This window comes from Sphingobium nicotianae (assembly GCF_018603885.1).
Taxonomy (GTDB): domain Bacteria; phylum Pseudomonadota; class Alphaproteobacteria; order Sphingomonadales; family Sphingomonadaceae; genus Sphingobium; species Sphingobium nicotianae.
Genome location: NZ_JAHGAW010000016.1, coordinates 1 through 55558, shown reverse-complemented (window position 1 = coordinate 55558; position 55558 = coordinate 1). Strand labels below are relative to the sequence as shown.

The following is a 55558-nucleotide window of genomic DNA, read 5'->3' as shown; positions in this document are numbered from 1 at the left end:
TCACTCATGGGGGAAAGCAGCGGCAAGCCGCCTCTCACATCTGTGATCGTCTCGTAGGCGATGGCGGTCACACCACTGGCCAGCAGTCCTTCGGTCTGCTTACGATCCGACGCGAGATGAAGGTAAGTGAAGAGGATCTGTTCCTCGCAGAGACGGGTCCACTCTTCGGGCTGGGGCTCCTTGACCTTCACGATCAGGTCGGCCGAAAACGCGTCTTCCGCCGTCACGATTATCGCTCCGGCTGAAATATAGTCTTGATCTGTCGCCCCGATCCCCGCGCCCGCCTCGGTCTCGACCAGGACGGAATGTCCCCGTTGGACGAATTCCCGAACACTGCCGGGCGTCAGTCCAACTCGGTATTCATGAACCTTGATTTCCTTGGGTACGCCGATGCGCATCGCGCTGTTCCTTCCACATTAGCTGGTGGCGGGAACGTATTGGAAAGTCGGGCGCTAATCCTTGCAATCTATCGACAAATGCGGTCAAATGACTTATTAATTTAACGATATTACTGATTGCATGGCATGAATATGAATGTTCTTGATCGCGCTGATGGAAAGATCGTCAAGGCCCTTTGCGCAAACGCGCGGACGCCGGTTCTCCAGATCGCTCAGTTGGTCAATCTGTCGCAGCCTGCTTGCAGCCGCAGGATACAGATGCTCGAGCAGCACGGAATCGTGACGGGATATGAGGCAGTCCTGGATCTTCGGGCATTGGGTTTCAAAGTCACCGCACTTGTCGACATTCAGCTCAGATCGCAAAGTGAAGACGATATGTCCGCCTTTGAGGCTGCGGTAACGGAGCACCCGCAAATCGTTGAGTGCATGCTGGTATCGGGAGAGCAGGATTATCGTCTCAAGGTCATCGCCCGGGACCTAGAAGACTATGAACATGTGCACCGCACGGCGCTGTCGCGTCTACCGGGCGTGGTGCGGATCGCTTCCAGTTTCGCCTTGCGCCTCGTTTCAAGCCGCCATTCGGTTGATGCGATTTTTGAGGCCGCGTCTTTACATCCCTCTGCCTAGCAAGCTTACGGCGGCGCGAAGCCCCCCTATTAATCCCGCGCGCGCTGCTTCACTCTATGCTGACGCCGGGGACTAAGGGCCGAGAGATGGCACAGGCGCGATGCGGGCGACAACTTGTCGTCGCCCGCTGAACCGGAGTTTCGCGCACCCTATAGGTAAAGCTTCTGGTTGATGGGGATATTGTTGTCCCGGCAATGGCTTTCATAGTGATGGATGAACCACCAGACATCGGCAGTGAAAACGAACTTGCCCCATTCATCATGGAATTCGATTGGTCCCTGCATCCATCCGAATAGCTTTACCCCTTCGGGGTGGTCCGTCATCAGCGTGTGACTCTCTCCTGGCGTTTCGAGAATGAGGCCGCCCGGCGAGGCGACCCAATCATATTCAAGATACTTCACGCTTCCATGGAGGCAGACCATCACGATGGTACCACGATGGAGATGTGTCCCGATGACACCGGGCTCTTTGACCCAAAGCACATTCGAGAAGGTGTTGGACCGAACGTCGAACGCCAAGTGCTTGATCATCGCAGTGGGACCAAAGGGAACCCAGGGACTATCGATATCGCTCTGCACGTCGATATATCGGCCGCCCGGACTGAGACGTTCGACCAGTGCTTTGTGCGCGAAGCCAACGTCGACAATCTCCGCCTTGGTTGACGGAGGCACCATGCTGTTCGTTGCCATTTCTTCTCCTAAAGTGGGTCTCGTTAGCTGTGGCACAGCTTTAGCGAGAGACGATCGGACCAGCTTGGAGGAACGCGCGCTGTCCCAGGACAAGCGCGCAGCGAGCGGCGTTCCTCAAGCGCCGTCGACCAAGCGCTTTGGCTCTGCGCGCTTGTCAGCAGCCCAGGCTCACCCCCGGAAATTCGCTTCCCGGTAACCTCCATCAAGGAGCGCATCTAAAGTCCCAGCATTTTCTTAGCCGCCGTCACAAGATTCTCGAGATCGCCTTGGGAAGAAGGAAGCAGTTTCCTAAGATTAACGAAGCCGTGAGCCATGCCATGCGCTTCAAGATGCACGACTTGGGCCCCTTGTTCGCGGGCATAGGCCGCATAGGCTACGCCCTGACCGCGCAGCGGATCGAGGCCTGCGGTCATCACAAGCAGGGGCGTTTTGACGGGAACCGATCCCTTGAGACAATTGTGTCGTCGATTGTCTCCCGACGCGCCATAGCAGTCGTTGAACCACGCAACAGCCTTTCTGGTGACAAGGAAGCACTCTCCAACCGTTCGGACCAAAGGCCATTCAATAGCCGCACCGATGCGAGGATAGATGGCCAATTGCGCAGTGACCGGGACAGATGCCGGTATCTCTGCCAATCGCTGTGCAACCAAGATGGCAAGTTTGCCGCCAACGTCGTCGCCGCACGTCACGAGAGCGGTGACGCCCTCGCCGAGTTGGCGAGGTCCCGTTGCGGCCCAACGCGCAATCGCTTCGGCATCCTCGGGTGCGGCGGGAAAGGGATGCTCAGGACTGAGCCGGTAATCGACAGCTAAAACAGGCAAATCGAACCGATCCGCAAGCCACGTGCAGAAGCTGTTATGTGATTCAAGGTCGCCAATCACAAAGCCGCCGCCATGAAAGAACAATATCAGCGGGCCGGCACCTCTCGATCGACGCCGATCGTAGAGACGAAGCGCTATGTCGCCCACCGGTCTCTTGACTTTGAATGAGCGGCAAACCGGGAGTCGGACGGCTGGCAGATCAGCATCAATGCCCATAGCGCGCATCAAGACACGGGCATCATGGACGGACAGTGTTTCGAGCGGCGGTATGGCGCTGTCGTTCGAGGATGCAAGGAAAGCGGCGGCATCGGGGCGGATGAAAGGAGCGGCCATAGGCTAGGCCTGTCGCGTCCCATGAAAATGGCCGCTAGCGTATCGGAATGCCGTGCGGGTCGGTTGATCCCGAGCGACGATGAGGCATCCGCGAGGTGAGGCCGCAACGATGGTCCCGGCCCTACTTGATGTTGGCGCCGACGTGTTAGTTGCCATTTCTGCTCCTGACTTCGCCCTTCTCGAGCTGCGGCAGGAGCATACCGGCCGAGTGGCAAGAAGCTTGGATGGACGCGTCGCGTCCCAGGACAGATGTGCAGATCAGCGCGCGGCTTGGCGCCAGGCCGTCGGGGGCACGCCGTAATGGCGCGTGAAGCAGCGGGTGAAGTAGGCGGCATCATTGAAGCCGCACTCGAACGCAATCGCCGTGACAGTTGCCTCGCTTGTCTGGGCAAGCAGATCTGCTGATCGGGAAAGGCGACGCGCCCGGATGAATGCGGTCGCGGTTGTGTTCATCTTGGCGAAGCCCATCTGGATCGTCCGGCGTGAGAGGCCGAGTTGGAAAGCGAGCGTATCCACGCCCAGATCGGGGTCGTGAAGTTGGGCATCCACTGTTTGCATCAGGACCGATCCGAGCTCGACTGCCTGTGCCTCATGGGTTATAGAAGAGAATGCCAGAGCGACCAGTTCGGCCAGAGCATTTTCGAAATGTGCGCACCATTGAGCGCCGGGGTCGATACGCATCGTCATGGCCTCTTTCCAGGAAGCGACCATGAATTGCCTGAACGCGACGACCGAGCGGGACGAGCCCGGCATGCGGGCGCCGCATAGCGCGCCGAGATTTTCCATTTTTGACTCAAGCAATGCGCGTGGAAGGTCTACCACGATCATGTCATGCGCGTTGGTTTCCAACACCGCCAAGTCATGAGACGAGCACAGCGACAGATCGCCAGGCTTTAAGTCGATGACATGCTGACGATGAGATTGGCGGCAGTAACCCCGCCCTTGAATATGGAGCAAGATTCGCTCTTCGAACGATTTCCGCTCATGTCGGTGGACGACCGACTCTGCCGCACTCGCCCAAAGCATTGTCACGCTGGGAAGATGCCAGCTGTAAAGTTCGCCGCGAAAGTCGGTTGACGCCATGTCGATCGAAAGCCCAGGAGAAGAGCTCGTCGCTATGTCGTTCCAGACTTGGATGTTCGTGCGCCCCGACTTGAATGGCGTAGAGAAATGCTGGACGATCGACATTCGTGCTCTCCAAATTCCCGCCCCCCGATCATCCGCGACGATGTCGTAGGGTTGAAGGATTGCAACCAAAATGCCGGATCCTGCCACGGGAAGCGACAAGAAATTGCAGTCATGCTTTGGTCATGCTGTCGCATGGCTTGGACCGCGGCCCGACCAAGGCCGCCACAAACCTAGCCCGGCAAACTCCCCTTTTCGAGAAGCCAGGTTCGAGCCTCCTTCTCGTTGGTAAAGACCGCGACATTCGCGTGGGGCGAGACATGCTTGGCTTGGATGGCATTGAGCGCCGAGGACACCAGAATGGCGAAGCGCCCGAAATCCTCGCCCCTGCGAGGGTCGAACAAGCTTTCGAACGCCTGGCCAACTTCTTTCGACTGGACGGCAAAATCGCGAGCATCGGAGAGCACACGATAATATCTCGTCTGCTTGATAATCTGAACGTGCTTGGCGGTCATTTCCGCCTCATAATCACGGAAATCGTCCATAGACCAATAGCCTTCGAGCTTCAGCTCGAGGAGCTTGTTCATCGCGTCGTAAGTGACCTTGAACTTTGCCATCGCTTTGTGTGAACCGTTCTATCGATCATCGGTTGCCTTGATAGACATCGTAAATTCAATATCGCTGCGCCAGAAATTGCTCCATCAGCCAATCGCGCCGAGGGCTTCGCCAAGCCTTGCATATTCTTGCGGCCGCCTTTTGCGCATGCATAGGGCCGAAACAACACCTGCGATCCCAATACCGAAGATGACGGCCGGGAAGGATTGGATAAGCTTCGAATCCGAGCCGCTGAGAAGCTGCAGGTTGAGGCACACTAGGATGAGCCAGGTTGCAAGGCCAACCGCGCTGATGATCGGCGCCGCTGCGCGGCGGAAGAAGCCCACACCGCGGCTATCCTTACGGAAGAACAGCCATGCGGAAACGGCGACCATGAACTGGACTACGAGTATGCCGATCGTTGCAAACGCGCTGAGCCACGAGAAGACCACCGCGTAAGGATCTACACCGAGAAGCGCGAACAGAGCGAGGAACAGGAGCGCGCTGGCCGATTGAATTTTCCCGGCTACTGAAGGTGCGCTGAACTTTGGATCGACATGACCAAGCCACGGAGGCAGCAACCGGTCGCGTGCCAATGCGAAGAGATAGCGTGTGATCGTGTTGTGGAACGCCAGGAACGAGGCAAACAGGCTCGTTAGAAGCAGCGTTTCCATCACGATGCGCGGCGCGTCCCCAAGCAGGCGTTGCGCAACGTTAAAATAGAGATTTGAGGGATCCGCCCTGGCCGCACCTGCAATCTGCGATGTCCCGTAGTCCAGACTGATCGTCCAAGTGGAAAAGGCGTAGAGGAGCGTGATCAGCCCGACCGCGAGATAGGTGGCTTTAGGAATGGTCCGGTCGGGATTTTTCGCCTCTTCACTGAAGATCGTCGTGGCCTCGAAACCGACATAAGAAGCCACAACGAAGACGAGAGATACGCCTAGCCCCGGGCCAAACAGCACCGATGGCTTGAACCCTTCGACACTGACACCGCTCTTCGCTCCATTGAGCAAGATAGCGAAGTCGAGGATCAGCATGATCACCACCTCGAGCACCATGAGGATACCGAGCACAGCGCCGCTGAACTCAATGCCTCTCCTTCCGCAAAGATGGGCAACGATCACTGCAGGCATCCCGACCGACCACCATGGAAGGTGCAATCCGAACGAAGCCAGACGCTCGGCCGCGAACAGGCCGAAGAGGGCATAGATGGCGACCTGGATCGCCGAATAGGCAGCGATGGCGATGAACGCTCCGGCTACGCTCGCAGGTCGGCCAAGGCCCCGAGCGATATAGCCGTAAAAGCCTCCGGCAGACCCGCAATGGCGGGACATGGCGGTGAAGGCTGCGCCAAAGACCGCGTAGACTGCGCCGGCTATCAGAAATGCGCCCGGCAACCCTGCGCCGTTTCCGAAAGCAAAGGCCGCTGGCGAGGCACCGACGACAGCGGTCAGAGGGGCGGCGGCTGCGACGACGAAGAATATGATGTGAGCCGTTCCCACCGCATTCTTCTTCAGTGACGCAGTCTTTGGATCATTCATGCTGCTTTGGCCCCCGTTCCGATCATGAAAGCAGGCGCTTACCCGTTTTCAGCAATCAGCCACTTCTAGGACCGGCTCGATCGACCGCCAAGCTTCGAGGCGGAGTGGGCGCCCGAAACCGAGCATAGGCCAGTGCCAGAGCAGCATGAGAACGAAGACTTAGAACGGCTTGTTGGCGCTGTCGGTCCCTAGACCTAGGGACAGACAGCCACTGCCGGCAACCTAGAGTCTTGGACGCTGCGAAATCGCTGCACGTCCGAAATTCATGGAGTCTCTCATGGCCAAACCCTTTGCCTCGTCCGCTGATACGGCACCCAAGACCGAGACGCTCGAGATCCTGGCAGACGGGGTTTACGCGCTGACGGCCGAGGGAGACCCCAATGTGGGTGCTATTGAGGGTGAGGATTTTCTCGTCTGCTTCGAGGCCCGCGCGACGCCGGCAGCGGCGCGCGACTGGCTCACCAAGCTCCGCGAGCATACCGACAAGCCCGTCCGCTATCTCGTCCTCACGCATTATCACGCCGTTCGCGTGCTGGGTGCCAGCGCATTCGACGCGCAGGACATTGTGACCAGCACCACCACGCAGAAGTTGATCGAGGAGCGTGGCAAGGAGGACTGGGACAGCGAGTATGGCCGCATGCCGCGCCTCTTCAAGGAACCCGAAGGCATTCCTGGGCTGACGCGGCCGACCATCACCTTCGACAACCATTATCAAATCGAGCTTGGCGGAGATCGCGGGCGCATTGATCTGCAGTTCTGCGGACGCGGACACACCGCCGGCGACATCGTCGCATGGCACGAGAAGTCCGGCACGCTTTTCGCCGGAGACCTCGTTGAAGCGGAAGCTGCTCTCTATACCGGCGATGCTTCCCACTTCGATTGGGCGGCGGGCACACTCGACAAGGTCAAGTCGTTCCGCTCGACCAACCTCATCGGCGGGCGGGGACCGGTTGCCAAGGGCATTGCCGCCACGGATGCAGCAATCGAGCAAACCCGCGAATTTCTGAAGACGATGATCGACAAGGTCGGCGACGTGCATAGGCGCGGCGGCTCATTGCGCGAAGCATTCGAGGTAACCCACGCAGCCCTCGAGCCCCAGTTCGGCCGCTGGCCGATCTTCGAGCACTGCCTGCCGTTCGACGTCCAACGCCTATGGGATGAGTTCGACGGTATCGACTGGCCGCGCATCTGGACAATGGAGCGCGATCGCGAGGTTTGGGCGCAATTGCAGGACTGAGGCCAACGTGGCGACCCAGACAGACATTCCCGTTTGGCGGGAAATCGGCGAAGCGCCCCATCCCGGGGTCGCCGGTGAGAAAGCGACCGTAGCGATCGTTGGGGGCGGTCCTGTCGGCCTTGCCATGGCCATTGAGCTCGGTAGCCTTGGCCATCGGGTGCTCTTGCTCAACAGGTTCGATTTCATCTCTGCCGGCTCGAAGGCGATCTGCTTTTCCAAGCGGACGCTTGATATTTTCGACCGTCTTGGTGTCGGTGACCCGATCGTCAACAAGGGCGTTAGTTGGAACGTCGGCAAGGTTTTTTGGGGCGCCAGCGAAGACCCAGTCTACCACTTCGATATCTTGCCCGTGAAGGATCAGAAGCGCCCCGGCTTCATCAACATCCAGCAATATTATGTCGAAGAATTGCTCTTTGAGGCGGCGTCGAAACTCAGTTTCGTCGATCTGCGCTTCGGCCACAATGTCGTCGCCGTCGAACCGGACGCCACTGGCGTGGATCTGAAGGTCGAGACGTCGGAAGGGACCTACGAGATAAGGGCGGACTGGCTGATCGCCTGCGATGGCAGCCGTTCGCCGGTACGGGCAATGCTGGGCCTTGAATTCGATGGTCGCGTCTTCGAGGACAACTTCCTCATTGCCGACATCAAGATGGAAGGAGATCATCCACCGGAGCGAAAGTTCTGGTTCGACCCTCCCTTTAATCCCGGTCAGTCGGCGCTCATGCACAAGCAGCCCGATAATGTCTGGCGCCTGGATTTCCAGCTTGGCTGGAACATCGATCGGGAAGCGGAAGTGGCTCCAGAAAATGTCGAGCCGCGCGTTCGCGCTTTGCTGGGCCCGGGTGTTCCGTTTTCTCAGGAATGGTATAGCATCTATACCTTCCAGTGCCGTCGGATGGAGCATTTCCTCCATGGCCGCGTCATGTTTGCTGGTGACAGCGCGCATCTCGTTTCCCCGTTTGGGGCGCGTGGCTGCAACGGTGGGATTGCCGACGTCGACAATCTTGGCTGGAAGCTCAACCTCGTCCTCCGTGGAGAGGCACCCGAAAGCCTCCTGCAGACGTATGACTATGAAGCGATAGCGACCGCAGACGAGAACATTCAGAACTCCACGCGCTCGACCGATTTCATGACGCCCAAGTCTGAGGCCAGCAAAGCCTTTCGTGATGCGGTTTTAGAGCTTTCAAGGGATCATCCCTTCGCGCGGCCCTTTGTGAATTCGGGGCGGCTTTCTACGGCAGTCAGCTATCCGAACAGTCCTCTCAACACGGCGGATGTCGACCTCTGGGCTGGAGGGATAAAGCCGGGTAGCCCTGCTCTCGACGCGCCCCTGGGCGGCCGTTGGCTGCTCGAAATGCTAGGCAACTGGTTCGTGCTGCTGGCCGATGGTTGGCAGGGTCCCGAGCCAGAGGATGTAGACGTCGTCGACATCGCCTTCGGCAACAGCAATGTCGATTTGATCCGGGATCGATACGATTTTTCGCCGGGATCAGCCTATTTGATCCGGCCCGATCAATATGTCGCTGCGCGGTTCCGCAAGCCGACACTGGAAGCGATTACGCAGGCGCTGCAACGCGCCCAGGGGCGGCAGCCATGAGCAAGCTGATCGTCACACCAAATCTCCCGGCGGTAGACGACGTCTACCAGTGGCTGGTCGATGCGCATGTCGGTTTGAGCGATGCTGAAAGCATGCGGCTGAACGCTCGACTGATACTCCTTCTCGCAAACGCCATCGGCGATCCGCAGGTCATTCGTGAGGCGATCGACCATGCGACATCGATCCGCGGATTGGAAAGTTCATCGCCATGTACATGACCGGGTTCTCCAACCAGTTTTCGACAGAGGCTGTTCCTGGAGCGCTGCCTGTCGGCTGCAATTCTCCGCAACAAGTTCCATTCGGCCTCTATGCCGAGCAGCTGTCGGGGACCGCGTTCACGGCGCCCCGATCGGAAAATAAGCGCAGCTGGCTTTATCGCCTGCGACCGACTGCGAGCCATCCGAAGTTTGTCGAATATACCGGCTTGAGTGGTCTGAGTTCCTCACCCTTTGATCAGGGACCTACCTCGCCAAATCGACTGCGTTGGGATCCGGTCCCGTTGCCCGTCGGCGAGGTCGATTTCCTCGAAGGACTCAGGACCTACGCGGGCAACGGCAACGTTGCCGAAGGCGTCGGCATGGTTGCTCATATCTACGCCTGCAACAAATCGATGAGCCGGGTTTTCATGAACTCGGACGGCGAGCTGCTGATCGTACCGCAAGAGGGCAGGCTCAGAATTGTGACGGAGCTGGGCGTGCTGGACGTCCCTCCGCTGTATATCGCTGTGATCCCGAGGGGCGTGCGTTTTCGCGTCGAAGTCGATGGTCCTTCGCGCGGCTATGTCTGCGAGAATTATGGCGCAATGTTCCGGCTGCCGGAACTGGGACCGATCGGCTCGAATGGTCTTGCCAATCCGCGCGACTTCGAAACGCCTGTGGCCTGGTTCGAGGATCGCGACGAGCGCACCGAGCTGATCCAGAAGTTTCAAGGAAGCCTCTGGACGACCACCCTGGGTCATTCGCCTTTCGATGTCGTCGCCTGGCACGGCAACCTCGGGCCCTACCGCTACGATCTTACCCGATTCAACACGATCAACACGGTCAGCTACGACCATCCGGATCCGTCGATATTCACGGTCCTGACCTCGCCAACCGACACGCCCGGGACGGCGAACGTCGATTTCGTCATTTTTCCGCCACGTTGGATGGTGGCAGAAGACACGTTTCGGCCTCCCTGGTTTCATCGCAACATCATGAGCGAGTTCATGGGGCTCATCTGCGGGCAGTACGACGCGAAGGAGGGCGGCTTCGCGCCAGGCGGCGCTTCGCTGCACAACCAGATGAACAGCCATGGCCCGGATCGTGCCAGCTATGAGAAGGCCATCGCTGCGAAGCTCGAGCCGCACAAGATCAAGGACACGATGGCGTTCATGTTTGAAAGCCGTTCCGTCATTCGGTCGACGGGTTGGGCGATGACCTCGCCGACCCTTCAACCCCACTATGATGACTGTTGGGCCGATTTCCGAAAGGCTGTTCTCCCGTCATGAATTACCAAGTTGATGAAACACACGATCCGCATCTCGCAAGCTGGGTCGCCTCCGCCGTCGGGCATCCCGATTTTCCCATCCAGAACTTGCCCTATGCGGTCTTCCACAGGGATGGCGCAGGCCCCCGCCTTGGTGTTGGCATTGGGGACTATATCCTGGATCTGACCGCGGTGGCGGAGCTGGAGTTGCTCGACACCATTCTGGCGGCAGCATTGAGGGCGGAAACCCTCAACCCTGTGTTCGCCTTGCCGGCAGAGGCTAGACGCGACCTTCGCCGCCGGCTTTCCGTTCTGCTCAGCGACGCTGCCTGCCGTTCGGTACTGGAACCTCACCTGTTTCCAGTCACAGACTGTTTGCTGGGGCTCCCCGCGCAAATTGGCGATTACACCGATTTCTACGTCGGTATCCATCATGCCACGAACGTCGGCCGGCTCTTCCGGCCGAACGCGCCCCTGCTGCCGAACTATAAATATGTGCCAATCGGCTATCACGGCCGCGCGTCTTCGATCAGGCCTTCAGGTCTGCCGGTCATCCGGCCGAACGGACAACGCAAACCGCCGAATGCGGAGCCCCCCGATTTCGGGCCATCGCAGCGTCTGGATTTCGAACTCGAGCTTGGCATCTGGATCGCCGAGAGCAATGGGCTTGGAAATCCGGTTCCGATCGAGGGCGCCCAGCGGCACATCGGAGGCTTCTGCCTGCTCAACGACTGGTCGGCGCGAGACATTCAGGCGTGGGAATACCAGCCCTTGGGGCCGTTCCTGTCGAAGAATTTCCAGTCGACTGTTTCGCCTTGGGTGGTGACGCCCGAAGCCTTGGCGCCGTTCTGGCGCGCGCAACCCTGCCGGCCTGACGGCGATCCACGACCCTTGCCCTATCTCTGGAGCGAGAGCGATCAGAAGCAAGGCGCCCTCGGGGTTCAGCTCGAGGTCCTGCTGAGCTCCTCTCGCATGCGCAAGGAGAGGGCTGAACCGGTCAAGTTGAGCCAGACCGACGCATCCAACATGTATTGGACCGTGGCACAAATCATCACCCACCATGCGTCCAACGGCTGCAATCTAAATCCGGGAGATTTGCTTGGGACGGGGACCATCTCGGGACCGACGCGCGAGACCTATGGCAGCATGCTCGAAATCAGTCGCGGCGGCGCTGAGCCGGTCGGGCTTCCGACTGGAGAGCAGCGGTCCTTCCTGGAAGATGGAGACGAGGTGATCCTGCGAGCCTCTGCCCAGGTCGAGGGATTTGCCCGGATTGGATTTGGAGACTGCCGGGCGATCGTGCAGGCCGCTCCGGCCCTATGATTACCCTGCATGGATATTGGCGCTCGACGGCGTCCTATCGGGTGCGCATCGCCCTTGGGCTCAAGAACATCGACTATCGCCATGCGACCCACGACCTGCGGACTGGTGAGCAAAAGACCGATGCCTATCTAGCCCTCTCTCCTCAGGGCCTCGTGCCTACGCTGGAGGAAGATGGCGCCGTCATAAGCCAGAGTCTGGCGATCATGGAATGGCTGGACGAGCGATGGCCCAAAAGACCACTGCTCCCCCGCGATCCGGACGATCGTGCTGTCGTGAGATCGATGGCCCAGATTGTCGCCTGCGACATTCACCCTCTCAACAATTTACGGGTACTGACGGCGCTCCGAGAAGAGCTGAATGCGAGAGAGGATCAGGTTCAGAACTGGATTGGACGTTGGATCCAGGAGGGCTTCGACGCCTTGGAGATACTGGTGCGCCGGCATAGCGGGCTCTACTCGTTCGGCGACGATCCATCGCTGGCCGACTGCTGCCTGATCCCCCAGATCTATGCAGCGAACCGCTTCAGCGTTCCGCTGGACGCCTATCCCAAGCTTGTCGAAATCGCAGACAGGGCGAACCTGCTTGAAGGCTTCTCGCGAGCGGCTCCTGAGCGTCAGCCCGATTCTCCTAAAGAATTTCGGCGACCAAGGAAGCCGCGGAGCTAATTCCGAGCCTTTCATAGGCCCTTCGGCGGTATGTCAGCACGGTCCCGGGCTTGATCCCCAAGGCAAGTGCGATTTCCCCAGAGGACTTGCCGATCATGGTCAATGCGCAGACCTTCCGTTCCCGCTCGGTGAGGGATGGAAACCGTCGCTGGAGGCGCCGGGCCAAGCGGTCATCCGGGCGCTCCAGACCATGGTCGCGGCGCCTCAACTCAAGCGATTTTGCGCGGCGTCGCAGAAAGGGCGCAACGAGGAGGCCAAGATCTACGACCTGCTGGATCGTGCCTGCACTGGTGCATGGCTCCCCGAAATAGACATTCATGATCGTCCAGTCGGTGCCATCGCCGTGAGCGATCGATATCTTCTGGCTGAACGACGGATCCTCGAAACAAGTCTTACGATAGGCGTCGTTGCTGACGCTGTCGGCGGTGAGGAGATCGACCAATGTTTCGCGTCCCTTGCGCGCGCTCGGCAAGGAATGAAGCGTCGGATCGAACCGATGGAAGCCCCTGGTATAACGGTCGACCCTGAGCGCAGTGCCTGCGCGCGCGCCATGCCATCCCACGGGCCTGGGATTCCTGTCGCGTTCCGTGAAGGCGAAACCGTTTACCTCGGCGACGGGTGCGATCTCGTCGAGCATGTCGAGCAAGGTGGCATCGAACAGGTCATCGTCGACATGATCCACCAGGGCAACGAGTTGCCTCACATCCACGTGCGTGCGCGTAGCTATCGATGTCCAGGACATTTGCGCCCCCTCCGCAGCAGTCTTATCTCTTTAAGAAAGGATCATCGCGCATTGGAGGTGCCCTTTCAAGCCAGTGAATCAAATTGCGATGGAAAGAGATTCTGAATGCCGGGTGCTTACGGAGGTAAATTACAGAATAAATTCCACCTCCCATCGCAAGCGATCTGACAGCATAAGTCAATTTTCTGCATTTTTCTGTCAATATACTTAGGCATTCGCTGTGCAAGATTGAGGTCAACTACCTCTGCCTCTGTGCCGAGACCCGGCTACAGGAAGATAAGCACAGAGGCGATGGGACCCGCAGCTGCGGCGACCGGCTTTCGGGAGGGAGTTACCTTAATGAAGACGTTTTCGGCCTCGTCGCTGTTGGCCATTGCCGGACTCTTGTGCCTCGCAGGCCAAGCCAGCGCAGAGATCAAGTCGGTCAAGGGGCCGATTCCCGTTGGGCCCGATAACGAAATCTACGGGTCGACGAACGTTCCGAACGCCGCCTTTGCCGCCTCACTCACTCCTTATGGCTATATCGAGGAGGAGTATTTCATCAGCGGCACCGCCACGGCCTATCGCCATACAGCGTCAGGTCAGGAGCCCTACAAGACGGACTTGCCCTATACGACCCGCATCGTCGTCCGTCGTCCTGCTGCAGCCGGGAAGTTCAGCGGCGTAGTGCATTTTGAGCCCATCCACCCCACGGGCGGTGTCACGTTCACGTGGGCGGCGCTCAGTGACTACATCATGTCCAGAGGCGATATCTACATCGCCGTCGGACTTGGCGATGCGAGCAAGGGTTGGTCAGGCAGCCCGAAGCACCCCGAGTCCAAACTTCCGGTTGGACAGCACGAGGTCACCAAGTGGTTCGAGCCGGTGCGCTATGCATCCCTTAGCTGGCCGGAGGAGGAAGGCATCCGCTTCGACGTCATGGGCAGCCTCGGCGTCAAGCTCCGCAGCAATGATCAGGACAACCCGCTGCGCGAACTCGATGTACGGGCGATGCTTGTCAGTGGCTGGTCTTATACTGGGAGCATCCAGAGAACTTTCATCAACGAGGGTTTCCATGATCGCGCCAGACTACCGAACGGCAAGCCGGCGTTCGACGGCTACCTCTTCGGGGTTTCCTCACAGTGGAACGAGCCGGGCATTCTCCCGCTCTACAACGACGAGCCCTATGTGCCAGTCGGCGATCAGCGTCGGGCGTTCAAGAAGACCGATGCGAGGGTGATCGAGTTCCTCACGGAGAGCGAGGTCGAACTCAATTTGAAGCATCAGCCCGAGACGCCTGACAGCGACGAGAAAATCGGCGGGCATCGGACTTATGAGATGGGCGGCGTCATCCACGTTGCCAGTCTCGTCGATGCGACAAAGAACTACACCGAACTTCCTCAACTGACCCAACTAGCAAAGCAAGGCTATCCGAAAAGCATGCTGCCGAATGACCCGGTGTTTGCCTGCTCGCTGCCGCAGACTGACCTTCCCATGGGCTCATACGTCAAAGCTTCTGTGGACAATCTCCGGCGTTGGGTTCTCGATGGCACGCCTCCGCCACGTTCGAGGCCACTTTCGTGGCAAGACGGTCAACTGGCCCGCGATGCCTCCGGCAACGTCGTTGGCGGCATTCGCGCGGCTGAGTTTGAAGTCCCCCTTGCTCGCTATGGACGCTACCAGGGCAATGATCAGCCGGCCTGCCGCGCGGACCGGCCATATCCCGCTGTGTTTTTCCTACGGAACGAGTTCACCCACGATACCCTCGTCAGCCGATACGGCTCGGCCGCCGGATATTTGAAGCGCTATGATCAGAAGCTCCATGGCCTCGTGAAGGACCGGTGGCTGCTCCCGGAAGACACGCTTCGCCTGAAGGCCAAGGCGATCGAGGACGCCAAGCGCCAGTTCCGATGACCTGACTAAATGGCGACAAAGAAGAGCCTGGCGGTGTTTAGAAAGAGCATTTTAGCGACAACGTTGGCAGCCGCACAGCGCTTCCGAATGCCTATGCCGCAGCTCTCTCCAGATAAACGCGAGCCAGAGTGCGTGCGCGCCGAACGAATGTCGCCGTCATCTCGCGCGCTGTTTGTGTGCCTGACCGAGTGTGCACCCAGCTGAGATAGGTCAGGCTGCGTAGAAAGAGGAAGAGGGGAAGCCGGGCCCGTTCCTGCTGGGACAGGGCGAAAGACGAACGGTAGCCGTCGAATAGCGCTTTCTCAATTGCGGGATAGTGAGGCGCGTCCAAATAGGGGAACAGGGCAGTCGCGAGCTCGAACATTCTCCAGCCGAAGCCGGAGTCGTCAAAGTCGATGACTTTTACCCCGTCGACGCCCAGCAGGACATTGTCCGGTACAAGGTCGGCATGGATCAATGTGTATTCCTCGGCCGGCAGTACTTCGAGCTCCAAAGCCGCGCGGCTCGCCGCCTGCTCCAGCAGCAGGCGGTCATCGGTCGACAGAACGCTCAACTCCCGGAAATCGCCCCACAACGGCTTGACGCCGATCAGGCCTTCGATGTCCCAAGCGTGACGGCGGAAATCTTCGGGACGATGCCATCGCGCGGAATGACGATGCATTGATCCCGCAAGCGCGCCTAACTGACGATAGGCTTCAATCAACGCCGCTGTCTCTGTAAGATGGGCCAACGGACGGCCTTCGACCCATTCGAACATATCCACTTGGCGCGCGTGAGGCACTTCCTTCACTTGGGCCGTAACCAGGACCAATCCGGTCCGCGAACGCAGAGGCCGAGGCAAAGCGATGCCATCCTCGCTCAGAGCTTCAATCCAGGCCAGTTCTGAACGCAGTTCTACGTCCGAGTGATAGCCTGGACGATGGATTCGCAGCACCGCCTGCTCGCCGGTTGCATTGGCAACCGCGAACACCGCATTCTCCCGGTACTTGATCAGGCGTATGGTTCGCCAGCCATCGTCCCACTGATCGAGAACGAATTCGGCGAAAGCCGTAAGGCGCCGCTCCTGCTCTTCAGTGGTGAGCGCATCGAACTCCGCGTCGGTGGTCACCGGGCTTCTCCAAGCACTTTATCGAGTCGCTCAATGAGGAAGTCAGCATGCTCGCAACCGAACGCCATCGGAGGCCGTATCTTGAGAATATTATCATCATGACCAATGCGGCTGAGCAGCACACCTTCGTCGCGCATACGATTTACCACCCGACGCGCCTCCGCACTCGCCGGTTCGCCCGTGACAGGATCGACCATCTCCAATCCGAAAAACAGGCCGCGGCCTCGCATCTGCTTTATGACCGGATGCCGACCTATGATGGCGTTGAGGCGACGGATTGCATATGCGCCGGCCACGCGCGCGTGAGCGATGAGCCCCTCCTGCTCGATTACGTCAAGAACTGCGAGACCCACCGCTGCAGAGACCGGGTTTCCGCCGAATGTATTGAAATAAAGAGATTGCTGTCCAAAGCTCTCAAGCAGTGCGCGGGTCGTCACCGTGGCCGCAATCGGGTGACCATTGCCCATCGGCTTACCCATCGTGACGATGTCGGGGATCAACCCGTGCACGCGATATCCCCACATTCCCTCGCCAGTTCGCCCGAAGCCGGGCTGTACCTCATCAGCAATCAACAGACCGCCTGCCTTGTGAACCATCTCCATGGCGGAGTTGAGCCAGCCCGCCGGTACATCGGGCAACCCCTCGCTCGAGAAGATAGTATCAACCAGCATGGCGGCGACGCCATGGCCGCTCTCCTTGAGAGAAGCGATCGCCTGCTCCAGTTGAGCAAGCGAGGCCTGAGCGCTGACACCGCGAGACATGTCCGGAACGGCGAACGTCCTTGCATGGCGCGCCATCGCCTCGGGCGCCGGCAATGCTGTCGTAGCGCCTGCCAGGGTGATCGAGTGACCGTGATAATTCCAGTCGCTGACGATCAATCCCTGGTTGCCCGTATGGGTTCGGGCGATGCGGATAGCGAGTTCGTTCGCCTCCGTGCCAGTGCAGGTGAACGCGACCACGTCCAGCGGGTCGTCGAAGGTGGCCGTCAACCGCTCACCGAGTTCCACGATCAAGGGATGGAGGTAGCGCGTGTTGATATTGATTTCTCGCGCCTGCCTACACATAGCATCCACCACATGGGGATGGCAGTGGCCGACATGCGGCACGTTGTTATAGGCGTCGAGATAACGCCGGCCATCCGCGTCGAAAACCCAGGCACCTTCTCCCCGAAGCAACTGTAGGGGGCGGTCGTAGAAGAGCGGTGTCGATGATCCCAGCACCTTTTGACGGCGGTGTAGCAACTGCTGATCTTCAAACTGGCTCACGCTCAATATCCCACGACTTTTGGCGGGCAACGCGCCAGAATCCGAAATCCTCACCCAAAATATTTCGTTCAGTGGAATTCGGGCTTATCATATCCTGTCACCAACTTGATTATTTCAGTCATCGATCGGGCCAGTCGCGCGACGGCTCGCGCCTTCACCGGGACATCGGGGCTTCCCGAAGGCCAAGGCCTCTGCTGTAGCCCCCTGACACACTGTATTGCAGACAGGGGAACGACGGATGGATATCGATGAGCTGCGCACTTTCGACATGTCGGTGGGAATTACTGTCCAAGCTTCGCCATTGCGTGGATGGAACAATTTGGTTCTCTCGTGCTGCGGTTACATGGTCCAGCAGAAAGATAGGCCAAGACAGGATTGGCGCAGCTAGACTTTAGTCACTGGGAATGGGCTCGCACTTTGAGATCCAACTTACCCGATCATCTTCGTTTGAAATTGCCCTTCAAAATTTTGCCCCCCGACCTCAGTCCATCGAGATAGTTGGACCATTGCTGCATCATCCTAACTCGCTCATCCCAGTAACTGCCGCGCGCATAGGCGCGGCGAACGTCGTTGTTCTCCACATGCGCCAGTTGACGTTCGATGGCATCGGGGTGCCACTTGCCCATTTCGTTGAGGAGCGTGCTGGCCGTCGCCCGAAACCCATGAGCGGTCACCTCAGATTTGTCGTACCCTAGACGTCGCAATGCCGCGTTCAATGTGTTGTCGGTTATCGGCCGTGTCGCGGCCCGAATGCTAGGAAAGAGATATTGTCCTGCGCCCGTCATCAGGCGCAACTCAGCAAGCAAGACCAACATCTGCGCTGAAAGGGGCACTTTGTGCGGACGCCGCATTTTCGTTTTTGCGGCTGGGATGGTCCACACAGCGTCCTCGGTCTCAAACTCGCTCCATTCGGCCATCCTTAGTTCGCCCGGCCTGACAAACACGTGAGGAAGCATTTGGAGAGCTATCCGGACGGCAGGACTACCTTCATGTGCCTCGACTGCGCGCAGCAACCCGCCGAGCTTCTTGGGATCGAGAATAGCCGCTCTATGGCTCGTCTTGGGACTGATCAGTGCCCCGCGCAGATCGTAAGCGATATCTCTTTGGGCGCGGCCGGTAGAGATCGCGTAACGGAAGATAGTTCCGAACGTGCTGCGCAGGCGATTGGCGGTCTCATATTTTCCACGCACTTCGACGGTTCTCAGTACTTCCAGCAATTCCGGTGCAGTGAGCTCGGTTATTGGTCGATCGCCGATGAGTGGATAAGACATTTCAAGCATCCAGCGATTTTTCTCGAGCGTCTTCTGCGCGCGCCCTTCCAACTCGAGACGATTAAGCCACTCCTCGCCGATAGCTTTGAAGGTATCCTCGGACTTTGCCTTCGCCTCGCGGATCCTGGCCTTTTTCACCTCGGTAGGATCCAGCCCCTCAGCCAAGGACTCGCGAGCCGCTGTCCTCTTCTCCCGCGCCTTGGCCAGCGAAACATCGGGATAGTTTCCAAACGACAGTGTCTTTTGTCGCCCGCCGTATCGGTAGTTCATCCGCCAGTGACGTCCGCCACCGGGCATCACCAGGAGATAGAGCCCCATGCCGTCGGACAATTTATATGGTTTTTCATGGGGCTTAGCAGCATTGATCGCCGTCGCTGTGAGGGCCATTGATGGTATCTCCGTGATGGCATTTTACGAGATACCATCAAAATACCATCACGAGACGCTGGCTGCCAGTGCACCTGCGGGGACGCCGGGGGACATCAAGGCCCCGAAAACCCACGTTCTTCGTTGGTTTTCTGGACGGATATGGATGCTTGCGGAGTGGTAAAAAAGAACAAATGGTGCCCGGGGACGGAGTCGAACCGCCGACACTGCGATTTTCAGTCGCATGCTCTACCAACTGAGCTACCCGGGCACGGGTCCGCTGCCGGCGGGTGCCGGGCGAAGAGGGTGCGCTATAAGCATGAGCGTGGCGGCCTGTCCACCCAAATGATGCTTAATCTCGCGCGGTCCGGCATGGCGCGGAAAGGCTTTGCAAGAGAGTGGAGCGCTGCATAATCTCGCGCCATCTCCGCGCTGGCCAGCAAGGATGGCCGCGCGCCGTATCGGTCACAGGTTCGTGATAGAAAGCTCCTCTCATGCGCAGCATCCCTCTTCTCGCTTCCACCTTCGCTCTTGCCCTGTCCCTGCCCGTGGCGGCGCCCGCCGGGACGGTCGCGGCCAATGCCGTGGCCGGCGGCACCCTCGCCAAGCCCGTCATGCCGCGCTACGGCAGTTGGGGCGTCGACCTTTCCGCGCGCGACACCAGGGTCTCGCCGGGCGATGACTTCGACGATTTCGTAAACGGCAGCTGGCGCAACCGCACCGTCATCCCGGTCGACAAGACCAGCATGGACGGCTTCACAGACATTTACGACCTGACGCTCGAGCAGAAGAAATATGTGATCGCGAGCCAGGGCGCGCAGACCCAGATCGGCGGGCTCTACAAGAGCTTCATGGACGAACCGGCCGTCGAGAAGGCCGGAGACACGGCGCTGCGCAGGACGCTGGCTCAGATCCGGGCGATTCCGGACAAGACCGCCTTCGCACGCCACATGGGCGCGACCGCCGGCGGCTTCGGCCGCGCGATCATCGATGGCGAGGTGGGCCCCGATCCCGCCGATCCCAACACCAATATCCTCTGGCTGGGACAAGGCGGCCTCGGCCTGCCCGACCGCGACTATTATCTGAAGGACGACTTCAAGCCCAAGCGCGACGCTTATCTCGCTTACATGACTCGCCAGCTCGGCCTCGCCGGCTATCCCGCGCCGGCCAGGGCGGCAGCGGAGATTCTCGCCTTCGAGACCGAGATCGCCAGGCTGAGCTGGGTGCAGGCCGATCGCCGCGAGATCGAGAAGATCAACAATCCGATGACGCTCGCCAGCCTCCAGGCCTATGCGCCCGGCCTCGACTGGGCGGCCTATCTCGGCGGCATGGGCGTCGCCCAGCCGGGCAAACTGCTCGTGGCGGAGAAGAGCGCGATCCAGGCGATCGCCGCGCTCTATGCCAGGACCCCGCTGGAGACGCTCAAGGCATGGGAAGCATTCGGCGTCCTCGCCCAGGCCTCGCCCTATCTCCCCAAGCGCTATGTCGACAGCCGCTTCCAGTTCAACAAGGCGATGTATGGCCAGGAGGAGCTGGCGCCGCGCTGGAAGCGGGCCGATACCTTGCTGGACAACAGCCTCGGCGAGCTGATGGGGCAGATCTATGTGGCGGATTTCTTCCCGGATCGCTCCAAGGCGATGATGGAGGAGCTGGTCGCCAACCTCAAGGTGGCGATGGCCAAGCGCATCGCGGGCAACGACTGGATGGCGCCGGACACGAAGATGGCCGCGCTGGAAAAACTCGCCCGGATGGAGGTGATGGTCGGGCATCCCAGGACGTTCCGCGATTTCACGGCGCTGAAGATCGACGCCAATGACCTTTACGGCAATGTCGAGCGCAGCAGCGCCTTCGAGTGGCAATATCAGCTCTCGCAGCTTTACAAGCCGGTCGACCGCGAGAAATGGGGTCTCAATCCGCAGACGGTGAATGCCTATAATGGCGGCCTGGAAAACAAGATCGTCTTCCCCGCCGGCATCCTGCAGGCGCCGGCCTTCGATCCGGATGCCGATGCGGCGGTCAACTATGGTGCGATCGGCGCGATCATCGGCCATGAGATCAGCCATGGCTTCGACGATCAGGGACGCAAGATCGACGCGAACGGCGCCGTGCGCGACTGGTGGACGGCGGCCGACGCCGCGCGCTTCCAGGCGCAGGCCGACGCCTTCGGCAAGCAGTATGACGGCTACGAGCCGGTGCCCGGCATGCACGTCAACGGCAAGCTCACCATGGGCGAGAATATCGCCGATCTGGCCGGCGTGCTGATCGCCTATGACGCCTATCACGCCTCATTGAAGGGCAAGCCGGCGCCGGTGATCGACGGTCTGACCGGCGACCAGCGCTTCTTCCTGGCTTACGCGCAGTTCTGGCGGGCCAAGCAGCGGCCGGACGCGGCGAAGGCGCAGATGGCGTCCGATCCGCACACGCCGTCGCAGTTCCGCATCATCGGTCCGCTGCGCAATGTCGATGCCTGGTATGACGCGTTCGACGTCAAGCCGGAGACGAAATATGCGCTGAAGGCCGACGAGCGCGTGCGCATCTGGTAAGGGATGGCGCGCACCTCTTACGGGTTGCGCGCAAGCACCTCGTCGCAGCGCCGGTTGGTGCCGCTGCCCTTGCCGATCAGGTTGCCGGCCAGTGCGCCGGCGCCGCCCGCCAGCAGCGTCTCGCCGAGATTGCCGCCGGCAATGACCGCCGTGCCCGCACCACCGGCCGCGCCGATGATCGTACCCTTCTTCTCGCCCTTCTTGCGCTGGATCAGGCAATAGCGCACTTCATCACGCTCGCCGGCCGCGCTGCGCGCGACACGAGCGCGGTCTTTCGGGCCGAGCTTGGTATCGGCAATGGCGGGCTGGGCGACGAACGCCACCAGCGCCGCTCCCAGCAATATCTTGAATGTCGACATGACCCTCTCCCTTCCTGGTTACAGGGTGCGTGATTCGGCGCCCGGAAAAGGATCGGCGCCGATCTTCCGTACGACTCTACGCATGGCAGGGGGGATGGTTCCGGCCGGGGGGAGGGCCCGGCGCGCAACCGTCTCAGCTTTCGTCCGGCTCGGGCGGCTCGTTCTCGTCCGGCGCGACAGGCACACGGTAGCGCTCCTCGACCCAGCCGAGCAGATCGCGGTCGCGGCAGCCACGCGAGCAGAATGGCCGGAATTCCTGCACGACCGGCTTGCGGCAGATCGGACATTTGCCGTTAATGGACATGATGGCCTCCAATCGCGAGCGCATCGTCGCCGATGATCTCGACGGTTCCGCCGCGCCGCCGTTCCAGCAGCTTCGCCCAGTCGGGATGCGCCTTGAGATCGCGCGCCACCGCCGGCGCGACGGTGAGCGTCACAGCCCCGGCGCCATGATGCCGCTCCGCCGCGCGCAGCGCCGCCATGGACGCCGCCCGCACCGGATCGCCGCGCAACAGCTCGATCAGCGAGGGCCGCTCGCGCTTGCGGATGATCTGCACGAAGCCATAGCCATTGACCGCCGTCCGCTCGAACGGCTGCGCCAGATACTTGTCGATCTGCGCAGCCGCGACCAGCCGCTCGTCCTTGTTGTTCATGGTCGGCAGGTCGATGCCGATCGAGCCGGTGATGCCGAGCCGCCTTATCGCCTGCGCGGCCAGTTTGGCGCCCTTGGGGCCGAGCTGCGCTGGCGGCAGGCTGCCGTCGATATCGATGAGCGTCATCGCCGGGGTCGGGAAGATGCGCAGCGCGGCATCCTCGGCGCCGACCTCGCCGGTCATCGCCTCGGCGAGCAATTCGCTCCAGCCGGCCGCTTCCAGATGATCCGCCTCATGCGCCGGGCAAGGCACGATCGGCAGATCGCTCTCGCGCAGGCGCTGGAGCAGGCTCGGCCCCTGCCCCGCCTGCACGCCCGGCAGGGCGATCCGCCCCTTGGCGAGCTTGTCGCGCGTCTCCTCCAGCCCCGCCTCGCCGATCGCCTCGCGCAATATCTCGACGCGCACCGCTCCGCCTTCCGCCACCTTGGGCGGGATCGGCTCGATCAGCACCCGCTCACCGCTGTCCAGCCGCGCGATGCCGCGCTTGCGCACGATCAATGTCTGGACGAGCCGCCCGCCGACCACGGATCCGGCCCGCGCTCGCTTGTCGTCGCGCTCGATCTGCGCTTCCAGGATGCGACCATTCTGCACCAGCGCCGCGCGCGCCTCGCCAATGCCTTCTTCGTAGAGCCACTCAGCCATGGATGATCCCCGCCGTTACGAGCAGCGCCCGCGTCTCGAACAAAGGCAAGCCGATCACGCCGGAATGACTGCCCGCCAGCGCGCGCACCCAGGCCTCGGCCCGGCCCTGGATCGCATAGCCGCCGGCTTTCCCAAGCCCCTCGCCACAGGCGATATAGGCCTCGATCTCCGCCTCGCTCAGCCGCTTGAAGGTGACGATCGTGTCGGCGAGCCGGGTGCGGGCCTTGCCGGCCGCATCGATCACACAGACCGCCGAGAGACAATGATGCCGTCGGCCCGACAGGCGCCGCAGCAGGTCGCGCTGCACATCGTGCGTCTCGGCGGGCGGCAGGATCATGCGCCCGCAGGCGATCGTGGTGTCGCCCGCGATCACGACCTCGCCCTCGCCGCGCGCCACCGCTGCCGCCTTCTCGCAGGCGAGACGCAGCGCATAGGCGCGGGGCAGCTCGCCCTTCCGGGGATTTTCATCGATATGCGGCCCCACGATCCGGTCCGGCACGACGCCGATCCGCGCCAGCAGATCGCGCCGGCGCGGCGAGGTGGATGCGAGAACGAGACGAAGCGTCATGAGCGGCCCCTGGCAGGCCAGAAACGGCGCGAGACGATCAGGGCTGGCCGGGGCCAGGGCCGCCGCGGCCGGGCATGTAGCGATAGGTGATGCGACCCTTGGTCAGGTCGTAGGGCGTCAGCTCGACGAGCACTTCGTCGCCGACCAGCACGCGGATGCGGTTCTTGCGCATCTTGCCCGCGGTATGCCCGAGAATTTCGTGGTCGTTTTCGAGGCGGACGCGGAACATCGCATTGGGGAGCAGTTCCACCACCTGCCCGCGCATTTCGAGTAGTTCTTCTTTAGCCATGTTCTTCCAATTGGTCGCGAAAGGCGCCCCATAGCGGCAAAAGCGCCGATTGAAAAGCGATAGAGCGTTGACCTAGTCAACCCGCCAGCGCGTCGACCGCATTGTCGATAATCGCCACGGCCTCGGCGATCTCCGCCGGCGTCGTGCAATAGGGGGGCATGAGATAGATGGTGTTTCCGAGCGGCCGCAACAAGAGCCCGGCAGCCAGCGCATGCGCCCGCAACCGCGGCGCGACATCGGAGAGATAACCGGCGTCCGACACCCGCAGGTCGATCGCCGCGATCCCGCCGATCCGGCGGCCATTGTGCAGGCGCGGATGCGCAGCAAGATCGGCCAGCCCCGCATCGAGCGCCGCGCCCAGCGTCGCTATCCGGCCCGGCACATCCTCCTCTCGCCAGATCGCGACATTGGCATTGGCGGCCGCGCAGCAGATCGGGTTGGCGGTGAAACTCGACGAGTGAAAGAACATGCGGGCGCGCTCGTCGCTGCGATGGCTCTCGAAAATGGCCGCACTCGCCAGCGTCGCCGCCAGCGGCACCGCGCCACCGGTCAGGCCCTTGGCGAGGCAGAGAATGTCGGGCGTGATTCCAGCCTGCTCGCAGGCGAACAGCGTCCCCGTCCGCCCCCAGCCCGTCATCACCTCGTCGGCGATGAACAGCACGTCATGCTGCGCGCAGACCTCGCGCATCGCCCGCAGCATTTCGGCGGTATAGGCCAGCATGCCGCCTGCCCCCAGCACCAGAGGCTCGACGATGAAGGCGGCGGGCTTCTCGGGCGCGGCGCACAGCGCCTCCAGCGCATCGAGCGTTCCCTGCTCCTTTCCCGCCGCCGGAAACGGCACCGTCGCGACATCGAAGAGCAGCGGCTCATAGGCCCGGTTGAATACACTGCGCGCGCCGACCGACATCGCCCCGATCGTGTCGCCATGATAGCTATGCTCGAGCACGAGAATCTGGTGTCGCGCCTGGCCGCGATTATGCCAGTGCCCGAGCGCCATCTTGAGCGCGACCTCGACCGCCGTGGAGCCGCTATCGGAGAAGAAGACATGGTCGAGCCCCACCGGCGCCAGCACGACGAGGCTGCGCGCCAGCTGCTCGGCCTGCGGATGCGTGTAGCCCGCGAAGATCATCTGATCGAGCTGGCCGGCCTGCGCGGCGATGGCCGCGGCGATCCGGGGCTCGCAATGGCCGTGAGTGATCACCCACCAGCTCGAAATGCCATCGAGCAGGCGCCGCCCGTCCGCGCAATGAAGCCAGGCGCCGGAGGCCGAGGCGATCTGCGGGATCGCTTCGCCGAGGCCATGCTGGGTGAAGGGATGCCAGACCGGCGAACTCATGCAGGCAGCCCCATTGCCACGCGGACGCCCGCCAGATCGACATGCGCCCTCATCGCATCGGCCAGCCTGCCCGCATCGAGCGCGTCGAGCAGCGGCAGCCGGCCGAAGCTGCGCACCGTCCCCAGCGCCGGCACCACCGTCTCATTGTCGTCATGAGCATCGCCGACGAACAGGATGCCAGCGATCGGCATGCTGCGCGCCCGCAGCGCCTCGATGCTGAGCAGGCTGTGATTGATCGTGCCGAGGCCGGTGCGCGCCACCAGCAGCACCGGATGGTTCCACGCCGCGAAGAGATCGATCATCAGCGCGGGCGGATCGCGGCGGAGCGGCACCATCAGGCCCCCCGCCCCCTCGACGATCAGCGGCCGCAGCTCGGGCAGGATCAGCCGATCCTCCTCGATCGCCAGCCCCTGCCGCTCCGCCGCCAGATGCGGCGAGGCGGGCAGATCGAGGCGATAGGCTTCCGGCAGCACATGCTCCTTCGGCACGCCCAGCGCCTCGGCGCGATCGCTATCCGTGCCGCCCTCAATCCCTGCCTGGACGGGCTTCCAGTAATAGGCGCCGAGCGCCGCCGCGAGCCCCGCCGCCGCCACGGTCTTGCCGATGTCGGTGTCCGTGCCCGAGACGATCAGCACGCCGCTCATGCCGGCTCCATCGCCAGCGCCGCCTGCAGCGCTTCGCCCAGCGCCGCCACGACGCCCTCGTCGACGTTCAGCGTCAGCGACACGCGCAGCCGCGCCGTGCCGCGCGGCACGGTCGGCGGGCGAATTCCGCGCACGTCGAACCCCGCCGCCTGCAGCGCGGCCGCCACCCGCATCGTGCGCGCATCGTCGCCGAGGATAACCGGCAAGATCTGGCTCGCCGGCGCAGGCAGGTCGAGCGGCGCGCAAATATGCTGCGCAGCATGATCGATCAGGCCGTTGAGCCGCCCGCGCAGATCATCGGCATCCGCCATCCGCGCCAGCGCCGCGGTCACCGCCACCGCCATCAGCGGCGAGGGCGCCGTCGAGAAGACGAAACTGCGCCCGCGGTTGACCAACAGATCGATGACCGGCCGCGCCGCCGTGACCAGCGCGCCCTCGGCCCCCAGCCCCTTGCCGCAGGTATGCAGCGCGATGAGATTTTCCGCACCCTCCAGATGCGCGCCCAGCCCGCGCCCGCCCGGCCCGTGGACGGCGGTTGCATGCGCCTCGTCCAGGATCAGCATCGCATCATGCTGCGCAGCAATTGCCGCCAGTGCATCGACGGGCGCGACATCGCCGTCCATCGAATAAAGCGTCTCCGCGATGATCCATGGCCGCCCGGTGCCCCCGCCCCGCCGCCACGCCGCGATGACATCGGCAAAGGCCTGCGGGTCATTGTGCGCCGCCAGCACCGACTTCGCCCGGCTCAGCTTCATCCCGTCATGCGCGCTCGCGTGGATCAGCGCATCGGCGACGATCAGATCCTCCGGCCCCGGCAGGCCCGCCAGCAGCGCCATGTTGGCCGCGAAGCCGGTGCTCAGATACAAAGCCGCCTCGCTGCCGAACAACGCCGCCGCCTGCGCCTCCAGCGCCTCATGCTCGGGCGCGTTGCCGCGCAGCAGCCGCGATCCGCCCGAGCCGACCGGCACGCCCCGCGCGATCGCGTCGCAAACCGCAGCGGCGATCGCCGGATCACCCGCCAGACCGAGATAATCGTTGGATGCGAAGTCATGGCCCGCGCGCGGCATCAGCCGGCGCAGGCGCGCGCGACTGGCCAGCATGTCGAGCTGGGCGCGGAAGGGATCGAGGGTCGCCGTCATCCGCGCGCTATAGCCCGCGCGACCCGCGCTGGCTATGCGCGCTCAGGCCGGGTTGTTCGCAGCGAGAAACGCCTCCATCTCCTGGAGGAACTGGAGCCGGTCCTCCTGCCGCGAGAAGAAGTGATCGCCGAGCGGCTGCTCGACATAGCGATAGGGCTTGCCCGCCGCCTTCAGCTTCTCGGCCATGTCGCGGGACTGGTCCACCGGCACGCGACGGTCCATCTTGCCGTGCATCAGCAGGATGGGTGTCGAGAAGCTCGCCGCATAATTGATCGGCGACACCGCCTTGAAGTCCGGCGCCTGCTCCTTCATCCAGGCGCGCCGGGAGCCCGCGTTCAGGAAATGACTGTCATAGCGCATCATGGCACCCAGATTCGACACGCCGGCATAGGAAATGGCGCAGCGATAGCGACCCCCGTCCCGCTGGGCACCGCGCATCGCCGCATAGCCGCCATAGGAGGCGCCCACGATGCAGACGCGCCTGGCGTCGGCAATGCCCTCCTTGACGAGATGATCGACCGTGTCGTTGAGATCGTCCTGCATGGCGAGGCCCCATTGCCCCTCGCCCTTGGCGGCGAAGGCGTTGCCATAGCCGGAGGAGCCGCGATAATTTGGCTGGATGACGGCATAGCCGCGATTGGCGAGGAATTGCGCGATCCAGTCCCATTCCTCAAGATCGCGGGCGAAGGGGCCGCCATGCGGCATCAGGATCAGCGGCAGATTCTTGGCCTCGCGTCCCTTGGGTAGCGTCAGCACCGCCTCGATCTCCAGCCCGTCGCGCGCCTTGTAACGGATCGACCGGACGGGCGCCTGGCCGGTCACCGGAATCTTCTCATAGGTGCGGGCGAGCACGCGCAGCGTTCCGTCGTCGGTCCCGTACGAATAATAAGCGCTCGGCCGGTCCGGCCCGCCCACTTCGACGATGAACCTGTCCCGCGCCCGGTCCCAGGAAACGATCCGCGCGAACCGGCTGGCGCCAACCGCCTTGTCGAACTGCGCCTGAAGATCGATCATCGCCGGATCGATCCAGTGGACGCGCTCGCGCGTATCGGTAAACCTGACGCCCGCGAGGCCCGTACCGGCCGCGTCCGTGATAATGCCGCCAATGTCATAGCCGGGGACGTAAAAGACCGGATCGCCGAGCGTCAGCTTCGTCATGTCGAGCGCACGCAGTTCGTCGAAGCCGGATGAATCGTCATAGGCGAGCGCCTTGCCGGGCTCCGCGAGGAAGAGGGCAGGCGCGCGCAGGTTCTCGTCCTTGCGACCGTTGGCGACCTGCAAAAGGCGAAAGCCGTCCTTGTCGCTGGGTCGATAGTAGAGCAGCGACTGTCGCGACGCGTCGACATAGCCGAGGCCCATGCGCACGGTGCCGGTCGCATCGGCATACCAATCCCCCACCGATGCCTTGGACGGCACGATCTCGCGCATCTTACCGGTCGAGACGTCGGCCTCCTGAACATCGGGCCAGAAACCGGCGTCGTTCAGATAGATGGACCGTTGCATGGCAAGCACGATGCGCGGACTGCCATCCTTCGCCACCCACAGCAGGTCATCGCCTTTCTGCGCCGCGACCTTCCAGCCCAGCGGATTGACCTTGGTGCCGTCCGCGCTCGCGCCGATCGCGCGCGTGGCATACCATTTCTCGCCGCCATCCACCGCCACCTCGGCGCCGATGCCCAGCACCAGCCAGTCGTCATTCACCCAACGCCACCAGTTGAGATCATTATCGCCCGGCGTGATGCGCGCGATCTTCTGCTCGCCATTGACCATGCTCAGGATGACGAGGAACTGCTTGCCGTTAAGCGCCACTTTCGCGGCGATCTTGTTGCCGTCCGGCGAGAGCTGCGGTCCTTCCATGAACGGCAGCTCGGCGAATGCCTCGACCGGCAGCAGTTTCGCGGCAATGGCCGGCGCGTCGGCGGTTGGCGGTTTCGCCGTCTGCGGCTCCTGCGCCCTGGCCGCCATCACCGCGGCGCCGCTCGCGGCAATCAGCAACCATGCCGCGCCAAGCCGGCGGCCCTTCCCCATTCTCGAAGTCATCCTACCCCCCAGTAGATCCTGCCGTCGTGCTGCCCTCGGCACCCCGGCACCATAAAAATGACGGCGCTTTTGCTCAAGACGTTTGCGGCGCGAGCTCAGTGCGCCCTTCATTCTGGACGCCGTTCACCGCACAAAGAAAAGGCCCGCCCGGATCGCTCCGGACGGGCCTTTCGAAATTGCGGCGGGCGCGATCAGGCGAAGCTGAGCGTCGCCTTCCTGCGGCGCATCTGCAGGCCGGCAACCGCGAAGCCGGCGATCATCAGCGCCCAGGTCGCGGGCTCAGGCACCACGCCCGAGATGTCGAGGCTGATGTCGTCGAGCAGCGGGCCGATCTTGTCGGCGCTGCTGGTCGTGAAGACGAACTGCAGCTGACCGTCAGCCGAGGCGACGAAGTCGACGGACGACGGCGTGAACGCCAGGCTCGACGGGATCACCGCGCTGCCGCCGAAAATGCCATCGCTGCTCGAGATAATGAAGGCCGCGAACTCATCCGAGCCGACCACGCGCTGGCTGCCGCCGACCGAGAAGGACAGCGTGATCTTGTCGCCGGCCTTATAGTTGAAGACGTTCGAGACCAGCGAACCGGCGCCCGGCGTGCCGTCGAGATCGACGCACATGCCCGAGCAGGTGATGCTGTAGTCGCCCGACTTCACGAGATCGACCCCGCCGACCACGGTGAAATTGGCGAAGCCGGTATAGTTCAGCGCCGATGCGCCGCCATTTTCACTGTCGAAATTGTCCGAAAATACGACGGCCGAATGGGCCGGCGCGGCAAAGGCGGTCAGCGCCGCCAGTGCGATTGCGATCCTGCGCATGATAGTCTCCCACATAAAAAAACCGCCCACGCGGTTGGTTCAATTCGCTAATCTGCTTTGCCGCTCTCCGACGACCAATTTATGACTTTGAAAGACACGGTTAACCATTTTGCCGGATCGGCACCAGCCCCGGGGGACAAATCTTTACCTGGCGGGCATATTCTGTCCCAAAACGGGAAAGCCCGTCCGGACCTCGGGTCCGGACGGGCTCCCTCCTCTCCCGTTACCGGGAATGCGCCAGGGTCTTTACATTGCCCCGTGCGCCAGCGCGGCGAGCAGAAGCAGCGCCACGATGTTGGTGATCTTGATCATCGGATTGACCGCGGGGCCGGCCGTGTCCTTGTAGGGATCGCCGACCGTGTCGCCCGTCACCGCGGCCTTGTGGGCATCCGATCCCTTGCCGCCATGATGGCCGTCCTCGATATATTTCTTGGCATTGTCCCAGGCGCCGCCGCCCGAGGTCATCGAGATGGCGACGAAGAGGCCCGAGACGATCACGCCGAGCAGCAGCGCGCCGAGCGCCGCGAAGCCCTCGGCCTGCCCCGCTACGGCGGTGATGATGAAATAGACCGCGATCGGCGTCAGCACCGGCAGCAGCGACGGGATGATCATCTCCTTGATCGCCGCCTTGGTGACGATGTCGACGGTGCGGGCATAGTTGGGCCGCGACGTGCCCGCCATGATGCCGGCATCGTTGCGGAACTGCTCGCGGACGTCCTCCACCACCGATCCGGCCGCGCGGCCCACGGCGGTCATGCCGAAGGCGCCGAACAGATAGGGCAGCAACGCACCGAGCAGCAGGCCGACGATGACGTAGGGATTGTTCAGCGAGAAATCGACGGTGACGCTCGGGAAATATTCCCGGAGGTCGGTCGTGTAGGCGCCGAACAGCACCAGCGCGGCGAGCGCCGCTGAGCCGATGGCATAGCCCTTGGTGACGGCCTTGGTGGTGTTGCCGACCGCGTCGAGCGCATCCGTGCGGTGGCGCACGTCATCGGGCAGGCCGGCCATCTCCGCGATGCCGCCGGCATTGTCCGTTACCGGGCCATAGGCATCGAGCGCGACGACCATGCCGGCCAGCGCCAGCAGCGAGGTCGCGGCGAAGGCGACGCCGATAATGCCCGCAACCTGGAAGGTCGCGATCACGGCGACAACGATCACCAGCGTCGGCAGCGCCGTCGATTCGAGGCTGATGGCGAGGCCCTGGATGACGTTGGTGCCATGGCCGGTGACGCTCGCGCGGGCGATCGACTTGACCGGCCGATAGTTGGTGCCGGTGTAATATTCGGTGATCCACACGAGCAGCCCGGTGACGATCAGGCCGATCATCATGCAGTAGAACAGGGCCATGCCGGTGTAGCCGCCCTTGCCCTCAAGGTCCGCGCCAACAACCGTGTTCATGTCGCCCAGCACATATTGCGTGGCGAAATAGATGCCGATCGCCGACAGGCCGACCGTCACCCAGAAGCCCTTGTAGAGCGCGCCCATGATGTTGTTCGAGCCGCCGAGGCGCACGAAATAGGTGCCGATGATCGACGTGATGATGCACACGCCGCCGACGAGCAACGGCAGCGACATGAGCTGCATGATCTCCGCCGAACTCGCCTTCACGAGCAGGGCGATCGACACCATGGTCAGGCCGAGCGTCACGACATAGGTCTCGAACAGGTCGGCGGCCATGCCCGCGCAGTCGCCGACATTGTCGCCGACATTGTCCGCGATCACGGCCGGATTGCGGGGATCGTCCTCGGGAATGCCCGCCTCGACCTTGCCGACGAGGTCTGCGCCCACGTCCGCGGCCTTGGTGAAGATGCCGCCGCCCAGACGCGCGAAGATGGAGATGAGCGAGGCGCCGAAGGCCAGAGCGGTCAGCGCCGCGATGATCTGGCGATCATTGGGCGCGAGGCCCGAGATATGGACGAGATACCAGAAGAGCACCGCGATCGCGAGCAGGCCGAGGCCGGCCACCAGCATGCCGGTGATTGCGCCGGAGCGGAACGCCAGCGTCAGGCCGCCCTGCAACGATGTGCGCGCGGCTTCCGCGGTACGGACATTGGCACGCACCGAGATGTTCATGCCGATATAGCCGGCAGCGCCCGAAAGGACGGCGCCGATGAGGAAGGAGACGGTGGAGAGCAGTCCGAGCGTGGCGGCGATGATGACCGCGACGATCACGCCGACAATGGCGATTGTGGTATATTGGCGGCCAAGATAGGCCTTGGCGCCTTCCTGGATGGCGCCCGCGATTTCCTGCATCTTCTCGTCGCCGGGCGACGCGCTCAGAACCTGTCGGCTGGTGAACAAGCCGTAGATAACTGCCAGCAGGCCGCAGCCTATGGCAATCAGAACCGATGTCATATCGATGAACTCCCCTGCTCCTAGGTACCCGGACGTTTACCGTCCTGTTGGGCTTTTGTAGCGGGCGGAACCTATCGCCGTGGCTTGCCGCGTCAAGCGGATAAAACCGGCACTTGCAGAGGACGCATGCCAGCCTGTGCGAGGCGGCGACAGATGCGCGATCCGCCCGTTCCGACTGAAACAAGTCCGGTTCCGACTGGAACAACATTTAGGGCGGGCGCGACCAGCAGCGGATCGAAGATTTCCGCCATCAGCGCCAAACCGGCTCCCACTTGCCGTTGGAGGGAGCAAGCTCCCCCCTAGCCGTGCTCATAGCCCAGCCGATCGGGAAGCTTCACCGCCTTGCCGTCCAGCCGCAGCGTGATGCCCTCGCCGCGCTTGAACTGCCCGACCTCGATCAGACCGTGCGGCGGATCGCGGTCCTTGGGCAGCGCCACCAGCAACACATAGTCATCGCCCGCCGTCGCCGCCGCGAGGCGCGCCTCGACCGTGCGCCCACGAACGCTCTCGTAGATTTCGGACAGCGGCACATGGCTGATCTCGATCGCGCAATCGCTCGCGGCCGCCATGCGCGCGGCATCAATGAGCAGGCCGTCCGATACGTCCATCATCGCATGGGCCATCATCGCCAGCGACTGGCCCAGGGTCAGATGCGGCGTCGGCACGCGATAGGCGCGGATCAGCTCGGCCGGCGCGCTCTTGCCCTCGTTGAGCAGGGCCAGCCCCGCACCCGCATCGCCGACCGGGCCGGAGACATAGAGAATATCCCCCGGCCGCGCGCCCGAGCGACTCGGCACCGGCTGGCCATTGGGCACTTCGCCGATCGCGGTGAGCCCGATCACGCGCGGCGCGCCCTCGGGCATCGCCACCGTGTCGCCGCCGATCAGATGCATGCCGAAGCTGCGCAGCGCGCGCGACAGCCCGTCGAGAAAGCCATTGTCCCAGCGCGCATCGCCGGTCAGCGCATAGTTGAGCATGCAGGAGGACGGCGCCGCGCCCTTGGCGGCGAGATCGGACAGGTTGACCGCCGCCAGCTTCCAGCCGACCGTCTCGGCCGGATCGTCGGAGCGGAAATGCACGCCCTCGACCATACTGTCGCTGGTGAGGATGATCTGCTGGCCGATGGTCGGCACCACCGCGACGTCGTCCAGCAGCCCGCGGGCGGCCGGGTCCGTGGCGAGCTCGCGCAGGCGGCGGAGAATGTCCGCCTCGCCGCTCATGCGCCGGGCCGGGCAACCTTGGCGATGGCGTCGAGCAGGCCGTTGACGAACCCTGCCTCGCGCTTGTCGTAGAAGGCGTGGGCGACATCGACATATTCGCTGATCACGCTCGGCGTCGGCACGTCGGCGCGGGCAAGCAGCTCATAGCTGCCCGCGCGCAGGATCTGCCGCATCGGCTTGTCGAGCCGCTCGAGCGACCAGCCCTGCGCCAGCCGCGCCGCGATCAGCGCGTCGATCTCCTCGCGCCGCGCGTCGACGCCCTTCACGACGTCGTCGAAGAAGGCCTCCTCGGCGGGATGGTAGGTCACATCCTCGATCGTCGCGCCGAGGCGATGCTGGTGGAACTCGTGCAGCAGCACGGCCAGCGGCGTCTTTTCCATGTCGAGCTGATAAAGCGCCTGCACGGCGGCAAGCCTGGCGGCGGAGCGGGTCTTGGAGCGGGTTGCGTTCATTTCTTCTTCTCTACCCGTTCGGCCTGAGCTTGTCGAAGCCTGTCCTGAGCGCCTGCCTTGGCAGGCATCGAAGGGGCCTCTCCTTGTATAACGCGCGAGCGAAAAAGAAGAGCCCTACGACCAGTTCGGGCCAAACGGGATTTGGGGGGCTGGGAGGATCTATGTGAGCCGGACCGCCACGCTGGCTGCGTGCGCCGGCAGGCCTTCCGCCTCTGCCAGTGCGACAGCAGCGGGGCCGATCACCCCGATCGCCGCCGCGTCCAGTTGCAGGAAGCTGGTCCGCTTCATGAAATCCAGGACCGACAGGCCGGATGAAAAGCGCGCCCGCCGCCCGGTCGGCAGCACATGGTTCGGCCCGGCAACATAATCGCCGATCGCTTCGGGCGTCATGCGGCCCATGAAGACCGAGCCGGCATGGCGGACCCGATCGAACAGAGGCTGCGGGTCGTCGACCGCCAGTTCGAGATGCTCGGGCGCCAGCCGGTCGACCAGCGGCATCGCGACGTCGAGATCGGCAACCAGGATGATCGCGCCATTGGCTTCCCAGCTCTTGCGCGCCCGTTCCCCCGTCGTAAGCTTGGAAAGCTTCTGTTCGACGGCATCGGCCACCGCATCGGCGAACGCGGCATCGTCGGTGAACAGGATCGACTGGCTGGTCGGGTCGTGCTCGGCCTGGCTCAGCAGATCGGCGGCGATCCATGCCGGATCGTTGGCGCCATCGGCGACCACGACGATCTCGGACGGGCCCGCCACCATGTCGATGCCGACCACGCCATAGACCTGCCGCTTGGCCTCGGCGACCCAGGCATTGCCCGGCCCGACGATCACGTCGACCGGCTTGATCTGCTCGGTGCCATAGGCCAGCGCCGCGATCGCCTGCGCGCCGCCGATCCGCCAGATTTCGCTCACGCCGGCGATGTGGGCCGCAGCCAGCACGGCCAGATTGAGCGCGCCATTCGGCGTCGGCGACATCATGACGATGCGCTCGACCCCGGCGACCTTGGCAGGGATGGCATTCATCAGCAACGAGCTCGGATAGGCGGCGAGGCCGCCCGGCACGTAGATGCCCGCCGCTTCCACCGCATTCCAGCGCGCGCCGAGGCGCACCCCGGCGGCATCGGTCCAGCCGCTGTCCTGCGGCTTCTGGCGCGCATGATAATCGGCGATGCGCGCCGCCGCGAGATCGAGCGCGGCGCGAAGCTCCGGCGCGATCTTCTCGTAAGCCGCTGCGCATTGCGCCGGCGTGATCGTCCAGCCCGCAGCATGCGGATCGAAGCCGTCGAAGCGCGTGGTCAGTTCGGCCAGCGCCGCGTCACCCTCGCGACGCACGCGCGCGATGATGCCGCGCACCGCCTGCGCGACATCCTCGTCCGCCTCGCGCCTGGCGTTGACCAGCGCGTCGAACCTGTCCGCGAAATCGGCGTCGCGCGTATCCAGCCTAAGCGGCATCGGACTTGTCCTTGGTCGTCTCCACGGCGGCGCGGAAGCGCTCGACCATCGGCACCAGCTCGGCCGCGCGCATCTTCATCGCCGCACGATTGACGATCAGGCGCGCCGAAATCTCCATGATCGTCGCCGTCTCGACCAGGCCATTGGCCTTGAGCGTCGCGCCCGAGGAGACCAGATCGACGATGCGCCGCGACAGGCCCAGCGAGGGCGCCAGCTCCATCGCGCCGTTGAGCTTGACGCACTCGGCCTGGATGCCCTGCCGCTCGTAATAAGCGCGGGTGAGATGCGGATATTTGGTGGCGACGCGGACATGGCTCGCCGCGCTCAGTTCCTCGGGCGCCGCGTCGACCGGCTCGGCGACCGAGAGGCGGCAGTGGCCGATGTCGAGGTCGACCGGCGCATACAGCTCCGAATAGCCGAACTCGGCGATCACGTCCGACCCGACGATGCCGATCTGCGCGGCACCATGGGCCACGAAGGTCGCCACATCGAAGGCGCGCACGCGGATGATCGACAGGCCCTCGACATTGGTCGCGAAGCGCAGCGCGCGGCTGCTCTCCTTGTAGAACTCCGCCTCGGGCTCGATGCCGGCGCGCGCCAGCAACGGCAGCGCCTCGTCGAGCACGCGCCCCTTGGGAATGGCAAAGATGATCGGCCGGGTCATGACCGGCGCGCCTTAGGGCTTCGTGGCAAAAAGGGCAATCGTCCGGTGATCTCGCATCCGAAGGTCAGCCAAGGTTAAGGCGAGCGGTTCCATGACAGCGCTCCTGACGCACCGATGCGCGCTGGAGGATCCATGCAGGCCGAGACCAGAGCGACCCTCTCCAAGGTGCCGGCGATCACGCTCGGCTTCTGGCTCATCAAGATACTCGCAACCACGCTGGGCGAAACCGCCGGCGACACACTGAGTATGACGATGAACTTGGGCTATCTGGCGAGCACAGCGATCTTCGCGCTGTTGCTGCTGGTCCTCGTCTGGCGCCAGGTCGCCGCGACGGCTTACAGGCCCTATCTCTATTGGGCGACCATCATCGCATCGACCACCGCCGGCACGACCATGGCGGATTTCGCAACGCGCTCGCTCGGCATCGGCTATGCTGGCGGCTCGGCCCTGCTCCTTGCCGCCGTGCTCCTGTCGCTTGCCAGCTGGCGCCTCACCTTGGGATCGATCTCAGCCGCGCACGTCGCCGATGCGCGCACCGAGATCTTCTATTGGGTGACGATCACCTTCTCGCAGACGCTCGGCACCGCCCTTGGCGACTGGACCGCCGACAGCGCCGGCATGGGCTATGGCGGAGCGGCCATCCTGTTCGCGTCCGGCCTCGCCCTGCTGCTTACGGCCTATTGGCTGACCTCGATCAGCCGGATCGCGCTGTTCTGGGCCGCCTTCATCCTGACCCGGCCGCTCGGCGCGGCGGTCGGCGATTTCCTCGACAAGCCGCTCGATCATGGCGGGCTCGCCTTCAGCCGTCCGCTCGCCTCGGCAGTGCTGGGGGCTGCCATCCTCGCCCTGGTCGTCCTGTCTCGCTGGCGCGCGGACGACTATTCACGGGAGATTTAGTCGCCGCTCCGCGCGATGCGCGGGAACATTTCACCGGGTCCATGTGTTCTCTTGTCGTCAAAAGAAGAAGGAGAACAGATCATGGGCAAGGGAATATTGCTTTGGCTCATCGGCGTGCCAATTCCCGTCATCATCATTCTGTGGTTGCTGTTCCGTTGATTTTTAGTGGGATGTTTTCTTCCCATTTCTACACTGTTCGTCCCGATCCGCTGGTAGCTGCGCAGCATTGCGCGGACCGCGCCTGATCGGGACGAACGGTGACTAGATCAGATCAAATCTATATTTACCCCTCGAACGGATCGCGCACCAGGATCGTGTCGTCCCGCTCCGGCGAGGTCGAGACCGATGCCACCGGGCATTCGATCAGCTCCTCGATGCGGCGGATATATTTGATCGCCTGCGCCGGCAGCTGGGCCCAGCTGCGCGCGCCGACCGTCGTGCCTTCCCAGCCGTCCATTTCCTCATAGACCGGCTCGACCGCGGCCTGATCGGCGGCATGGGCGGGCAGATAATCGATGATCTTGCCGTTGAGGCGATAGCCGGTGCAGATCCTGATCGTCTCGAACCCGTCGAGCACATCGATCTTGGTGAGCGCGATGCCGGTGACGCCACTAAGCGCGCAGGTCTGGCGCACCAGCACGGCGTCGAACCAGCCGCAGCGCCGCTTGCGCGCCGTGACTGTGCCAAACTCGTGCCCGCGACGGCCGAGCAGCTCGCCGGTCTCATCCTCGAGCTCGGTCGGGAAGGGGCCGGAGCCGACGCGCGTCGTATAGGCCTTGACGATGCCGAGCACGAAGCCGGCCGCATTCGGCCCCATGCCGGTGCCCGAGGCGACCGTGCCACTCACCGTGTTGGAGCTGGTCACGAACGGGTAGGTGCCATGATCGACGTCGAGCAGCACCCCCTGCGCGCCCTCGAACAGGATGCGCTTGCCGGCCTTGCGCACGTCGCGCAGGCGCTTCCACACCGGCTCGGCGAATTGCAGCACGAAATTGGCGATCTCGCGCAGCTCCGCGACAAGCGCGGCGCGATCGATCGGCGGCTCGCCAAAGCCGGCGCGCAGCGCGTCATGATGCGCGCAGAGGCGATCGAGCTGCGGCTCCAGCGCATCGAGATGGGCAAGGTCGCACACGCGGATCGCGCGGCGGCCGACCTTATCCTCATAGGCCGGGCCGATGCCGCGCCCGGTCGTGCCGATCTTGCCCTTGCCCGCCGCCGTCTCGCGCATTGCATCGAGATCGCGATGGAACGGCAGGATCAGCGGGCAATTGTCCGCCACCGCGAAGTTGGAGCGATCCACGGTGACGCCCTGCGCTTCCAGCTTCTCGATCTCGGCCTTGAGCGCCCAGGGATCGAGCACCACGCCATTGCCGATGATCGAGAGCGTGCCGGTGACGATGCCGGAGGGGACGAGGCTGATCTTGTAGGTGGTGTTGCCGACAACCAGCGTGTGGCCGGCATTGTGCCCGCCCTGGAAGCGCACGACGCAGTCGGCCTTGCTCGCCAGCCAGTCGACGATCTTGCCCTTGCCCTCATCGCCCCACTGGGCGCCGATCACGGTTACATTTGCCATGGATGTGCATCTCCGCCCTGCCGAGCGGATCCGGATCGCCCTTCGACAGGACTCGACGATCGGATTGGAACAGATAAGGCCGCAGGGCCACTTTCCGGGCGGCGCCCTAGCCCCGGCGGCGCGGCCAAGTCAAGGCGCGATTGCGCTGGCCGGTTCAGCTTGCCTCAAGCATCGCCGTGGCACCGGGGAGGCACGAGTGTCGGAGGAAAAACCCCATGATCCACAATCGCATCCTCGCCCTGGCCGCGATCCCGGTCGTCCTCGCCGTCGCCGTCGCGCCGGGCGACGCCAGCATCCGCGACCGGATTCGCGAGCGCATCGCCCAGCGCATGCAGGCGCAGATCAGGGAAGACCAGACGGTCGACGGCAAGGAGGTCGCCTATGGCAAGGACCCGCTCCAGACCCTCGCCTTCTGGGCGCCAACCCTCCAGACGACACGGCCCGCGCCGCTCATCCTCTTCGTCCATGGCGGCGGCTGGAAGCGCGGCGACAAGACCAATGCCACCGGCAAGGCGAAGGTCGCCCATTTCCGCGAACAGGGCTATGCCGTCGCGTCGATCGACTATCGCCTCGTGCCCAATGCGACCATCGAGCAGCAGGCCGCCGACGTCGCCGGCGCGCTCGCTTATATGAAGGCCCATGCCGGCGAATTCGGCATCGATCCCGCCCGCATCGTGCTGATGGGCCACAGCGCCGGCGCGCATCTCGTGGCGCTGGTCGGCACCGATCCGCGCTATCTGCAGGCTGCCGGCCTCAGCGAGAGCGACGTCGCCGGCATCGTCCCGATCGACGGCGCCGCCTATGACGTTGCGAAGCAGGTCGAGATCGGCGGACGCTTCATGGCGGAGACCTACGGGCAGGCCTTCGGCACCGACCCGGAGCGCCAGCGCGCGCTGTCACCGACCTTCCAGGCGGCCGCGCCCAACGCCCCCGCCTTCCTCATCCTGCACGTCCAGCGCAAGGACGGCATCGCCCAGTCGCAGGCGCTGGCCGAGGCGCTGCGCAAGGCCGGCACGCCGGTCCAGATCAACGATTTCCCCGGCACCGGCCTCAAGGGCCATATGGTGATCAACCGCAGCCTCGGTGACCCCAGCTATGCCGCGACGCCGGTGGTGGATGCCTGGCTCAAGGCGCGGTTCGGGAGCTGAGCGCCTGCGCGCGCCGGCGGCATAAGTCCTTCCGTTCGTGTCGAGCGAAGTCGAGACACGGTCAGCGCTGTCCTTGCGTGTCTCGACTTCGCTCGACACGAACGGAAGGGAATTTCAGCGGCGCTTTTTCTTGACCGTCGCCTCGCGCCCACCCGCCGCCGCTTGACGATATGCGGCCTCCTCCCCACTCTTCGCCCGAGCCGCGAGTCCGGCCAGACATCAGGGAGAGGTCCGTGCGTCATAAAGGTCATGCCATCCTCGCGCGCGTCGTCGCGCTTTTCGCCTTCGCCGCCCTCGCCAGCCCCGCGGCCGCGCAGCAATGCGATCGCGCCTGCCTCACCGCGCTGCTCACCCAATATGTCGACGCACTCGTCGCCCATGACCCTTCCAGGCTGCCGCTCGCACCCAGCGTCCGCTTCACCGAGGATTCGAAGGACCTGAAGCTCGGCGAGGGCCTGTGGAAGACCGTCACCGCCAGGGGCGGCTTCCGCCAGGATTATCTCGACACGACCCGCCAGACTGCCGTTGCCCATGTGCAGCTCTGGGAAGACAAGACGCAGGCGCTCTATTCGGTGCTGCTGCATGTCAAGGATAGCAAGATCGCCGGCATCGAGACGCTGGTGCAGCGCGTCACGACCGACGGGCGCTTCCAGCCGACCGAACTCGGCGCGCCGATCAAGGGGATGAACACGCCCATCCTCGCCGGCAGGAAGATGAGCCGCGCCGAGATGATCAAGGTCGCGCTTGGCTATCCCGAGGGATTGCGCATCGGCAATTTCACCGATGGCGGCACCAAATTCGCCCCGGAAACCTATCGCGTCGAGAATGGCGTGATCACGGCGGGCGCCGGCTGCGGACGGGCGGATTGCGGCATGTATGCCCAGCACATCATGCTCCACCCCTCGATCATCGCCAATGTCGCGGCGGTCGATGAGGAGAATGGCGTCGTCGTGCTGTGGATGAACTTCGGCTATACGGACAGCTATGGACCGGGCAATGCGCTGGTGACCTTCGAGGCTTTCAAGATCTGGGGCGGCCAGATCCATTCCATCCTCGCCTTCTTCAAGCCGTTGCCGCTGGCGACATCGCGCAACTGGACGAGCTCGGACGAGGTACCGCGCAAGGAATGATCGAGGACCGGTACGAAAGCTTCGCGCAGCTCGCCGCGCAGGAAGTCGAGGGAACGGACTATCGCATCAGCGCCTTCGCGCGCCGGGAGGATGTGCTGATCCTCGCGCCGCATGGCGGCTATATCGAACCCAGCACCTCCGCCGTCGCAAGCGCCATCGCCGGAGAGGATCTGTCGCTCTATCTGTTCGAGGGATTGCGCGAGGAGCGGCGACATCGCGAGCTTCACATCACGTCCCGCAACTTCGACGAGCCCGGCGCGCTCGCCCTGGCCGCGAAGGCCGACAGGATCGTCTCCGTCCATGGCCGCCGCAACCGCGATGATCCGGAGGCCGTCTGGCTCGGCGGGCTCGATCTGGAGAATCGGGACCGGATCCAGGCGCAACTGGAGCGGGCCGGATTCGAAGCGCGCAATCCGGGACGCCTCTTCTCCGCGCTTGATCCCCGCAACATCTGCAATCGCGGCAGGCGGGACCAGGGCGTTCAGATGGAAATGCCGCGCGGGCTGCGCGATCTGCTCATTCGGGACCTCATGAGAATGGCGGCCTTCGCCGAGGCGATCCGGTCCGCCATCGTCTGACCCGGGTCTTACCCCGCCACCAGCTCCGCGCTTTGCGTCTCGGCGATCCAGCCGCCGCCGAGCACCCGGTCGCCCGCATACAGCACTGCCGCCTGTCCCGGCGCGACGCCATATTCCGGCGCGTCGAAAACCAGCCGCTCGCCCTCGAGCCGTGCCGGCACCGGCCGCGCCATCGAGCGCACCTTGGCCGTGAGCGGCCCGGCATGATCGCCGCCCAGCCAGTTGATCTCCTCCAGCCGCGCGCCGCGCACGGCGAGCGCCGCCTTCGGCCCGACGATCACCCGCTTCGCGTCCGCCTCCAGCCGTACCACATAGAGCGGCTCGGCCTGCCCCCCGATCTCCAGCCCCCGGCGCTGGCCGACCGTATAATGGATGAGGCCCTTGTGCGGACCGAGCACGCGCCCGTCGACATGGACGATTTCGCCGGCATCGTCCGCGTCCGGCCGCAGCTTGCGCACGACCCGCGCATAGTCGCCGTCGGGCACGAAGCAGATGTCCTGGCTGTCCGGCTTGAGCGCGACGCCGAGGCCGAGCTCCGCCGCGATCGCGCGCACGGCGGGCTTCTCCATGCCGCCGAGCGGGAAGCGCAGATAGTCGAGCTGCGGCTGCGTCGTCGCGAACAGGAAGTAGCTCTGGTCGCGCGCCGGATCGATCGCGCGGTGCAGCTCCGCGTTCTGTGCTCCCATCACCCGTCGCACATAATGGCCGGTCGCGAGGCAGTCCGCCGCCAGATCGCGCGCCAGCGCGAACAGATCGGTGAACTTGACGCCCATATTGCAGCGGACGCAGGGAATCGGCGTGCGCCCGGCCAGATATTCGTCGGCGAAGCGCTCCATCACCGAGTCTCGGAAACGGCTTTCATAATCAAAGACATAGTGTGCGATCCCCAGCCGGTCGGCGACCGCGCGCGCATCGCGAATATCCTGCCCCGCGCAGCAGCTTCCCGTCCGCCCGACCGCCGCGCCATGATCGTAGAGCTGGAGCGTTACGCCGATCGTCTCGGCGCCCGTGCGCGCGGCCAGAGCGGCCACCACGCTCGAGTCGACTCCGCCGGACATGGCGACCACGATCCGCTTGCCGGAAAGATTTGCGCCGAGTTGAAAAAGATCGTCCATCGCCGGCCATATAGGGACTGGCGGCTCGCCCGGCCAGCAAAACGCCCATCCTGGGACAGATTGGCACATCCTGGGACAGATTTCAGGCCCCGCCGTTAACCCGCCCTAACAAGGGATGACCGCGGCTTTTACGCCGACTTATCCTTTGTCCGATATCAGCATGGCCATGGGCATGAATGCGCCATTCGATGATCAGGGACTGCCCCTTAATCTGGCAGGCGGACGCGGCACCCGGATTCCGGACCTGCATCTGCTGCTCGCTGTCCACGCAGCGCGCCAGGCGACGGGAACAACCGTCCGGCTCGTCCGCGATCGCGACCTTCCGGTCGTGAGCGGGGACGAGGCGGGCCGGATGGCCCTGATCTTCGCTTCGAAGACGCATCCGGCCGCTCTCAAGCGAGCGGCGGGATCGTTCAACGCGGCGGTGGCGACACAATTGGCGATGGGGACGGATGGTGAAAGCGCAGTTTACCTTGGGACTTAGCCAAGGAGCAAACCTTCGCTGTCACCACCAGCATACAAAGATCGTGTGAAGCCGATCCCATCGGTGAATGAGGACAAAAATGATCGAGAACCAGAAGATTCGCCCCTCTCAAGTCGTCGGACCCCTCGGGGAGCCGTTGACGATCGAGTCGCTTCCCGCGCCCGGCACCACCCGCTGGGTCGTGCGCCGCAAGGCGGAAGTCGTCGCGGCCGTCAATGGCGGCCTGCTGACCGTCGATGAGGCTTGCGAGCGCTATGCGCTGACGCTCGAGGAGTTTGCCGGCTGGCAGCGCGCGGTCGATCGGTCGGGCATGCCCGGGCTGCGGGTCACACGCATCCAGCACTATAAATCGCTTTACGAGCGCCAGCAGCGCTATTGATCACCCAGCAAGACCGGGGCGGGCTTCTGCGGTAGCCCGCCCCGAACCTTGCCAGCGACCGAAGACGGCGCCCCTTGTCGGGCGCCGTTTTTCATTGTGATGGGCGGCAGGGAGCCTCCGGCCATCCCGGCTCGCATCGGCGCGAGATCAGGCGGCGGACTTGGCCGCGCCGATATGCTTCAATGCCTCGCGCTTGCTCAGTCCGCTCAGCTGCGCCTCGTGCCGCGCGACATACGCCGCGACCCAGGCCGGATCGGTGCGGGCATATTGCCGCAGCGCCCAGCCGATCGCCTTGCGGAGGAAAAATTCCTTCGAATCCAGCGAGGGCGCGATGCAGGCTTCCAGCAGATCGAGATCGGTCGCGCTTTTGGCGCCAAGCTGGCAGAGAATCGCGCTGCGTCGCTTCCACATATCCGGGTCGACCGCCCAGTCCAGCATCGCCGCCTTCATCGCCACCGGCTCGGCCCGGAGGATCGCGAGCAATCGCTGCCCGGCGATCGTATCGACATAGTCCCACCAGGCGCCGGTGACGATCATCTCCTCATACATGCCGAGCGCATCCATCCGCTGGAACCCGCGCGCGGCGCGGATCCCGGTCAGCGCGATCGCCGCATAGCGCTCCTCGCGGACTTTCGCGCCGCGCCAGAGCGCCAGCACATCGGCCTGCCAGGCCGCGCTATCGGCATAGGCGAGGTCCGCGAACACCGCCTTGCACACCGCCGCCAGTGGCACGGCCGGGACGCCCAGATAAGGCATGGCCGACTTCATATAGGCCTGCATCGCCGGCGCCCGCGCGGGCTCGGCGATCGCCGACAGTGCTTCCAGAACCCGTGCTCGCAAAGCCGTCATGCAATTCGCGAACTGGCGGGCGCGTGGACGGCGGCCTTCTCCAGCACGACGATGCTGTCATGAATGTGGATGCCGGGACAGGCGTTGCTGATCTGGGGATGCTGCATGCCCTCGTCATGATACCAGTGGTGCATGTCGTCCATGAGCTCGCCCACGAAGCGGAAGAAATTCTGCGGTGTCCAATAGCCGCCGCCGTGCATCTTCCAGTAAGCCGTGTGGAGATCCTCGATCATGTAGAGACCGCCCTCGCTCACATGCGGAAACAGGCAGTCGAGCGAGGTGCGGATATGCTTCATGACGTGACTGCCGTCATCGAGCACGACATCGACCCCACCCATTTCCGCGACGACGTCGGCGAGGAATTTGGGATCGTCCTGCGACCCGATCCGCACCTGCCCCGCCTGTCCGTCGAACCGGCGGCAATCCTCATTGATGTCGATCCCGAAGATGATCGCATCCGGCCCGAAATAGCGCCGCCAGATCTGCAGGCTGCCGCCCTTGCTCACGCCGATCTCGAGAAAGCGGAGCGGCGTGTCGCCGCGATTCTCCGCCCGGAAGCGCGAGAGATAGCGATCGTAGAGCGGCAGATAATGATGCCATTTATGGACGATATTGTCCGGATTGCTGACGAAGATGTCGAGCAGATCGCCCGACCAGCCATATTTGCGCTCGATGTCCTCGCGGACGCTGCCTGGCCCTTTGAACGCATATTCGTCCGCGCTGCGCCACACCGGCTTGACCAGCCGCTGCGGCAGGCGCGCGGCGATTTTTCCCTTCAACTTCCGAAAATTCATGCGAGACTCCTGCACCGGTGGACTGGACCGTCGGGATGCATGCGACCTTTTCTCGTTGAAACCGCGCCACGGCCAGGGGCGCGCCGCCGAGCCTAACCGAAGAACAGGTTTCAAGGAAGCCTTCGCACTCGCAGCATGAACGACATCCCGGCGATCATCGCGGCCGGCAGCCAGATCAGGGTCAATTCCGACCAGACCGTTTCCAATCCCCGTTCGCTGAAGAAGCGCGCGCCGATCGGCGAGACGCGGATCGGATGCCAGGGGAGGAAGTAGCGCGTCGTGTCGAACGGCCAGAGCAGCATGACGCCCTGCCCGCCGTCGGTGAGCATATCGAGCAGCGGATGCGACGCGATGCAGGCGAGGAGGAACAGCCAGGCGGGAAAACTCCGCGCCGGCCGCCAGAACAGGGCGACAATCCCGGCCATCAGCGCGGCGAAGACGAACGAATGGGTGAAGCCGCGATGGCCCCATTCGCTCGCATAACCGATGCCGAAGCGAAAGCCGATCACGTCGAGATCGGGCAGCATCGCCAGCAGCGCGCCGGCCATGGCAAGCCGTGCCGATACGCGCCGACGCCCCGTGATCGCGCCGGCCGCGAGCGGGATCAGGGCATGGCTGAAGATCGTCGGCATCCCGCCTTTCTGCCCGCGCGCTCAGGCTGGGCCAAGCCGCATCAATAGCCCAGCGTCAGGCCGAGCGAGACATATTTCGGCCCGGCATTGGCCTTGATCGCGACCTTGGGCAGCAGTGGCATCGCGATCGTCGCATAAGGGCGCGGATCATCGGCGCTGAAGCGCACGCCCGCGCCGATCCGCGCCGTCATGGGCAGCGCGACGGTCGCTTCGATGCGGCCGTACAGATCCGTGTCGCCGTCGCGGATATAGACGCCCGCGCCCGGCGTGAGGCGAAACCCAGCGATGCCAAGCGCATAGCCCGCGCCGATCTCGGTCCCCCAGCCGCCATTGGCGCGCGCATAATCGGCTTCCGCGCCGATCCCCTCGGCCTGGGCCGGCGCCGTGGCGAGGCCGAGCGCCAGCATGAAGCCGAGCGCCGATGCGATACGAAATGTCATGATGTTTCAGTCTCCGAGCCGTTGACGCTCGGGCTAGGGCGCGGCGATCACGGCGGCAACGGTCCGGGAGGCAGGGCGAATCCGATCCGCGACGAGGCGAATCGGGAGCGGAGATTTCACATCGCGCCGTGGCGCCTTGTGGCGCCGGGTAAAGCCGGCAAGCGTCCCCCGGACGCTCGCTATTGCGGCTCTACTCCCACTCGATCGTCCCCGGCGGCTTGGACGTGAAATCGTAGACCACCCGGTTGATGCCCTTGACCTCGTTGATGATCCGCGTCGCGACCGCCGAGAGGAAGGCCGCCTCGAACGGATAGATGTCCGCCGTCATGCCGTCGGTCGACGTCACCGCGCGCAGGGCGAGCACATTGTCATAGGTGCGATAGTCGCCCATCACGCCGACCGTGCGCACCGGCAGCAGCACCGCGAAGGCCTGCCAGATGGCGTCGTAGAGCCCCGCGTTGCGAATCTCCTCGAGATAGATGGCGTCGGCCTTGCGCAGAATGTCGCAGCGCTCCTGCGTCACTTCGCCCGGGATGCGGATGGCGAGGCCGGGCCCCGGGAAGGGATGGCGTCCGACGAACACGTCCGGCAGACCCAGCTCCTTGCCGAGCGCGCGCACCTCGTCCTTGAACAGCTCGCGCAACGGCTCGACCAGCTGCATGTTCATCCGCTCGGGCAGGCCGCCGACATTGTGGTGGCTCTTGATCGTCACCGAAGGCCCGCCGGTGAAGCTCACGCTCTCGATCACGTCCGGATAGAGCGTCCCCTGCGCCAGGAAATCCGCGCCGCCGATCTTCTTCGCTTCCGCCTCGAACAGGTCGATGAACGCCTTGCCGATGAACTTGCGCTTCGCCTCCGGATCGGTGACGCCGGCCAGCCCGCCCAGGAACATCTCGCTCGCGTCCACATGGACGAGCGGGATATTGTAATGGCCCTTGAACAGGCTCACCACCTGCTCCGCCTCGCCCAGCCGCATCAGGCCATGATCGACGAAGACGCAGGTGAGCTGGTGCCCGATCGCCTCGTGGATCAGCACCGCGGCGACCGCGCTGTCGACCCCGCCCGAGAGCCCGCAGATCACCCGCCCGGACCCGACCTGTTCGCGAATTTCCTTGATCTTGGTCGCGCGGAACTCGGCCATCGTCCAGTCGCCCGCGCAGCCGCAGACATGGCGCACGAAATTGGCAATCAGCCGCGCGCCGTCGGGCGTGTGCATCACCTCGGGATGGAACTGGGTGCCGTAGAAGCGCCGCTCGTCGTCGGCGATCACCGCGAAGGGCGCCCCGTCCGAGATGGCGACGATGCGGAAGCCGGGCGCGAACCGCGTCACCTTGTCGCCATGGCTCATCCACACCTGATGCCGCTCGCCGACCTTCCACAGGCCGTCGAACAGCACGCATTCCTCGGTGACGGTCAGGAAGGCGCGGCCGAACTCGCCGCCCTCGCCGGTCTCGTGCCCCGGCTTCACCTCGCCGCCGAGCTGGTGGCTCATCACCTGCTGGCCGTAGCAAATGCCCAGGACCGGCACGCCCGCCTCGAACAGGCTCTGCGGCGCGCGGGGCGATCCTTCCTCCGGCACCCCGGCGGGCGATCCGGAGAGGATGATCCCGCTCGGCTTCATCCGCTCGAACGCGGCCTGCGCCTGAGTGAACGGGGCGATCTCGCTATAGACGCCGGCCTCGCGCACGCGCCGGGCGATGAGCTGCGTCACCTGGCTGCCGAAATCGACGATCAGGATGGAGTCGGGATGGGAGGAGTTGCTGGCTGACATGGCGAGCGGATAATGGACACCCGCCCGCCTGTCCATACGCGCCTTGGGCATGGCCGGCGACGGCGACATTTTTTCCGCGGCGGCCCCGTGCCCGTAACCGTCCCGGACAGGGCCGACCGCGATTGACCATCGCCTGCCCGCGTGGCCTGCCGCACGATGGTCCTTGGGCAAATTCGTTGCCTCCGCCCATTGGCGGCTATCCGAAGATGTCGCCCGAAAGCGGACAGTCAGGACGCGACGACTTTTCGGACATTTAGTTCCTCCCCGAGCTTGTCTCGGGGAGGGGGACCACCCGAAGGGTGGTGGAGGGAAAATGGACCGGCCTTCCGCCTTCGGCGGCCCCTCCACCGCTTCGCGGTCCCCCTCCCCAAGACAAGCTTGGGGAGGAATAGATGCGTCAGCTTCCCACCCCATACCGGACTTCGCCCAACGCGCTGGCATCCTCGCCATCCGGCGCGTAGGATGCGGCGATAACGGTAGCGGAGCAGGGGAGCGACCGATGAGCGACATCACGATCCGCCTCGACGGCCTGATCTTCTGCCTCATCGTGATCGCGAGCGGCGCCGTCCTGACCCTGCTCGCCCTGGGGTTTGCCGCTCATGCGAGATGGGGAAGCGGCGACCGGCAACGGTCGGCCAGGATCGCACGGGCCTGCACCCTCGGCGTCGGCGCCTGTCTGCTCACCTTCGCGGCACTGGTCGTCTATCTGAACAGCGTCTCGACGCCGGTCACCGGTCCGGACTGGACCGACTGGGCCGCCCTGCCCTGGTGCCTGATCCTGATCGGCGTGCTGGTCCGGCTCGCGCGCAGCCCGGCCCGCTGAGGCTCATTTCTTCGCTTCGAGGCTCTTCACCGCCGCCAGCGTGTTCTTGACATGCTCGCGATAGTCGAGCGCGCTGTGCACATAGACGATGTTGCCGGCCTTGCTGATCACATAGGAGGTGCGGTCGGTCTTGCCGGCGAAGCGCGGGTCGGGGAGCTTGAGCGCCACGTCATAGCCCGAGATGACGGCGGGGCCGGCCGATGCGACCGCGAACTTGTTGCGGCACACTTCGGTGGAGAATTGGGCGAGCTTGTCGACCGGGTCGGCCGACATGCCGATCACCGTCGCGCCATGCGCCTTGAACTCGTCGGACATGTCGGCGAATTCCTTCGCCTCCGCCGTGCAGCCGGGGGTGAACGCCGCCGGGAAGAAATAGAGCACGACCGGTCCCTTCTTGAGCTGCGTGCTGAGCTTCAGATTGAAGATCTTGCCGCCCAGCGCGCCGCGCGTCTCGAAGTCAGGCGCCTTGGCCCCCACGGCCAGCGCGGCATGGGCGCCGCTCGCGATGATGAGCCCGGCGAGCGCGCTCGCGGCTGCAATCCATGCCTTGGTCTTCATGGGGTTTCTCCTGGGTCCGGGGGTCAGTCTTGCCCTGAAACTCAGTCTGCCACAGAAGGTCTTGGCCCGCCAGCCCTCTCCGGCTACGAGCGGCCATGGTGATCGCCCGCCTCGCCCTCACCGATTTCCGCAATCATGCCGCCGCGCTGATCACGCCCGACGTGGCGATGATCGTGCTCTCGGGCGAGAATGGCGCGGGCAAGACCAACATTCTCGAGGCCGTCTCGCTCTTGGCGCCCGGGCGCGGCCTGCGCGGCGCTGCGCTGCGCGACATGGCGCGGCAGGGAGGGCCGGGCGGCTTCGCGGTCTCCGCCCGGATCGGCGACACACAGGTCGGCACCGGCACGGAGCCGGACGCGCCGGACAAGCGCCAGGTGCGCATCGACGGCAGGACCGCCTCGGCCAATGCGCTCTCGGCATTGCTCGCGGTAAGCTGGCTGACCCCGGCGATGGACCGGCTGTTCCTGGAGAGCCCGGGCGGGCGGCGGCGCTTCCTCGACCGGCTGGTGCTGGCGCAGGACCCCGCGCACGCCATGCACAGCGTCCGCTACGAGGCGGCGATGCGCGCGCGCAACAGCCTGCTCGCCGACGAGCGGCCGCCCGACCCCGCCTGGCTCGGCGCGCTCGAGGCGCAGATGGCCGAGCATGGCGCGGCGATCGACGCGGCACGGCGCGCGCTGGTCGCGGCGCTCGCGCAGCAGATCGACGAGAGCGCGCAGAGCCTGTTCGCGCGGCCGGGGCTGGCGCTGACGGGATGGGACGGCGACGAGGCGGCACTGCGCGATGCCCTCGCCACCGGCCGCTCACGCGACAAGGCGGCGGGGCGGACGCTCGCCGGACCGCACCGCGCCGATCTCCTCGTGCGCCACCTCGCCAAGGATCAGGACGCCGCGCTTTGCTCGACCGGCGAGCAGAAGGCGCTGCTGCTCAGCATCATCCTCGCCCATGCCGAGCTCGTCCGGTCGATCAGCGGGCGGCCGCTCGTCATCCTGCTCGACGAAGTGGCCGCGCATCTCGATCCGGTCCGGCGCGGCGCCCTGTTCGATCGCCTGCGCGCCACCGGCGGCCAGGTATGGATGACGGGGACCGAGGCCAGCCTGTTCGAGGGGATCGGCGCGGCGACGCGGCTGGTCGTCGAGAATGGACGGATCAGCCCGGCCTAGAGGCTGTCCTGTGTAAATCAGCGCGCCTGCAAAAGCAGGAGCCTGGGCTGCGCTGACAAATTCGAACGACGGCTATCCAGCATTTCCTCCCGGAAGCCGACAGTCAGGACGCGACGACGTTGTTGCCCTTCCTAAAGACTTTAAAACGCTCCGGAAGCAGTCGTTGACGGTTTAGGCGCCGCCATGCAGAATGGGCTATGGTCGGCATGTGGCTCCTAATTCTGGTTTCGGGCGGGATGGCAGCTTTCATGATGAACCGACTGTATGTCGGCCTCTCCGCACAAAGCATCAATGTAAGAGGCCAGACCTACACTCGCAGTCATGATCCATTCCAGTATTGGCTGACGATGGGGATGGCTGTGTTCGGATTTTGTTTTGGAGCGTTCATCTTAATCGCCTCAACCGGCCTGCTAGGGTAGCCTGAACAATCGTCTGATCTTGCGCCTTATCTGTTGCAAACCGGACCGTCCGCTCCCCACCCCGTTCTTGCCATATCGGCTGGTCAGCCACCGACGCCATTGCAGACATTCAATGTTTACAGGTGAAGGATAGCATAGCGGGATGTTTATCCGCTTCGTCATCGGCGAAATTGACCCCCGCTCAGGAAGGCGGCGGGGCGTGTTTCATGCGGGGAACGCATTGGCGCACAGCACTGATATAACAGCTCACGATGTGCAGAGGCTTCAGGACGCCTTTGATTGGTTCAATGATCATCTGCCACATCCAAATCGCTTCTCGCTATCGGCGAAGCCTAATCGTAAGGCGCAAGCGTTGAGCTGGTTTCGGGCAACGGCGGTCGAGTACATCGCGAGGATGCGCGATTACACACAGGTGCTCGGCGAAAACGGTTTGGAGACCGAGGTGCTGAAAACGCGGCGGCCGGGGTTCATCGTCTACCAAGACGAGTTTCAAGTGGTCGCATATCCCTTCGCCGACACGCCCACCTAGGACTGATGTCCGCTTCCCACGATCCTTTTGACATCCAGCCGCACTGACGCGCCGCTCGAAAGGCGTCATTCGCCCGGTCCGGACTTTGTCCCGCGCGACCCATGACCCGACGGCGGTTCATATCGCCCTGGGCTCCGGCCTGCGCGGGAGCACTGGTTCTGCCAGACCGGGATAAGTTCTGGAATTTGGAACCCTCCGCGACGGGACGCGGCATGGCGCGATCCGGGAGAAAGGGGTCCCGCCGCTCAGTCCGGCGTCGCCGCGGCGACCAGCTCCTCGGCCGCGCGCTGGCCGGCCAATGCCTTGCGCGTGAGCGCGGTCGGTGCCGGCCGATAGCCGGCGACGAGCTGATCCGCCCGCGCCTTGTCCTGCGCCGACATCTTCGCCTCGAAAGCCGTCAGCCAGGCCCGTTGCTTCGCGTCACCGCCATCGGTCATCCGCAGCGCGAGCGTGAAATAGGCGTCGGTCGTCGCCGCGTCCTTCGGAATGCCTGCCGCGCCGTTGTGGATCGAGGCGTAGATGCGCAAGGCGTCCGGCCAGCCTTGTGCCGCCGCCTGCGCGATCCAGCCCAGCGCGGTATTGAAATCGCTTTTCTCGCCATAGAGGATACCGACATCCTGCTGGGCGAGCGCATAGCCCGCCTCCGCGGCGACCAGCTTGTACTTGAGGGCGAGCGCGTCATCTTCCTTGACCAGCCCTTCGCCCTGCCCGTCATAGTAACAGCCGAGCTTGTAGGCGCCGAGCGGATCGCCGAGTTCCGCCGATTTGCGGAAGGCGTCCAGCGCCTTCGCCTTATCCTGTGGCACCCCGTTGCCGAGATGATAGGCCATTCCCAGATGATAGCTCGCCTCACCGTTGCCGGCGGCGGCCATCTTCTCGAGCGCGGCCACGAGCGCGGCGGGATCGGGAGCCGCGGCGCCGTTCTGCGCGGCCGCTTGGGCGGCGGGTTTGTCCTGATTGTCCTGCGCGGCATTCGCGCCGCCGCAGTCCGCGAGCAACAGCCCGGCGGCAGCCAGCGCGGCGAATAGCGGAACCCTAGCTCGCGTCATCCCCCGCGCTTTCGGCAGGCGCAGCCCCTTGCGCCGTATCGAGGAACCAGGCTTCGACCTCGCCATTGAGCTTGATCGTCAGCGGCTGGCCGTGCCGGTCGCGGCTCTTGCCCGCGGCGACGCGGATCCAGCCCTCGGAAATGCTGTATTCCTCGACGTCGGTGCGCTCGCGGCCCTTGAAGCGGATGCCGATGCCGCGCTGGAGCGTCTCCATGTCGAAATGGGGACTGCGCGCATTGGTGGAGAGGCGATCGGGCGGCGTGTCTGATGGCGTATTGGACATGGCCGAACGCCTAGCCCCACCACCGATCCGCCGTCAACGCCTCTCCATCAGCTTCCGGGCAGCAAGTCTTACCGGCAGACGCGGACGCGGGTGCGCTCATGGCGCCAGCCGTCATACTGCCACTCGGTCCAGCAGCGGGTCCGATAGCCGCCGCCATAGCCGTTCCAGCCGCGACGATTGTCGTAGCGGTCGTAGCGGTTCGGAATGCCGTCATGGTCGCGGTCCCACCGGCGATGGTCGCGGCGATAATCGCGATAATCACGATAATCCCCGCGATAGCCGTCGCGATAGCTGATCGAAACGGTGGTGCCGGCCTCGGCCGCGGTGGCCGGAAGGACGCCCAGCGTGGTAACGGCCAGCGCGGCCGCTGCGATGCTCTTGGTCAGGTTCATCATACATCTCCACTTGATGTTCAGGCAGCGCGGCCTTCGCTCGCCTGTGATATCGGGGTAACGCGCGGCGCCTGAACCTGTGGCGAATGGGCCGTTCATCGCGCGGCCAGCTACGGCGAACCGGTCAGCCGGCGCGATCGGGCGACAGGCGAGCGATGCGGGCGCGCCGTGTTAAACGGCTATTCAGCGCTCCCCGCCTAGGTGCCTTTTGCATGCCTCCCCGCCGAGTCCTCCTTGCCCTCTCCCTGTTCGCCGCGGCGCTGACGACGCCCGCATCGCTCCTCGCGCAGGCAGGAAAGACGGACTGGAATGCCGTCGGTCAGCGCCTGCTGCGCGACATGCAGCGCGCCGGCGAGGATGCGGCGGGCGAGGCGCTCGCGCAGTGGATCTGGGCCTCGCGGCGCGACGCGCTATCCGCCGGCGTCCAGCCCATGCCGCAGGCGATCCGCGCGCGGCTCCGGGGCTATTTCCCCGACGCGCTGCTGGCGCGGGTGCGCTACCGGATCGGCAACGGCCATGATCTCAGCCTCCAGACCAATGCCTTCAAGGGCAATGCGGTGGCGATCACCTTGGGCGACGTCATCCTGTTCCGCCCCGATGCCGCTCTGCTCGCCGACGCGCGCCTGTGGGCGCACGAGCTCACCCATGTGCAGCAATATGACCGCTGGGGCGTGCGCGGCTTCGCGCGGCGCTACACGCTCGATCATGTCGGCGTGGAGCGCGAGGCGGAGGCGGGCGCCGCGCGCTATGCGCAAGCCAACAAGGCGCGGCCGGGCAACTGAGGCGCCCCGACCGGCGGCTCAGACCGGGCAGTTCGCCGGCCGTCGGATCGCGCGACCCTCCCCGCGCGGGCGATAGAAAAGCTGCGTGCGCCCGTCGCCCAGCGGCAGGCAGGTCGCGAGCGCATAGTCGCGGCGCAATGCCCGATCGACCACGGCCTGGGTCGCGGCATTGCCGAAGCGGCTGTGCGGCCACTCGTCGACCACCACGGCGGGGCGGCTCGCCATGATGCGGGCGACCTCCCGCGCCGGATCGACGCCGATCGCCGCGGGATTGCGCTCGTCATGCATGTCGAGGCTGCCGGGGAAGGCCCAGCGGCTCGGCAGGCAGCTGTGGGTCAGCATGTAGAGCGCCGGATAGCCCGAATAGACGAAGATGCAGCGGCCGGGCGCCGGGCGTGCGGCAGCGGCCGCCAGCGCCGCCTCCGCGCCGCCGCCACGCCGCGCCTCATGATCGCGCAGCACGATCTGGCTCATGACGAAGCTCAGCCCGACCAGCGCCAGCGTCACCCGCTCGCGGCGCGGCGGCGCATCGAACAGGGGCGCCAGCAGCACGCAGATCGGCAGCAGCAGCGGGATCGCATAGTGCGGGCTGTTGAAGCGGAAATAGCCGAGCACGGCCAGCAGGCAGACGAGGAACCAGCCCTGGACGAAGCGCGTCGCCGCGTCCGCCGGCGGGATCATGCCGCGCGCATGGCCGAAGGCCAGGAGAATGCCGAGCGGCGAGAGGATGGCGATGATCTCGGCCAGGTCGCGCAGCTGCACGCCCAGCGGATTGCGCTCCTGCGCCATGGCGCTCAGCACATTGCAGAAGAGGAAGGCGTCGGCATGGCCCATCGCGGCATAGGCGCCGAACACCAGCGCGGTCGGCAGCATCGCCGCGCCGATCCACAGCGAGGCGGACAGCGCGAGCGAGCCGGCGGACGCGCCCTGCCGATGCGCGATCCACAGCAGCGCGCAGCCGAAATAAATGCCCTCGGCCGCCACGCAGGGCTTGATCTCGATCGCGAGGCCGATCGCCAGCATCGCCGCCGTGCCGAGCCGGCGCACGTCGCCCGGCCGGTCGATCGCGCGCACGACCAGCATCGCGGCGCCGACCATGAACAGGTCGTAGAAGACCGGCGACTGGCCCCCTTCCCCGCCCATGAACTGATGCCACAGCACGAACAGGCAGGCCGCGACGGTGGCGCCGAACATCCCCGTCCGCCGCCGCGCGAGGTGGAAGACGCCCAGTGCCGTCGCGGCGAGGAAGGCCAGCGCGACCAGCTTGTAGGCGAGGAAGCCGTCGCCCGGCAGCAGCCGCGCCCCGGCATAGATCAGGAACAGGCCGATCGGCTTGCGGTCGAACATGTCGACATAGGGCAAGGCGCCGTGGAGCATCCGGTCGCCGACGAGCAGATAGAATTGCTCGTCATACTAGGCCGGATCGACATTCAGGATTTCCAAAAGGTCTGATCGCTGATTCATAGGGCTCCGTGTTGGAACGCGGAGCGGACGATGGGTAACAAGCGTTACGAGTTGAACGATGCGCAGTGGGCGAAGA

Annotated in this window: 57 protein-coding genes and 1 tRNA gene (1 of these 58 cut by a window edge); 19 read left to right on the top strand and 39 right to left on the bottom strand. The window is 64.1% G+C overall.

The window, feature by feature from the left end; translation table 11 throughout:
• Positions 1-398, bottom strand: partial view of an alanine dehydrogenase gene (gene ald, locus KK488_RS20165; protein ID WP_214625518.1) — the beginning only. Its footprint begins 709 nt before the window's first position; only the first 398 of its 1107 coding nucleotides appear in the window; it begins with the start codon at positions 396-398; its stop codon lies off the left edge, out of view.
• 132 nt (positions 399-530) lie between these two features.
• Between ald and KK488_RS20160 the strand changes: the two genes are divergently transcribed.
• A complete protein-coding gene (locus KK488_RS20160) occupies positions 531-1025 on the top strand; it encodes an Lrp/AsnC family transcriptional regulator (protein ID WP_214625517.1) in 495 nt (164 codons plus the stop codon).
• Positions 1026-1174: 149 nt separating this feature from the next.
• On the opposite strand, the gene KK488_RS20155 is transcribed toward KK488_RS20160, so the two are convergent.
• The 5 genes from KK488_RS20155 to KK488_RS20135 all read right to left on the bottom strand — a co-directional run bounded on the left by KK488_RS20155 (position 1175) and on the right by KK488_RS20135 (position 6128).
• Positions 1175-1714 (bottom strand): 2,4'-dihydroxyacetophenone dioxygenase family protein, encoded by a 540-nt coding sequence (locus KK488_RS20155; RefSeq protein ID WP_250890820.1) that lies wholly within the window; start codon positions 1712-1714, stop codon positions 1175-1177.
• Between the two features lie 215 nt (positions 1715-1929).
• Positions 1930-2868, bottom strand: coding sequence for an alpha/beta hydrolase (locus tag KK488_RS20150; RefSeq protein ID WP_214625516.1), 939 nt, complete (start codon positions 2866-2868; stop codon positions 1930-1932).
• Between the two features lie 258 nt (positions 2869-3126).
• Entirely contained in the window at positions 3127-4056 is a 930-nt protein-coding gene (locus tag KK488_RS20145; RefSeq protein WP_214625515.1) for a helix-turn-helix domain-containing protein, read from the bottom strand.
• Between the two features lie 170 nt (positions 4057-4226).
• Positions 4227-4610, bottom strand: coding sequence for an STAS/SEC14 domain-containing protein (locus KK488_RS20140; protein ID WP_214625514.1), 384 nt, complete (start codon positions 4608-4610; stop codon positions 4227-4229).
• An 84-nt stretch (positions 4611-4694) separates the two neighbouring features.
• Positions 4695-6128 carry an APC family permease gene (locus tag KK488_RS20135; protein WP_214625513.1) on the bottom strand — a complete coding sequence of 478 codons (1434 nt, stop codon included), beginning with the start codon at positions 6126-6128 and terminating at the stop codon, positions 4695-4697.
• A 277-nt stretch (positions 6129-6405) separates the two neighbouring features.
• On the opposite strand from KK488_RS20135, the gene KK488_RS20130 reads away from it, so the two are divergent.
• The 6 genes from KK488_RS20130 to maiA are packed head-to-tail and all read left to right on the top strand — an operon-like array spanning position 6406 to position 12414.
• A complete protein-coding gene (locus KK488_RS20130; protein ID WP_214625512.1) occupies positions 6406-7365 on the top strand; it encodes an MBL fold metallo-hydrolase in 960 nt (319 codons plus the stop codon).
• Positions 7366-7372: 7 nt separating this feature from the next.
• Positions 7373-8962 (top strand): FAD-dependent oxidoreductase, encoded by a 1590-nt coding sequence (locus KK488_RS20125; RefSeq protein ID WP_349356942.1) that lies wholly within the window; start codon positions 7373-7375, stop codon positions 8960-8962.
• Positions 8959-9180, top strand: coding sequence for a DUF2783 domain-containing protein (locus KK488_RS20120; protein WP_214625510.1), 222 nt, complete (start codon positions 8959-8961; stop codon positions 9178-9180). Before KK488_RS20125 ends, KK488_RS20120 begins: the two co-directional genes overlap by 4 nt.
• Positions 9177-10448: a homogentisate 1,2-dioxygenase gene (hmgA, locus tag KK488_RS20115; protein WP_214625509.1), complete on the top strand. Its 1272-nt coding sequence runs from the start codon at positions 9177-9179 to the stop codon at positions 10446-10448. Before KK488_RS20120 ends, hmgA begins: the two co-directional genes overlap by 4 nt.
• A complete protein-coding gene (gene fahA / locus KK488_RS20110; RefSeq protein ID WP_214625508.1) occupies positions 10445-11749 on the top strand; it encodes a fumarylacetoacetase in 1305 nt (434 codons plus the stop codon). Before hmgA ends, fahA begins: the two co-directional genes overlap by 4 nt.
• On the top strand, positions 11746-12414 hold the full coding sequence (gene maiA, locus KK488_RS20105; protein ID WP_214625507.1) for a maleylacetoacetate isomerase: 669 nt from the start codon (positions 11746-11748) through the stop codon (positions 12412-12414). The genes fahA and maiA overlap by 4 nt, the downstream gene beginning before the upstream one ends.
• On the opposite strand, the gene KK488_RS20100 is transcribed toward maiA, so the two are convergent.
• On the bottom strand, positions 12377-13156 hold the full coding sequence (locus KK488_RS20100; RefSeq protein WP_214625506.1) for a helix-turn-helix transcriptional regulator: 780 nt from the start codon (positions 13154-13156) through the stop codon (positions 12377-12379). The genes maiA and KK488_RS20100 overlap by 38 nt on opposite strands.
• 339 nt (positions 13157-13495) lie before the next feature.
• Here KK488_RS20100 and KK488_RS20095 point away from each other — a divergent pair, with 339 nt between their 5' ends.
• Positions 13496-15049, top strand: a complete 1554-nt coding sequence (locus KK488_RS20095) for an alpha/beta hydrolase domain-containing protein (RefSeq protein ID WP_214625505.1) — start codon at positions 13496-13498, stop codon at positions 15047-15049.
• Positions 15050-15140: 91 nt separating this feature from the next.
• On the opposite strand, the gene KK488_RS20090 is transcribed toward KK488_RS20095, so the two are convergent.
• The 4 genes from KK488_RS20090 to KK488_RS20075 form a co-directional block, all read right to left on the bottom strand.
• Positions 15141-16157 (bottom strand): phosphotransferase enzyme family protein, encoded by a 1017-nt coding sequence (locus KK488_RS20090; RefSeq protein ID WP_214625504.1) that lies wholly within the window; start codon positions 16155-16157, stop codon positions 15141-15143.
• A complete protein-coding gene (locus tag KK488_RS20085; protein ID WP_214625503.1) occupies positions 16154-17422 on the bottom strand; it encodes an aminotransferase class III-fold pyridoxal phosphate-dependent enzyme in 1269 nt (422 codons plus the stop codon). The genes KK488_RS20090 and KK488_RS20085 overlap by 4 nt, the downstream gene beginning before the upstream one ends.
• A 437-nt stretch (positions 17423-17859) precedes the next feature.
• A complete protein-coding gene (locus KK488_RS20080) occupies positions 17860-19080 on the bottom strand; it encodes a tyrosine-type recombinase/integrase (protein WP_214625502.1) in 1221 nt (406 codons plus the stop codon).
• 174 nt (positions 19081-19254) lie between these two features.
• A tRNA-Phe gene (locus KK488_RS20075) sits at positions 19255-19330 on the bottom strand.
• A 223-nt stretch (positions 19331-19553) separates the two neighbouring features.
• On the opposite strand from KK488_RS20075, the gene KK488_RS20070 reads away from it, so the two are divergent.
• Positions 19554-21602, top strand: a complete 2049-nt coding sequence (locus KK488_RS20070) for a M13 family metallopeptidase (protein WP_214625501.1) — start codon at positions 19554-19556, stop codon at positions 21600-21602.
• A gap of 17 nt (positions 21603-21619) precedes the next feature.
• Here KK488_RS20070 and KK488_RS20065 read toward each other — a convergent pair whose 3' ends face one another.
• The 15 genes from KK488_RS20065 to hisG all read right to left on the bottom strand — a co-directional run bounded on the left by KK488_RS20065 (position 21620) and on the right by hisG (position 36230).
• Positions 21620-21961, bottom strand: a complete 342-nt coding sequence (locus KK488_RS20065) for a hypothetical protein (RefSeq protein ID WP_214625500.1) — start codon at positions 21959-21961, stop codon at positions 21620-21622.
• Between the two features lie 133 nt (positions 21962-22094).
• The gene (locus KK488_RS20060) at positions 22095-22265 is read right to left on the bottom strand and encodes a DNA gyrase inhibitor YacG (protein ID WP_214625499.1); all 171 of its coding nucleotides are present in this window, start codon (positions 22263-22265) and stop codon (positions 22095-22097) included.
• Positions 22255-23256 carry a ribonuclease gene (locus KK488_RS20055; protein ID WP_214625498.1) on the bottom strand — a complete coding sequence of 334 codons (1002 nt, stop codon included), beginning with the start codon at positions 23254-23256 and terminating at the stop codon, positions 22255-22257. Before KK488_RS20055 ends, KK488_RS20060 begins: the two co-directional genes overlap by 11 nt.
• Positions 23249-23824: a Maf family protein gene (locus KK488_RS20050; RefSeq protein WP_214625497.1), complete on the bottom strand. Its 576-nt coding sequence runs from the start codon at positions 23822-23824 to the stop codon at positions 23249-23251. The genes KK488_RS20055 and KK488_RS20050 overlap by 8 nt, the downstream gene beginning before the upstream one ends.
• A gap of 37 nt (positions 23825-23861) precedes the next feature.
• Complete coding sequence (gene infA / locus KK488_RS20045) at positions 23862-24113, bottom strand: translation initiation factor IF-1 (RefSeq protein ID WP_181558542.1); 252 nt, start codon at positions 24111-24113, stop codon at positions 23862-23864.
• Positions 24114-24189: 76 nt separating this feature from the next.
• Complete coding sequence (locus KK488_RS20040) at positions 24190-25449, bottom strand: adenosylmethionine--8-amino-7-oxononanoate transaminase (RefSeq protein WP_214625496.1); 1260 nt, start codon at positions 25447-25449, stop codon at positions 24190-24192.
• Positions 25446-26093, bottom strand: coding sequence for a dethiobiotin synthase (gene bioD / locus KK488_RS20035; RefSeq protein WP_214625495.1), 648 nt, complete (start codon positions 26091-26093; stop codon positions 25446-25448). The genes KK488_RS20040 and bioD overlap by 4 nt, the downstream gene beginning before the upstream one ends.
• On the bottom strand, positions 26090-27232 hold the full coding sequence (locus tag KK488_RS20030) for an 8-amino-7-oxononanoate synthase (protein ID WP_214625494.1): 1143 nt from the start codon (positions 27230-27232) through the stop codon (positions 26090-26092). The genes bioD and KK488_RS20030 overlap by 4 nt, the downstream gene beginning before the upstream one ends.
• Before the next feature lie 42 nt (positions 27233-27274).
• A complete protein-coding gene (locus KK488_RS20025; protein ID WP_250890818.1) occupies positions 27275-29260 on the bottom strand; it encodes an alpha/beta hydrolase family protein in 1986 nt (661 codons plus the stop codon).
• Positions 29261-29463: 203 nt separating this feature from the next.
• The gene (locus KK488_RS20020; RefSeq protein WP_214625492.1) at positions 29464-30087 is read right to left on the bottom strand and encodes a PEPxxWA-CTERM sorting domain-containing protein; all 624 of its coding nucleotides are present in this window, start codon (positions 30085-30087) and stop codon (positions 29464-29466) included.
• 246 nt (positions 30088-30333) lie between these two features.
• The gene (locus KK488_RS20015) at positions 30334-32445 is read right to left on the bottom strand and encodes a sodium-translocating pyrophosphatase (RefSeq protein ID WP_214625491.1); all 2112 of its coding nucleotides are present in this window, start codon (positions 32443-32445) and stop codon (positions 30334-30336) included.
• A gap of 299 nt (positions 32446-32744) precedes the next feature.
• Positions 32745-33665, bottom strand: coding sequence for a thiamine-phosphate kinase (thiL, locus tag KK488_RS20010; protein ID WP_214625490.1), 921 nt, complete (start codon positions 33663-33665; stop codon positions 32745-32747).
• A complete protein-coding gene (gene nusB, locus KK488_RS20005; RefSeq protein WP_214625489.1) occupies positions 33662-34117 on the bottom strand; it encodes a transcription antitermination factor NusB in 456 nt (151 codons plus the stop codon). Before nusB ends, thiL begins: the two co-directional genes overlap by 4 nt.
• A gap of 159 nt (positions 34118-34276) precedes the next feature.
• A complete protein-coding gene (gene hisD / locus KK488_RS20000; protein ID WP_214625488.1) occupies positions 34277-35566 on the bottom strand; it encodes a histidinol dehydrogenase in 1290 nt (429 codons plus the stop codon).
• Positions 35556-36230: an ATP phosphoribosyltransferase gene (hisG, locus tag KK488_RS19995; RefSeq protein WP_214625487.1), complete on the bottom strand. Its 675-nt coding sequence runs from the start codon at positions 36228-36230 to the stop codon at positions 35556-35558. Before hisG ends, hisD begins: the two co-directional genes overlap by 11 nt.
• Before the next feature lie 132 nt (positions 36231-36362).
• Here hisG and KK488_RS19990 point away from each other — a divergent pair, with 132 nt between their 5' ends.
• Positions 36363-37127 carry a COG4705 family protein gene (locus tag KK488_RS19990; protein ID WP_214625486.1) on the top strand — a complete coding sequence of 255 codons (765 nt, stop codon included), beginning with the start codon at positions 36363-36365 and terminating at the stop codon, positions 37125-37127.
• On the opposite strand, the gene KK488_RS19985 is transcribed toward KK488_RS19990, so the two are convergent.
• Complete coding sequence (locus KK488_RS19985; protein WP_214625485.1) at positions 37124-37354, bottom strand: hypothetical protein; 231 nt, start codon at positions 37352-37354, stop codon at positions 37124-37126. The genes KK488_RS19990 and KK488_RS19985 overlap by 4 nt on opposite strands.
• 56 nt (positions 37355-37410) lie before the next feature.
• Positions 37411-38700 (bottom strand): adenylosuccinate synthase, encoded by a 1290-nt coding sequence (locus KK488_RS19980; protein WP_214625484.1) that lies wholly within the window; start codon positions 38698-38700, stop codon positions 37411-37413.
• A gap of 329 nt (positions 38701-39029) precedes the next feature.
• Here KK488_RS19980 and KK488_RS19975 point away from each other — a divergent pair, with 329 nt between their 5' ends.
• The 3 genes from KK488_RS19975 (at position 39030) to KK488_RS19965 (ending at position 41556) form a co-directional block, all read left to right on the top strand.
• Positions 39030-39848: an alpha/beta hydrolase gene (locus tag KK488_RS19975; protein ID WP_214625558.1), complete on the top strand. Its 819-nt coding sequence runs from the start codon at positions 39030-39032 to the stop codon at positions 39846-39848.
• Between the two features lie 233 nt (positions 39849-40081).
• A complete protein-coding gene (locus tag KK488_RS19970; protein WP_214625483.1) occupies positions 40082-40978 on the top strand; it encodes a DUF8021 domain-containing protein in 897 nt (298 codons plus the stop codon).
• The gene (locus KK488_RS19965; protein ID WP_214625482.1) at positions 40975-41556 is read left to right on the top strand and encodes a poly-gamma-glutamate hydrolase family protein; all 582 of its coding nucleotides are present in this window, start codon (positions 40975-40977) and stop codon (positions 41554-41556) included. Before KK488_RS19970 ends, KK488_RS19965 begins: the two co-directional genes overlap by 4 nt.
• 8 nt (positions 41557-41564) lie before the next feature.
• Here KK488_RS19965 and mnmA read toward each other — a convergent pair whose 3' ends face one another.
• Positions 41565-42671 (bottom strand): tRNA 2-thiouridine(34) synthase MnmA, encoded by a 1107-nt coding sequence (gene mnmA, locus KK488_RS19960; RefSeq protein WP_214625481.1) that lies wholly within the window; start codon positions 42669-42671, stop codon positions 41565-41567.
• A gap of 166 nt (positions 42672-42837) precedes the next feature.
• On the opposite strand from mnmA, the gene KK488_RS19955 reads away from it, so the two are divergent.
• Positions 42838-43155, top strand: coding sequence for a hypothetical protein (locus KK488_RS19955; RefSeq protein WP_214625480.1), 318 nt, complete (start codon positions 42838-42840; stop codon positions 43153-43155).
• A gap of 79 nt (positions 43156-43234) precedes the next feature.
• Positions 43235-43534 (top strand): CtrA inhibitor SciP, encoded by a 300-nt coding sequence (sciP, locus tag KK488_RS19950; protein ID WP_214625479.1) that lies wholly within the window; start codon positions 43235-43237, stop codon positions 43532-43534.
• Positions 43535-43681: 147 nt separating this feature from the next.
• On the opposite strand, the gene KK488_RS19945 is transcribed toward sciP, so the two are convergent.
• The 5 genes from KK488_RS19945 to guaA form a co-directional block, all read right to left on the bottom strand.
• The gene (locus KK488_RS19945) at positions 43682-44383 is read right to left on the bottom strand and encodes a DNA alkylation repair protein (RefSeq protein WP_214625478.1); all 702 of its coding nucleotides are present in this window, start codon (positions 44381-44383) and stop codon (positions 43682-43684) included.
• Positions 44380-45177 (bottom strand): class I SAM-dependent methyltransferase, encoded by a 798-nt coding sequence (locus tag KK488_RS19940; protein ID WP_214625477.1) that lies wholly within the window; start codon positions 45175-45177, stop codon positions 44380-44382. The genes KK488_RS19945 and KK488_RS19940 overlap by 4 nt, the downstream gene beginning before the upstream one ends.
• A 110-nt stretch (positions 45178-45287) precedes the next feature.
• Positions 45288-45809 carry a metal-dependent hydrolase gene (locus tag KK488_RS19935; RefSeq protein WP_214625476.1) on the bottom strand — a complete coding sequence of 174 codons (522 nt, stop codon included), beginning with the start codon at positions 45807-45809 and terminating at the stop codon, positions 45288-45290.
• Positions 45810-45850: 41 nt separating this feature from the next.
• A complete protein-coding gene (locus KK488_RS19930) occupies positions 45851-46216 on the bottom strand; it encodes a hypothetical protein (RefSeq protein ID WP_214625557.1) in 366 nt (121 codons plus the stop codon).
• A 223-nt stretch (positions 46217-46439) separates the two neighbouring features.
• Positions 46440-48020, bottom strand: a complete 1581-nt coding sequence (gene guaA, locus KK488_RS19925) for a glutamine-hydrolyzing GMP synthase (RefSeq protein WP_214625475.1) — start codon at positions 48018-48020, stop codon at positions 46440-46442.
• Positions 48021-48519: 499 nt separating this feature from the next.
• On the opposite strand from guaA, the gene KK488_RS19920 reads away from it, so the two are divergent.
• Complete coding sequence (locus KK488_RS19920) at positions 48520-48843, top strand: hypothetical protein (protein WP_214625474.1); 324 nt, start codon at positions 48520-48522, stop codon at positions 48841-48843.
• Between the two features lie 3 nt (positions 48844-48846).
• Here the strand turns inward: KK488_RS19920 and KK488_RS19915 are convergent, their stop codons facing one another.
• Positions 48847-49401: a peroxiredoxin gene (locus tag KK488_RS19915; RefSeq protein ID WP_214625473.1), complete on the bottom strand. Its 555-nt coding sequence runs from the start codon at positions 49399-49401 to the stop codon at positions 48847-48849.
• A gap of 98 nt (positions 49402-49499) precedes the next feature.
• Here KK488_RS19915 and recF point away from each other — a divergent pair, with 98 nt between their 5' ends.
• Together recF and KK488_RS19905 are read left to right on the top strand one after the other, a co-directional pair.
• Positions 49500-50564, top strand: a complete 1065-nt coding sequence (recF, locus tag KK488_RS19910; protein ID WP_214625556.1) for a DNA replication/repair protein RecF — start codon at positions 49500-49502, stop codon at positions 50562-50564.
• 561 nt (positions 50565-51125) lie between these two features.
• Positions 51126-51512, top strand: a complete 387-nt coding sequence (locus KK488_RS19905) for a hypothetical protein (RefSeq protein ID WP_214625472.1) — start codon at positions 51126-51128, stop codon at positions 51510-51512.
• Positions 51513-51757: 245 nt separating this feature from the next.
• Here KK488_RS19905 and KK488_RS19900 read toward each other — a convergent pair whose 3' ends face one another.
• From KK488_RS19900 to KK488_RS19890, 3 genes are all read right to left on the bottom strand, one after another.
• The gene (locus KK488_RS19900) at positions 51758-52561 is read right to left on the bottom strand and encodes a tetratricopeptide repeat protein (RefSeq protein WP_214625471.1); all 804 of its coding nucleotides are present in this window, start codon (positions 52559-52561) and stop codon (positions 51758-51760) included.
• A complete protein-coding gene (locus KK488_RS19895) occupies positions 52548-52844 on the bottom strand; it encodes a DUF3297 family protein (RefSeq protein ID WP_214625470.1) in 297 nt (98 codons plus the stop codon). The genes KK488_RS19900 and KK488_RS19895 overlap by 14 nt, the downstream gene beginning before the upstream one ends.
• A gap of 68 nt (positions 52845-52912) precedes the next feature.
• Entirely contained in the window at positions 52913-53236 is a 324-nt protein-coding gene (locus KK488_RS19890) for a hypothetical protein (RefSeq protein WP_214625469.1), read from the bottom strand.
• A 212-nt stretch (positions 53237-53448) separates the two neighbouring features.
• Here KK488_RS19890 and KK488_RS19885 point away from each other — a divergent pair, with 212 nt between their 5' ends.
• The gene (locus KK488_RS19885) at positions 53449-54018 is read left to right on the top strand and encodes an eCIS core domain-containing protein (RefSeq protein ID WP_214625468.1); all 570 of its coding nucleotides are present in this window, start codon (positions 53449-53451) and stop codon (positions 54016-54018) included.
• 18 nt (positions 54019-54036) lie between these two features.
• Here the strand turns inward: KK488_RS19885 and KK488_RS19880 are convergent, their stop codons facing one another.
• Positions 54037-55395 (bottom strand): hypothetical protein, encoded by a 1359-nt coding sequence (locus tag KK488_RS19880; RefSeq protein ID WP_214625467.1) that lies wholly within the window; start codon positions 55393-55395, stop codon positions 54037-54039.
• Positions 55396-55558 lie beyond the last annotated feature (163 nt).

Excerpts from the sequence above, each read along its gene's own strand:
- KK488_RS19900 (WP_214625471.1), bottom strand. The coding sequence starts at position 52,561 with ATGACGCGAGCTAGGGTTCCGCTATTCGCCGCGCTGGCTGCCGCCGGG.
- mnmA (WP_214625481.1), bottom strand. The coding sequence starts at position 42,671 with ATGGACGATCTTTTTCAACTCGGCGCAAATCTTTCCGGCAAGCGGATC.
- fahA (WP_214625508.1), top strand. The coding sequence starts at position 10,445 with ATGAATTACCAAGTTGATGAAACACACGATCCGCATCTCGCAAGCTGG.
- KK488_RS20040 (WP_214625496.1), bottom strand. The coding sequence starts at position 25,449 with ATGAGTTCGCCGGTCTGGCATCCCTTCACCCAGCATGGCCTCGGCGAA.
- KK488_RS19955 (WP_214625480.1), top strand. The coding sequence starts at position 42,838 with ATGGGCATGAATGCGCCATTCGATGATCAGGGACTGCCCCTTAATCTG.
- KK488_RS19930 (WP_214625557.1), bottom strand. The coding sequence starts at position 46,216 with ATGCTGGCGCTCGGCCTCGCCACGGCGCCGGCCCAGGCCGAGGGGATC.
- maiA (WP_214625507.1), top strand. The coding sequence starts at position 11,746 with ATGATTACCCTGCATGGATATTGGCGCTCGACGGCGTCCTATCGGGTG.
- KK488_RS20065 (WP_214625500.1), bottom strand. The coding sequence starts at position 21,961 with ATGTCGACATTCAAGATATTGCTGGGAGCGGCGCTGGTGGCGTTCGTC.
- KK488_RS20025 (WP_250890818.1), bottom strand. The coding sequence starts at position 29,260 with ATGGGGAAGGGCCGCCGGCTTGGCGCGGCATGGTTGCTGATTGCCGCG.
- KK488_RS20095 (WP_214625505.1), top strand. The coding sequence starts at position 13,496 with ATGAAGACGTTTTCGGCCTCGTCGCTGTTGGCCATTGCCGGACTCTTG.
- KK488_RS19885 (WP_214625468.1), top strand. The coding sequence starts at position 53,449 with ATGCCTCCCCGCCGAGTCCTCCTTGCCCTCTCCCTGTTCGCCGCGGCG.
- KK488_RS20130 (WP_214625512.1), top strand. The coding sequence starts at position 6,406 with ATGGCCAAACCCTTTGCCTCGTCCGCTGATACGGCACCCAAGACCGAG.
- KK488_RS19905 (WP_214625472.1), top strand. The coding sequence starts at position 51,126 with ATGTTTATCCGCTTCGTCATCGGCGAAATTGACCCCCGCTCAGGAAGG.
- KK488_RS20050 (WP_214625497.1), bottom strand. The coding sequence starts at position 23,824 with ATGACGCTTCGTCTCGTTCTCGCATCCACCTCGCCGCGCCGGCGCGAT.
- guaA (WP_214625475.1), bottom strand. The coding sequence starts at position 48,020 with ATGTCAGCCAGCAACTCCTCCCATCCCGACTCCATCCTGATCGTCGAT.
- KK488_RS19940 (WP_214625477.1), bottom strand. The coding sequence starts at position 45,177 with ATGAATTTTCGGAAGTTGAAGGGAAAAATCGCCGCGCGCCTGCCGCAG.
- KK488_RS19990 (WP_214625486.1), top strand. The coding sequence starts at position 36,363 with ATGCAGGCCGAGACCAGAGCGACCCTCTCCAAGGTGCCGGCGATCACG.
- KK488_RS20135 (WP_214625513.1), bottom strand. The coding sequence starts at position 6,128 with ATGAATGATCCAAAGACTGCGTCACTGAAGAAGAATGCGGTGGGAACG.
- sciP (WP_214625479.1), top strand. The coding sequence starts at position 43,235 with ATGATCGAGAACCAGAAGATTCGCCCCTCTCAAGTCGTCGGACCCCTC.
- bioD (WP_214625495.1), bottom strand. The coding sequence starts at position 26,093 with ATGAGCGGCGTGCTGATCGTCTCGGGCACGGACACCGACATCGGCAAG.
- KK488_RS19945 (WP_214625478.1), bottom strand. The coding sequence starts at position 44,383 with ATGACGGCTTTGCGAGCACGGGTTCTGGAAGCACTGTCGGCGATCGCC.
- KK488_RS20150 (WP_214625516.1), bottom strand. The coding sequence starts at position 2,868 with ATGGCCGCTCCTTTCATCCGCCCCGATGCCGCCGCTTTCCTTGCATCC.
- KK488_RS19975 (WP_214625558.1), top strand. The coding sequence starts at position 39,030 with ATGCAGGCGCAGATCAGGGAAGACCAGACGGTCGACGGCAAGGAGGTC.
- KK488_RS19880 (WP_214625467.1), bottom strand. The coding sequence starts at position 55,395 with ATGCTCCACGGCGCCTTGCCCTATGTCGACATGTTCGACCGCAAGCCG.
- KK488_RS20100 (WP_214625506.1), bottom strand. The coding sequence starts at position 13,156 with ATGTCCTGGACATCGATAGCTACGCGCACGCACGTGGATGTGAGGCAA.
- KK488_RS19915 (WP_214625473.1), bottom strand. The coding sequence starts at position 49,401 with ATGAAGACCAAGGCATGGATTGCAGCCGCGAGCGCGCTCGCCGGGCTC.
- KK488_RS19980 (WP_214625484.1), bottom strand. The coding sequence starts at position 38,700 with ATGGCAAATGTAACCGTGATCGGCGCCCAGTGGGGCGATGAGGGCAAG.
- hmgA (WP_214625509.1), top strand. The coding sequence starts at position 9,177 with ATGACCGGGTTCTCCAACCAGTTTTCGACAGAGGCTGTTCCTGGAGCG.
- KK488_RS20140 (WP_214625514.1), bottom strand. The coding sequence starts at position 4,610 with ATGGCAAAGTTCAAGGTCACTTACGACGCGATGAACAAGCTCCTCGAG.
- KK488_RS20155 (WP_250890820.1), bottom strand. The coding sequence starts at position 1,714 with ATGGCAACGAACAGCATGGTGCCTCCGTCAACCAAGGCGGAGATTGTC.
- KK488_RS20055 (WP_214625498.1), bottom strand. The coding sequence starts at position 23,256 with ATGGCTGAGTGGCTCTACGAAGAAGGCATTGGCGAGGCGCGCGCGGCG.
- KK488_RS20120 (WP_214625510.1), top strand. The coding sequence starts at position 8,959 with ATGAGCAAGCTGATCGTCACACCAAATCTCCCGGCGGTAGACGACGTC.
- infA (WP_181558542.1), bottom strand. The coding sequence starts at position 24,113 with ATGGCTAAAGAAGAACTACTCGAAATGCGCGGGCAGGTGGTGGAACTG.
- KK488_RS19920 (WP_214625474.1), top strand. The coding sequence starts at position 48,520 with ATGAGCGACATCACGATCCGCCTCGACGGCCTGATCTTCTGCCTCATC.
- KK488_RS20080 (WP_214625502.1), bottom strand. The coding sequence starts at position 19,080 with ATGGCCCTCACAGCGACGGCGATCAATGCTGCTAAGCCCCATGAAAAA.
- KK488_RS19895 (WP_214625470.1), bottom strand. The coding sequence starts at position 52,844 with ATGTCCAATACGCCATCAGACACGCCGCCCGATCGCCTCTCCACCAAT.
- KK488_RS20015 (WP_214625491.1), bottom strand. The coding sequence starts at position 32,445 with ATGACATCGGTTCTGATTGCCATAGGCTGCGGCCTGCTGGCAGTTATC.
- KK488_RS19935 (WP_214625476.1), bottom strand. The coding sequence starts at position 45,809 with ATGCCGACGATCTTCAGCCATGCCCTGATCCCGCTCGCGGCCGGCGCG.
- KK488_RS19890 (WP_214625469.1), bottom strand. The coding sequence starts at position 53,236 with ATGAACCTGACCAAGAGCATCGCAGCGGCCGCGCTGGCCGTTACCACG.
- hisG (WP_214625487.1), bottom strand. The coding sequence starts at position 36,230 with ATGACCCGGCCGATCATCTTTGCCATTCCCAAGGGGCGCGTGCTCGAC.
- KK488_RS20060 (WP_214625499.1), bottom strand. The coding sequence starts at position 22,265 with ATGTCCATTAACGGCAAATGTCCGATCTGCCGCAAGCCGGTCGTGCAG.
- KK488_RS20160 (WP_214625517.1), top strand. The coding sequence starts at position 531 with ATGAATGTTCTTGATCGCGCTGATGGAAAGATCGTCAAGGCCCTTTGC.
- KK488_RS19965 (WP_214625482.1), top strand. The coding sequence starts at position 40,975 with ATGATCGAGGACCGGTACGAAAGCTTCGCGCAGCTCGCCGCGCAGGAA.
- KK488_RS20145 (WP_214625515.1), bottom strand. The coding sequence starts at position 4,056 with ATGTCGATCGTCCAGCATTTCTCTACGCCATTCAAGTCGGGGCGCACG.
- thiL (WP_214625490.1), bottom strand. The coding sequence starts at position 33,665 with ATGAGCGGCGAGGCGGACATTCTCCGCCGCCTGCGCGAGCTCGCCACG.
- KK488_RS20070 (WP_214625501.1), top strand. The coding sequence starts at position 19,554 with ATGCGCAGCATCCCTCTTCTCGCTTCCACCTTCGCTCTTGCCCTGTCC.
- KK488_RS19985 (WP_214625485.1), bottom strand. The coding sequence starts at position 37,354 with ATGCTGCGCAGCTACCAGCGGATCGGGACGAACAGTGTAGAAATGGGA.
- KK488_RS20020 (WP_214625492.1), bottom strand. The coding sequence starts at position 30,087 with ATGCGCAGGATCGCAATCGCACTGGCGGCGCTGACCGCCTTTGCCGCG.
- KK488_RS20030 (WP_214625494.1), bottom strand. The coding sequence starts at position 27,232 with ATGACGGCGACCCTCGATCCCTTCCGCGCCCAGCTCGACATGCTGGCC.
- nusB (WP_214625489.1), bottom strand. The coding sequence starts at position 34,117 with ATGAACGCAACCCGCTCCAAGACCCGCTCCGCCGCCAGGCTTGCCGCC.
- hisD (WP_214625488.1), bottom strand. The coding sequence starts at position 35,566 with ATGCCGCTTAGGCTGGATACGCGCGACGCCGATTTCGCGGACAGGTTC.